At 71.7% G+C, this 55,595-nt stretch carries 55 protein-coding genes and 1 riboswitch (2 of these 56 running past the window's edge); of the genes, 24 read left to right on the forward strand and 31 right to left on the reverse strand.

All coding sequences use genetic code 11. The features are described from left to right. The 4 genes from ACIBCJ_RS18670 to ACIBCJ_RS18685 form a co-directional block, all read right to left on the reverse strand. Positions 1-168, reverse strand: partial view of a tetratricopeptide repeat protein gene (locus tag ACIBCJ_RS18670; protein WP_365979977.1) — the start only. Its footprint begins 3,216 nt before the window's first position; 168 of the gene's 3,384 nt are visible here — the first part of the coding sequence; its start codon is at positions 166-168; its stop codon lies off the left edge, out of view. Positions 169-171: 3 nt separating this feature from the next. After that, a complete protein-coding gene (locus tag ACIBCJ_RS18675; protein WP_133887319.1) occupies positions 172-1,170 on the reverse strand; it encodes a MoxR family ATPase in 999 nt (332 codons plus the stop codon). A 178-nt stretch (positions 1,171-1,348) separates the two neighbouring features. Beyond that, a complete protein-coding gene (locus tag ACIBCJ_RS18680) occupies positions 1,349-3,307 on the reverse strand; it encodes a trypsin-like peptidase domain-containing protein (protein ID WP_365979978.1) in 1,959 nt (652 codons plus the stop codon). A 5-nt stretch (positions 3,308-3,312) separates the two neighbouring features. Continuing rightward, positions 3,313-3,672 (reverse strand): CU044_2847 family protein, encoded by a 360-nt coding sequence (locus ACIBCJ_RS18685; RefSeq protein WP_362105446.1) that lies wholly within the window; start codon positions 3,670-3,672, stop codon positions 3,313-3,315. 189 nt (positions 3,673-3,861) lie between these two features. Between ACIBCJ_RS18685 and ACIBCJ_RS18690 the strand changes: the two genes are divergently transcribed. After that, entirely contained in the window at positions 3,862-4,044 is a 183-nt protein-coding gene (locus ACIBCJ_RS18690) for a DUF6104 family protein (protein ID WP_362105449.1), read from the forward strand. A 578-nt stretch (positions 4,045-4,622) separates the two neighbouring features. Here the strand turns inward: ACIBCJ_RS18690 and ACIBCJ_RS18695 are convergent. After that, the gene (locus ACIBCJ_RS18695) at positions 4,623-4,862 is read right to left on the reverse strand and encodes a hypothetical protein (RefSeq protein ID WP_365979979.1); all 240 of its coding nucleotides are present in this window, start codon (positions 4,860-4,862) and stop codon (positions 4,623-4,625) included. Between the two features lie 198 nt (positions 4,863-5,060). Here ACIBCJ_RS18695 and ACIBCJ_RS18700 point away from each other — a divergent pair, with 198 nt between their 5' ends. Beyond that, positions 5,061-6,011, forward strand: a complete 951-nt coding sequence (locus tag ACIBCJ_RS18700) for a DUF4097 family beta strand repeat-containing protein (protein WP_362505191.1) — start codon at positions 5,061-5,063, stop codon at positions 6,009-6,011. Position 6,012: 1 nt separating this feature from the next. Then, positions 6,013-7,098, forward strand: a complete 1,086-nt coding sequence (locus tag ACIBCJ_RS18705; RefSeq protein WP_362105454.1) for a helix-turn-helix transcriptional regulator — start codon at positions 6,013-6,015, stop codon at positions 7,096-7,098. A gap of 85 nt (positions 7,099-7,183) precedes the next feature. Here the strand turns inward: ACIBCJ_RS18705 and ACIBCJ_RS18710 are convergent, their stop codons facing one another. From ACIBCJ_RS18710 to ACIBCJ_RS18725, 4 genes are all read right to left on the reverse strand, one after another. After that, entirely contained in the window at positions 7,184-7,753 is a 570-nt protein-coding gene (locus ACIBCJ_RS18710) for a Clp protease N-terminal domain-containing protein (protein ID WP_365979980.1), read from the reverse strand. Further along, positions 7,753-7,962 (reverse strand): helix-turn-helix domain-containing protein, encoded by a 210-nt coding sequence (locus ACIBCJ_RS18715; RefSeq protein WP_042825163.1) that lies wholly within the window; start codon positions 7,960-7,962, stop codon positions 7,753-7,755. The genes ACIBCJ_RS18710 and ACIBCJ_RS18715 overlap by 1 nt, the downstream gene beginning before the upstream one ends. Before the next feature lie 149 nt (positions 7,963-8,111). After that, complete coding sequence (locus ACIBCJ_RS18720) at positions 8,112-9,080, reverse strand: zinc-binding dehydrogenase (protein WP_362505185.1); 969 nt, start codon at positions 9,078-9,080, stop codon at positions 8,112-8,114. A gap of 385 nt (positions 9,081-9,465) precedes the next feature. Further along, complete coding sequence (locus ACIBCJ_RS18725; RefSeq protein ID WP_362105466.1) at positions 9,466-10,695, reverse strand: NADP-dependent malic enzyme; 1,230 nt, start codon at positions 10,693-10,695, stop codon at positions 9,466-9,468. A gap of 639 nt (positions 10,696-11,334) precedes the next feature. Here ACIBCJ_RS18725 and ACIBCJ_RS18730 point away from each other — a divergent pair. From ACIBCJ_RS18730 to ACIBCJ_RS18740, 3 genes are read left to right on the forward strand one after another with little or no spacing between them, the layout of a single operon-like run. Next, entirely contained in the window at positions 11,335-12,297 is a 963-nt protein-coding gene (locus ACIBCJ_RS18730) for an ABC transporter substrate-binding protein (RefSeq protein WP_362105469.1), read from the forward strand. Positions 12,298-12,327: 30 nt separating this feature from the next. Then, positions 12,328-13,269, forward strand: coding sequence for an amino acid ABC transporter permease (locus ACIBCJ_RS18735; RefSeq protein WP_362105472.1), 942 nt, complete (start codon positions 12,328-12,330; stop codon positions 13,267-13,269). Beyond that, positions 13,266-14,075 carry an amino acid ABC transporter ATP-binding protein gene (locus tag ACIBCJ_RS18740; RefSeq protein WP_362105475.1) on the forward strand — a complete coding sequence of 270 codons (810 nt, stop codon included), beginning with the start codon at positions 13,266-13,268 and terminating at the stop codon, positions 14,073-14,075. The genes ACIBCJ_RS18735 and ACIBCJ_RS18740 overlap by 4 nt, the downstream gene beginning before the upstream one ends. 227 nt (positions 14,076-14,302) lie before the next feature. Here the strand turns inward: ACIBCJ_RS18740 and ACIBCJ_RS18745 are convergent, their stop codons facing one another. After that, entirely contained in the window at positions 14,303-15,109 is an 807-nt protein-coding gene (locus ACIBCJ_RS18745; RefSeq protein WP_365979981.1) for a class I SAM-dependent methyltransferase, read from the reverse strand. 99 nt (positions 15,110-15,208) lie between these two features. Here ACIBCJ_RS18745 and ACIBCJ_RS18750 point away from each other — a divergent pair, with 99 nt between their 5' ends. Next, positions 15,209-15,838: a CGNR zinc finger domain-containing protein gene (locus ACIBCJ_RS18750; RefSeq protein ID WP_362105481.1), complete on the forward strand. Its 630-nt coding sequence runs from the start codon at positions 15,209-15,211 to the stop codon at positions 15,836-15,838. On the opposite strand, the gene sodX is transcribed toward ACIBCJ_RS18750, so the two are convergent. Further along, positions 15,742-16,176, reverse strand: a complete 435-nt coding sequence (sodX, locus tag ACIBCJ_RS18755; RefSeq protein ID WP_362105484.1) for a nickel-type superoxide dismutase maturation protease — start codon at positions 16,174-16,176, stop codon at positions 15,742-15,744. The genes ACIBCJ_RS18750 and sodX overlap by 97 nt on opposite strands. Before the next feature lie 145 nt (positions 16,177-16,321). Between sodX and sodN the strand changes: the two genes are divergently transcribed. Further along, entirely contained in the window at positions 16,322-16,717 is a 396-nt protein-coding gene (sodN, locus tag ACIBCJ_RS18760; RefSeq protein ID WP_019326937.1) for a superoxide dismutase, Ni, read from the forward strand. Positions 16,718-16,829: 112 nt separating this feature from the next. Here the strand turns inward: sodN and ACIBCJ_RS18765 are convergent, their stop codons facing one another. From ACIBCJ_RS18765 to ACIBCJ_RS18785, 5 genes are all read right to left on the reverse strand, one after another. Then, on the reverse strand, positions 16,830-17,045 hold the full coding sequence (locus ACIBCJ_RS18765) for a hypothetical protein (protein WP_362105488.1): 216 nt from the start codon (positions 17,043-17,045) through the stop codon (positions 16,830-16,832). 26 nt (positions 17,046-17,071) lie between these two features. Next, positions 17,072-17,656, reverse strand: a complete 585-nt coding sequence (locus ACIBCJ_RS18770; protein WP_365979982.1) for a dihydrofolate reductase family protein — start codon at positions 17,654-17,656, stop codon at positions 17,072-17,074. Positions 17,657-17,753: 97 nt separating this feature from the next. Next, a complete protein-coding gene (locus tag ACIBCJ_RS18775) occupies positions 17,754-18,380 on the reverse strand; it encodes a GNAT family N-acetyltransferase (protein WP_365979983.1) in 627 nt (208 codons plus the stop codon). 255 nt (positions 18,381-18,635) lie between these two features. Continuing rightward, entirely contained in the window at positions 18,636-19,793 is a 1,158-nt protein-coding gene (locus ACIBCJ_RS18780; protein ID WP_365979984.1) for a family 2 encapsulin nanocompartment cargo protein polyprenyl transferase, read from the reverse strand. An 85-nt stretch (positions 19,794-19,878) separates the two neighbouring features. Then, positions 19,879-21,285: a family 2B encapsulin nanocompartment shell protein gene (locus tag ACIBCJ_RS18785; protein WP_362105501.1), complete on the reverse strand. Its 1,407-nt coding sequence runs from the start codon at positions 21,283-21,285 to the stop codon at positions 19,879-19,881. 339 nt (positions 21,286-21,624) lie between these two features. On the opposite strand from ACIBCJ_RS18785, the gene ACIBCJ_RS18790 reads away from it, so the two are divergent. Further along, on the forward strand, positions 21,625-22,203 hold the full coding sequence (locus ACIBCJ_RS18790) for an N-acetylmuramoyl-L-alanine amidase (protein ID WP_365980093.1): 579 nt from the start codon (positions 21,625-21,627) through the stop codon (positions 22,201-22,203). A 107-nt stretch (positions 22,204-22,310) separates the two neighbouring features. Beyond that, positions 22,311-23,219, forward strand: coding sequence for a pyridoxal-phosphate dependent enzyme (locus ACIBCJ_RS18795; protein WP_365979985.1), 909 nt, complete (start codon positions 22,311-22,313; stop codon positions 23,217-23,219). A gap of 19 nt (positions 23,220-23,238) precedes the next feature. Here ACIBCJ_RS18795 and ACIBCJ_RS18800 read toward each other — a convergent pair whose 3' ends face one another. Further along, a complete protein-coding gene (locus tag ACIBCJ_RS18800) occupies positions 23,239-24,831 on the reverse strand; it encodes a Na+/H+ antiporter (RefSeq protein ID WP_362105507.1) in 1,593 nt (530 codons plus the stop codon). Positions 24,832-24,892: 61 nt separating this feature from the next. Between ACIBCJ_RS18800 and ACIBCJ_RS18805 the strand changes: the two genes are divergently transcribed. The 3 genes from ACIBCJ_RS18805 to ACIBCJ_RS18815 all read left to right on the forward strand — a co-directional run bounded on the left by ACIBCJ_RS18805 (position 24,893) and on the right by ACIBCJ_RS18815 (position 26,899). Next, positions 24,893-25,153: a UBP-type zinc finger domain-containing protein gene (locus tag ACIBCJ_RS18805; protein ID WP_104633712.1), complete on the forward strand. Its 261-nt coding sequence runs from the start codon at positions 24,893-24,895 to the stop codon at positions 25,151-25,153. Positions 25,154-25,403: 250 nt separating this feature from the next. Beyond that, the gene (locus tag ACIBCJ_RS18810; protein ID WP_351995178.1) at positions 25,404-25,817 is read left to right on the forward strand and encodes an anti-sigma regulatory factor; all 414 of its coding nucleotides are present in this window, start codon (positions 25,404-25,406) and stop codon (positions 25,815-25,817) included. A 17-nt stretch (positions 25,818-25,834) separates the two neighbouring features. After that, positions 25,835-26,899: an RNA polymerase sigma factor SigF gene (locus ACIBCJ_RS18815; protein ID WP_362105512.1), complete on the forward strand. Its 1,065-nt coding sequence runs from the start codon at positions 25,835-25,837 to the stop codon at positions 26,897-26,899. A gap of 149 nt (positions 26,900-27,048) precedes the next feature. Here ACIBCJ_RS18815 and ACIBCJ_RS18820 read toward each other — a convergent pair whose 3' ends face one another. After that, positions 27,049-27,507, reverse strand: coding sequence for a hypothetical protein (locus tag ACIBCJ_RS18820; protein WP_365979986.1), 459 nt, complete (start codon positions 27,505-27,507; stop codon positions 27,049-27,051). A 133-nt stretch (positions 27,508-27,640) separates the two neighbouring features. On the opposite strand from ACIBCJ_RS18820, the gene ACIBCJ_RS18825 reads away from it, so the two are divergent. After that, positions 27,641-28,609, forward strand: coding sequence for a diacylglycerol kinase family protein (locus ACIBCJ_RS18825; RefSeq protein ID WP_133887295.1), 969 nt, complete (start codon positions 27,641-27,643; stop codon positions 28,607-28,609). A gap of 320 nt (positions 28,610-28,929) precedes the next feature. After that, complete coding sequence (locus ACIBCJ_RS18830) at positions 28,930-29,187, forward strand: WhiB family transcriptional regulator (RefSeq protein WP_003973730.1); 258 nt, start codon at positions 28,930-28,932, stop codon at positions 29,185-29,187. Between the two features lie 214 nt (positions 29,188-29,401). Here ACIBCJ_RS18830 and ACIBCJ_RS18835 read toward each other — a convergent pair whose 3' ends face one another. After that, on the reverse strand, positions 29,402-30,877 hold the full coding sequence (locus ACIBCJ_RS18835) for a PAS domain-containing sensor histidine kinase (RefSeq protein WP_365979987.1): 1,476 nt from the start codon (positions 30,875-30,877) through the stop codon (positions 29,402-29,404). A 427-nt stretch (positions 30,878-31,304) separates the two neighbouring features. Beyond that, the gene (locus ACIBCJ_RS18840; RefSeq protein ID WP_365979988.1) at positions 31,305-32,006 is read right to left on the reverse strand and encodes a TetR/AcrR family transcriptional regulator; all 702 of its coding nucleotides are present in this window, start codon (positions 32,004-32,006) and stop codon (positions 31,305-31,307) included. Between the two features lie 95 nt (positions 32,007-32,101). On the opposite strand from ACIBCJ_RS18840, the gene ACIBCJ_RS18845 reads away from it, so the two are divergent. Together ACIBCJ_RS18845 and nagB are read left to right on the forward strand one after the other, a co-directional pair. Further along, the gene (locus ACIBCJ_RS18845; RefSeq protein WP_365979989.1) at positions 32,102-32,854 is read left to right on the forward strand and encodes an SDR family oxidoreductase; all 753 of its coding nucleotides are present in this window, start codon (positions 32,102-32,104) and stop codon (positions 32,852-32,854) included. Positions 32,855-33,189: 335 nt separating this feature from the next. Then, on the forward strand, positions 33,190-33,975 hold the full coding sequence (gene nagB / locus ACIBCJ_RS18850; protein ID WP_362105530.1) for a glucosamine-6-phosphate deaminase: 786 nt from the start codon (positions 33,190-33,192) through the stop codon (positions 33,973-33,975). Between the two features lie 224 nt (positions 33,976-34,199). Here the strand turns inward: nagB and ACIBCJ_RS18855 are convergent, their stop codons facing one another. From ACIBCJ_RS18855 to dasA, 4 genes are all read right to left on the reverse strand, one after another. Beyond that, on the reverse strand, positions 34,200-35,690 hold the full coding sequence (locus ACIBCJ_RS18855) for a glycoside hydrolase family 3 protein (protein WP_365979990.1): 1,491 nt from the start codon (positions 35,688-35,690) through the stop codon (positions 34,200-34,202). A gap of 8 nt (positions 35,691-35,698) precedes the next feature. Further along, a complete protein-coding gene (locus tag ACIBCJ_RS18860; RefSeq protein ID WP_362105536.1) occupies positions 35,699-36,529 on the reverse strand; it encodes a carbohydrate ABC transporter permease in 831 nt (276 codons plus the stop codon). After that, entirely contained in the window at positions 36,526-37,512 is a 987-nt protein-coding gene (locus ACIBCJ_RS18865) for a sugar ABC transporter permease (protein ID WP_362510140.1), read from the reverse strand. Before ACIBCJ_RS18865 ends, ACIBCJ_RS18860 begins: the two co-directional genes overlap by 4 nt. A gap of 87 nt (positions 37,513-37,599) precedes the next feature. Further along, a complete protein-coding gene (gene dasA, locus ACIBCJ_RS18870; protein ID WP_362105542.1) occupies positions 37,600-38,877 on the reverse strand; it encodes a N,N'-diacetylchitobiose ABC transporter substrate-binding protein DasA in 1,278 nt (425 codons plus the stop codon). A 453-nt stretch (positions 38,878-39,330) separates the two neighbouring features. Here dasA and ACIBCJ_RS18875 point away from each other — a divergent pair, with 453 nt between their 5' ends. The 7 genes from ACIBCJ_RS18875 to ACIBCJ_RS18905 all read left to right on the forward strand — a co-directional run bounded on the left by ACIBCJ_RS18875 (position 39,331) and on the right by ACIBCJ_RS18905 (position 47,726). Beyond that, positions 39,331-40,095: a GntR family transcriptional regulator gene (locus ACIBCJ_RS18875; RefSeq protein ID WP_003973740.1), complete on the forward strand. Its 765-nt coding sequence runs from the start codon at positions 39,331-39,333 to the stop codon at positions 40,093-40,095. A 145-nt stretch (positions 40,096-40,240) separates the two neighbouring features. Beyond that, positions 40,241-40,528 carry a DUF3311 domain-containing protein gene (locus tag ACIBCJ_RS18880; protein ID WP_362510137.1) on the forward strand — a complete coding sequence of 96 codons (288 nt, stop codon included), beginning with the start codon at positions 40,241-40,243 and terminating at the stop codon, positions 40,526-40,528. Then, the gene (gene mctP / locus ACIBCJ_RS18885) at positions 40,525-42,135 is read left to right on the forward strand and encodes a monocarboxylate uptake permease MctP (protein ID WP_362105550.1); all 1,611 of its coding nucleotides are present in this window, start codon (positions 40,525-40,527) and stop codon (positions 42,133-42,135) included. Before ACIBCJ_RS18880 ends, mctP begins: the two co-directional genes overlap by 4 nt. An 84-nt stretch (positions 42,136-42,219) precedes the next feature. Next, the gene (locus ACIBCJ_RS18890) at positions 42,220-42,726 is read left to right on the forward strand and encodes a GNAT family N-acetyltransferase (RefSeq protein ID WP_362510134.1); all 507 of its coding nucleotides are present in this window, start codon (positions 42,220-42,222) and stop codon (positions 42,724-42,726) included. Positions 42,727-42,787: 61 nt separating this feature from the next. After that, positions 42,788-42,949, forward strand: a riboswitch (cobalamin riboswitch). A 121-nt stretch (positions 42,950-43,070) separates the two neighbouring features. Further along, complete coding sequence (locus ACIBCJ_RS18895; protein ID WP_365979991.1) at positions 43,071-45,446, forward strand: ribonucleoside-diphosphate reductase subunit alpha; 2,376 nt, start codon at positions 43,071-43,073, stop codon at positions 45,444-45,446. Continuing rightward, positions 45,446-46,486 carry a ribonucleotide-diphosphate reductase subunit beta gene (locus ACIBCJ_RS18900; protein WP_365979992.1) on the forward strand — a complete coding sequence of 347 codons (1,041 nt, stop codon included), beginning with the start codon at positions 45,446-45,448 and terminating at the stop codon, positions 46,484-46,486. Before ACIBCJ_RS18895 ends, ACIBCJ_RS18900 begins: the two co-directional genes overlap by 1 nt. Before the next feature lie 271 nt (positions 46,487-46,757). After that, the gene (locus ACIBCJ_RS18905; RefSeq protein ID WP_362510125.1) at positions 46,758-47,726 is read left to right on the forward strand and encodes a helix-turn-helix domain-containing protein; all 969 of its coding nucleotides are present in this window, start codon (positions 46,758-46,760) and stop codon (positions 47,724-47,726) included. Positions 47,727-47,741: 15 nt separating this feature from the next. Here the strand turns inward: ACIBCJ_RS18905 and ACIBCJ_RS18910 are convergent, their stop codons facing one another. The 7 genes from ACIBCJ_RS18910 to rsrA all read right to left on the reverse strand — a co-directional run. Further along, the gene (locus ACIBCJ_RS18910; RefSeq protein ID WP_362105565.1) at positions 47,742-49,118 is read right to left on the reverse strand and encodes a cytochrome P450; all 1,377 of its coding nucleotides are present in this window, start codon (positions 49,116-49,118) and stop codon (positions 47,742-47,744) included. Beyond that, positions 49,115-50,200 carry an epi-isozizaene synthase gene (cyc1, locus tag ACIBCJ_RS18915; RefSeq protein WP_362105568.1) on the reverse strand — a complete coding sequence of 362 codons (1,086 nt, stop codon included), beginning with the start codon at positions 50,198-50,200 and terminating at the stop codon, positions 49,115-49,117. The genes ACIBCJ_RS18910 and cyc1 overlap by 4 nt, the downstream gene beginning before the upstream one ends. A gap of 297 nt (positions 50,201-50,497) precedes the next feature. Next, on the reverse strand, positions 50,498-51,148 hold the full coding sequence (def, locus tag ACIBCJ_RS18920; RefSeq protein ID WP_362105571.1) for a peptide deformylase: 651 nt from the start codon (positions 51,146-51,148) through the stop codon (positions 50,498-50,500). Between the two features lie 128 nt (positions 51,149-51,276). After that, a complete protein-coding gene (locus ACIBCJ_RS18925; protein ID WP_362105574.1) occupies positions 51,277-52,257 on the reverse strand; it encodes a hypothetical protein in 981 nt (326 codons plus the stop codon). A 113-nt stretch (positions 52,258-52,370) separates the two neighbouring features. Beyond that, the gene (locus ACIBCJ_RS18930; protein ID WP_399282799.1) at positions 52,371-53,630 is read right to left on the reverse strand and encodes an HD-GYP domain-containing protein; all 1,260 of its coding nucleotides are present in this window, start codon (positions 53,628-53,630) and stop codon (positions 52,371-52,373) included. Between the two features lie 385 nt (positions 53,631-54,015). After that, positions 54,016-55,341 (reverse strand): HD-GYP domain-containing protein, encoded by a 1,326-nt coding sequence (locus ACIBCJ_RS18935; protein WP_362510121.1) that lies wholly within the window; start codon positions 55,339-55,341, stop codon positions 54,016-54,018. A 161-nt stretch (positions 55,342-55,502) separates the two neighbouring features. After that, a protein-coding gene (gene rsrA, locus ACIBCJ_RS18940; protein ID WP_133887274.1) for a mycothiol system anti-sigma-R factor crosses the window boundary here: on the reverse strand, positions 55,503-55,595 show its end. Its footprint extends 219 nt past the window's final position; 93 of the gene's 312 nt are visible here — the last part of the coding sequence; its start codon lies off the right edge, out of view; the stop codon is at positions 55,503-55,505.

Consider the following 55,595-nt stretch of genomic DNA (forward strand, 5'->3'; position numbering starts at 1 on the left):
CCTTCCGGCCGCCGCGGTGGAGGGGGCGGGCAGCCAGCGGGCCAGCCACAGCGCGTCGGCGAGTTCCTCGACGCCCGGTCCGATCCCGGCGTCGCGCATACGCGCGACCAGCGCGGCGAGCACGGGCGCCGCGCCGTCGGCCGGGGTCGGGGAGTCCTGGGCGGCCATCGGCTACCGCGGCCCGCGGTCCAGGGGCTGCATCAGGAGGTCCGAGATCTCCTCGCGCCGGTGCGCGGCGTCACGGGCGGCGTACTGGGCGAGGAAGATCGCGTTGAGCAACTGGTCGGTGGGCCGCAGCGCCCCGTCCGTCTCGGCGCGGGCGAACTGGTCCACGATGTCGCGGTTGTCGTCGTACGCCCCCTGGCCGAAATGGGCCTGCACCAGGGCGGCGAGGCGTTCGTCGCGCGGGGCCCTGAGGTCGAGCGGGATGCAGCGGCGCAGCAGCGGGGCGGGGAACTCGCGCTCGCGGTTGCTCGTCATCACCACGAAGGGAAAGGCCCGGCACTGCACCCTGCCCTCCGTGACCGCGACCCGCCTGCCGTCGTCGGTGAGGACCTCGACGACGGGGGTGCGGTCGGCGATCCGCTCCAGCTCGGGGATGGCGAACGAGCCTTCTTCCAGCACGTTCAGCAGGTCGTTGGGCAGGTCGATGTCGCTCTTGTCCAGCTCGTCGATGAGCAGGACGCGGGGCCGGTCGGCGGCCAGCAGCGCGGTGCCGAGCGGGCCGAGCTTGATGTACCTGCCGATGTCCGGGGCGCCCCGGCCGTCGGGCAGCTGGGCGTCCTGGAGGCGGCCGATGGCGTCGTACGTGTAGAGGCCGTCCCGCAGTTCGCTGCGGCTGACGACCGGCCACTCCAGGACCCGGCCGAGGCCGAGTTCGTAGGCGACGGAGTGGGCGAGCGTCGACTTGCCGACGCCCGGCTCTCCGGTGACGAGCAGCGGGCGGCGCAGGTAGAGGGAGGCGTTGACCAGTTCGAGGGTGCCGGGGTCCTGGATGGGCAGCGGGACGGTGCGCGCGCCGAGCCTGCGCCGGGTGGAGGAGCCGGGTCCCGGTACGTCGTAGTCCACGGCCGGGGTGTCGAAGGCCCGCCACGGGGGCGGGGCGGGCAGCTGCCCGATCCGCTCGGGATCCGGCTGCCCGGTGCCCCGGTAGATGAACCACTCGCTCATGCGGTGCTCCTCGTCGACGGTCGGTGGTTGTCCACGGCCTGGCCGACGAGGGCGTCGTGCACCCGCAACGGGCCCCTGGGAATGTACCCGGAACCCACCCCGGATCCGGCGTGTTCCGGCCAGTCGCGTCCCCCCGCGCGGCGCCTGCCGGGCGGGTGCCGGGGTGCGCGTGCGGCCGTCACAGGGGCGCGTCCAGCGTCCCGCCCTCTTCGGAGGGCAGGGGGCGGCGCGGGTCGTCGTACAGGAGGGCCATCGGCTCGGCCCAGGCTCGGTCGTCCCGCAGCTCGCTGATCTCCTGGCGGACGTGGCGTATCCGGTCCGGCAGCTCGGCCAGGGAGCCGAGCGTGGCGAGGAGTTCCTCCGCCTTGGCGTAGAGGGTGTCGCAGGACTCGGGGCAGACCCGGGAGGAGTGGCCGTCGACGTGCCACAGCGCGATACCGTGCCCGCCCTCCAGGGCGAGCCTCATGGCGGTGCGCCCGGGGTCGCGGCCGGCCGGGCGGCACATGACCGGTATCAGGTCGAAGGCGGCGTCGCGGTAGCCGTGGGCGCCGGGGAAGCCGCCCTGCCCCGGGGTGCGCCAGCCGCTGAAGCGCCGCTGGCCGGCCATCGCCTGCCACCGCTCGGTCCAGAGTTTGTCCGGATCTCCCCGGCGCTCGAGGGCGCGCAGCACCACCTGGCGACGCGCCCCCAGGTGGCCGGCGTCGTTGAGCTCGGCTATGTCGTCGAACCGCCAGCGGTGCACGGCGGTGTCGAAGTGCTCGACCGGGAGGGCGACTTCGAGGGGCACCGGCCGGTCCTCCTGGTCCCTGGCCCGCAGCAGCCGGCCCAGCGGCGCGCGCAGCGCCTGGACGAGGTCGGCGGGGTCGTGCCCGTGGACGGAGCCGTCCACCTCGTGGAGTTCCGGCTCGCCGTGGCCGTCGTCGTACCAGATCTGCCAGAAGAACCGGGTGGGCCGCGCGCCGATCACCGGGTCGAGCAGGACGGCCACGGTCGCCCCCTCGCCGGGCCCCGGGTAGGGGATCACGACGCGTTCCGGCACGGCGCCGGACGCCGGGCGCAGTCCTTCCGGGAGGGTGGCGTCGTGGACGAGGTCGTGCAGGGGACGGCTCGGTTCGCGGCGCAGCCGCCGCTCGATCCACCGGCCGAGGGCGGACGCGTCGCCGCCCCGGGACTGCGTGTACAGCTCGACGAACCTCAGGTAGCGCAGGAAGGTCAGTGCCTGAAGCGGCCGGGCGCCCTCGTAGAGCAGTCCCGTGCCGTCCCGCCAGGTGAGCAGTTCGGGGGTGGCGCCCGGCCAGGTGTTGCGGCTGCGCGCCTTCTTCGCGAGCAGTTCGACGGTGGGCGCGTCCGGCGGCGGGGGCAGTTCGGCGAGCAGGCGCAGCGCGTCCCGGCGGTCGGCGGGAGTCCACTGTTCACCGGCGCCGGCCGGGGGGCCGCCCTGGAGGTCGATCCAGTTGTCCCCGGCGGGGGACTGCGGCTCGTCGCCGTGCCAGCGGTCATGCGCGGCCAGCAGCGTGCGGTACGTCGGCCCGAAGCGCCGCAGGGCGGAGACGGCGACGGCCTTGCCGCCGTCCTGCTGCTTGCGGCGCGACTTGACCAGCCCGATCACGGCTCCCGTCTCCGGGTCGAGGAGCGGGCCGCCGGAGACCCCGCTGGGGAAGTCGATGTCGGGCTTGAGGATCAGTCCGTGCCGGTCCTCGTGCCCGTTGATCTCGGCGTCGACGATCCGGAAGTGCGTCTCGGGCGGCCCCGGGTGGTAACCGCACACCTTGAGGGCACCGGAGTGGAGCACGGCCCGGTCGGCGAGCCACACGCACTCGTGCTGGTGCTCCTCGGGCTCCCCGGCCAGCCGCACCAGGGCCAGGTCCTCCTCCAGCGGGACGGTCGGGCGGCGCGGGTCGGTCAGCAGCCACTGCTCCAGCCGCGCCTCGGCGTCGATCCCCTCGCCGCGCACCCTGAAGACGGTGCCGGGGTCCGCCGCGAGGTGCGGGCGGAGCACGTGGGCGGCGGTGAGGACCCGGCCCGGCGCGACGAAGAAGCCGCTCCCCCACAGCGGCGCGCCGTCGCCCCTGACGGGCAGCAGATGGACGGTGGCGGCGCGGGCGAGTTCGTAGAGGCGGTCGCTCCCCTCGCTCATGCGGCTCACTCGTGCGTGGCCGGCACCGGCGCGCCCGCCTGCCCGTCGGGCCGGTCGAACCGCCAGGTGAGCGTCACCTGGAGCGACGCCTTGGTCTCGCCCCGGGCGAGCACCGCCACGGCCAGTCCCTCCTTGGCGGTCAGCTCCACACCGAAGGTGATGGCGGCCTCGCTGGGCCCGGCCGCGCGGGCCGCGCTCAGCACGGAGGATCCGACCCCGGTGATCAGCTCCTGGAGCCGCTCGATCTTGGCGACGGCCGCCTCGGTGAAACCGACGTCCTCCTGGTCGTCGTACCCGCCCGCCTCGCCGATCCGGGCGGTGATCACCGTCCCGTCCGGCAGCAGCACGTCCTGGATGTGGCTCATTCCGCTCCCCCGTCGAGCCCGCCCCGCCCCAACCGGACGCGAGCACCGGTCACTTGACCCAGACGAGGCTAATACCCAGCCCGGCGGGCCGCGACCCCCACCGGTGAGCGGGGAGGAGCGGACGGGGCGCACGGACTACGCTGGACGGGTACGCCGTGGGGCCCGTCCCACCCGCATCAGGAGCATGAGTTGTACTTCACCGACCGAGGCATCGAGGAACTGGAGAAGCGGCGCGGCGAGGAGGAGGTCACCTTCGAGTGGCTCGCCGAACAGCTGCGGACCTTCGTCGACCTGAACCCTGACTTCGAGGTCCCGATGGAGCGCCTGGCGACGTGGCTGGCGCGGCTGGACGACGAGGACGAGGACGAGTAGGTCGGGCCGCCCGGCGCGCCGGCCGGGACGGCAGCGCGGCTCACACGGGTGACGCGCCGCCGACGACGCGGGGATGGGCCGTCGACGATGCGGGGGTGCGCCGCGAAGGACGCGGGTACACGCCGCGGGGGTGCGCCGCGGAGGGCGCGGGTACACGCCGCGGGGGTGCGCCGCCCAGGACTGGCAGCGGCGTCCCTGGTGCGGGTAGGACGGCCGGACGATACGCGCAGGACACCGCCGACGCCGGGCAGCGCATCGCCGGGGACGGGCGGGGACGGCCGGGACGGCCGGCTCGCCGCCGGGGCCGGGCAGCGTGGCGGGGCGATACGCGCAGGACGCCGAACGGGGCGGCACGCGCCGCCGAACGGGGCGGCAGCACGAGCGGACGGTACGCGCAGGACACCGAGCGGGACGGCCGCTCGCCGTCAGGGCGGGCAGCACGACCGGACGGACAGCTCACCGCCGAGGGCGGGACCCGCGCCCCCGGACGAGGGTGCGCGGGTGCGGGGTGCGGAGCGCACTGACGCGGATGCGTGCGTACGCGTGGCCGCCGGTGCCGGACCCGCGTCCGGGCGCCGTCAGGAGCGCTTCGAGAGGCCGTACGCCGTCCCGAGCGCACCGTGTGCGATCAGCAGGGCGCCCGCCGTGCTCCAGCCGCCGCTGTGCCGGCGCAGCCCCGAGACGGTGATCGCGAGGCCGGCCGTTGCCGCCTGCGCCAGAGGCGACGCACGGCCCCGGGGCCGGGCGTCCACCCAGCGCATCCAGGCGGCGAGGCGGCTCTCGTCGGCGGTCGGGCGGCGTCCGGCCCCTCGGTCCACCGCACGCCGGGCAGCGCCCGCGCGGCCGGGCCGAGGTGACCGGCGTCCTCCCCGGGGCCGGTCCGGCACGTCAGGGCAGACCGGTCGGCCCGGCCGCCCATCGATCACCAGAACGGGCGTCTTGACTTTCCTCGACCACGATATATCGTGAATGAGCAGGGACGCGATATGGCGCGTTCGGTCGAGGAGGTCTGCCCCATGTCCGAGTGGTCCGTCGCGGAGCCCAAGAAGCTCACCTTCGACGAGTCCGTGAGCCGGCTCCATGTACGCATCGTCGGTGGAACGGTGAACGTGGTGGGCACGGACGAAGGTTCCGCCCGCCTGGAGGTCTCCGAGATCGAGGGCCCGCCTCTCGTCGTGACCCACCGGGACGGCGTGCTCACCGTCGCCTACGAGGACCTGCCCTGGAAGGGCTTCCTCAAGTGGCTGGACCGCAAGGGCTGGCGCCGCAGCGCGGTGGTCTCCCTCGCGGTGCCGACCGGTACCCGGGTGGAGGTGGGCGCGGTCAGCGCCGCGGCCGTGATCTCGGGCCTCGACGGGCCCGCCGAGGTCAGGGGCGTCTCCGGGGACACCACCCTGGTGAGCCTCGCGGGGCCCGTCCGCACGGACACCGTCTCGGGGAGCGTGGAGGCGCAGGCCCTCACCGGCGACCTGCGCTTCAACTCGGTCTCCGGCGACCTGACGGTGGTGGAGGCGGGCTCCTCCGTGCGGGCCGAGTCGGTGAGCGGGTCGATGATCGTCGACCTGGACCCGGCCGGCGGCCCCACCGACATCAGCCTGACCAACGTCTCGGGCGAGATCGCCATTCGGCTGCCCCAGCCCGCCGACGCCCAGGTCGAGGCGAACACGGCCAGCGGCTCGGTCAGCAGCGCCTTCGAGGACCTCCGGGTGGGCGGTCAGTGGGGCGCCAAGCGCATCACCGGGCGGCTCGGCGCGGGCAACGGCCGGCTGAAGGCCACCACGGTCTCCGGCTCGATCGCCCTGCTCCGCCACCCGGCGCCGCAGGACACACCGTGGGAGCGGGAGCCGGGAGACCCCGGCCCGGCGGAGCACGCACAGAGCGACTCGGGGGACAATTCCGCTTCCGTCCGGGACCAGGACGCCACCGGCGCCCCTTCCGACGGCACGACCGACAAGAAGGTGCTCTGACATGCCCCCCGTCTTCGCCCACGGCCGCCTCCGCCTCTACCTCCTCAAGCTCCTGGACGAGGCCCCGCGCCACGGTTACGAGGTGATCCGGCTCCTCGAAGAGCGCTTCCAGGGCCTCTACGCCCCGTCCGCGGGCACGGTCTACCCGCGCCTGGCGAAGCTGGAGGCGGAGGGCCTGGTCACCCACACCACCGAGGGCGGCCGCAAGGTGTACGCCATCACGGACGCCGGGCGCGCCGAGCTGTCCGACCGCAGCGGGGAGCTGGCCGACCTGGAGCTGGAGATCCGGGAGTCGGTGGCCGAGCTGGCCGCCGAGATCCGGGCCGACGTGCGGGGCGCGGCCGGTGATCTGCGGCGGGAGATGCGAGCGGCGGCCACCGCGGCCCGCCGGGGCGCCGGCTCCGGGACGCAGGACGAGGGGGGCGGCTTCGCGGGCGGCACCGGGGACGCCGACGAGAAGGAGGCCTGGCGGGCCGCCAAGGAGGAGATGCGGCGGGTCAAGCAGGAGTGGAAGGAGCAGGCGCGCCGCGCCAAGGACGAGAGCCGCCGCGCCCGTGACGAGGCGCAGCGCGCCCGGCGCCAGGCCAAGGAGGCCCAGGAGCGGGCCCGGGCGCAGGCGCAGGAGGAGGTCCAGCGGATCGCCCAGCGTGTACAGGAGCAGGTGCAGACCCACTTCTCGCGCGGCGACTGGCCGACGGGGCTGCGGGAGGGCCTGAGCGAGCTGGCCAAGGAGGTCGGCGACTTCGGAAAGGACTTCGGGAAGGAGTTCGGCAAGGACTGGGGCTTCGGCCGCCCCGCCCCCGGGAGCGCGGCCCCGCGCACCGACGCCTCCCCCGGCCCCGAGTACTCGGTCACTCCCGAGGACTTCCCCGCCGGGTACGCCCCGGGCTGGGCCCACGAGGACGCCGCCGAATCCACCGGTGATCCGGGCCGCGACCTTGACCGGCTGCTCGACCGTTTCCGGGACGACATCCGCGATGCCGCCCGGGACCACGGCGTGACGGAGGACCAACTGCGCGGCACCCGCCGCCGGCTGGCGGAGGCCGCGGTGCACATCGGGGCGATCCTGCGGACACCGAAGGCCTGAGCCCGGTACGGCGCGGCACGCCCACCTCGGGGCCGCCGCGCCGTACGGGTGGAGGGCCGGCCGCCCGCGTGGACCGGACCTCCGGTCAGGCGCAGGCCGCCCCGGTCCCGTCTCCCAGCACCCTGGTGAGCGACTCGTGGGTCACCCCGTGGTCGGCGAGGACCTCCGCCGGCACCCCGGGGCGAAGGACCAGGGCAAGGAGGAGGTGCTCGTCCCCGATATGCCGGTCGCGCCGGGCGACGGCGACCCGCAGTGCCTTCTCCAGCACCTCCTTGGCGCCCCGGTTGAAGCCGCGGTGCCCGGTCCACCGTCGCCTGTCGCCCTCCCGGTCGTCCGCGGAGAGGGCACCCACCCCGTGGACCTCCTCCACCCGGGCGACGATCTCGGAGACGTCGACCCCCAGACCGGCCAGGGCTTCGGTCTCGGCCTGCGACAGACCCGCTCGCCGCCGAGCACTCTCCAACGCCTGCCGCACGGCGTCCCGCCGCTCGCCGGCACCGAGGGCCGCCAGCGCGAAGGACGCCCGGCTGCCTTCGCGGTCCAGCAGGGCGAGCAGCAGGTGCTCGGGACCGACGGTGCCCGCGCCCGCCTCTTCGGCATGGCCGACCGCCCCCCGCACCACCGCCCGGGCGTCCTTCGTGAATCGCTCGAACATCAATGCCTCCCGTACTTCTTGTGCACGGCCTGCCTGCTGACCCCGAGTTCCGTGGCGATCTCCTGCCACGACCAGCCCCGCTGACGCGCGCTGCGCACCTGTACGGCCTCCAACTGCTCCACCAGCTTTCGCAGAGCGGCGACGGCCCGCAGGCCGATCCGGGGATCACGGTCACCCGCACGCGTGGCGAGATCCGTTGCTTCACTCATGCTGTCAATTTAGGTTGACAGTCACGTCATGTCAACCCTAGTTGACATGACGGTGTGGCGGCATGGCACGGGCGCACGCATGCGAACGGCGGGCCCGGAGGAACCGGACCCGCCGCGGGGCTTCGGGAAAGGCCTGAGGAGTCGGGACGTCAGGAGTGGTTGCTGAGCACGATCTTGCCGAACTGGTCGCCGGAGGCCATCCGCTCGAACCCCTCACGGGCCCGGTCCATCGGCAGCACCTCGTCGATCACGGGACGCACACCGGTGGCGGCGCAGAAGGACAGCAGATCCTCCAGCTCGTCCTTGGAACCCATGGTGGAGCCGACGACCTTGAGCTCCAGGAAGAAGATGCGGGTCAGCTCCGCGTGCGAGGGCCGGTCGCCGCTGGTGGCGCCGGAGATGACCAGCGTGCCGCCGGGCCGCAGCGACTTGACGGAGTGCGACCAGGTGGCGGCGCCCACGGTCTCGATGACGGCGTCGACCCGCTGCGGCAGCCGTGCCCCGCTCTCGACGGCCTCCACGGCGCCGAGCTCCAGGGCCCGCTTGCGCTTGGCCTCGTCCCGGCTGGTCGCGAAGACCCGCAGCCCGGCCGCCTTGCCGAGCACGATCGCGGCCGTGGCGACACCGCCGCCGGCGCCCTGCACCAGCACCGAGTCGCCGGGCCGGACCCCGGCGTTGGTGAACAGCATCCGGTACGCCGTCAGCCAGGCGGTCGGCAGACAGGCGGCCTCCTCGAAGGAGAGCTCCTTGGGCTTGGGCAGGATGTTCCAGGTCGGCACCGCGACCTGCTCGGCGAACGTCCCCGGGTAGCGCTCGGTCAGGATGGAGCGGGGCTCCTCGGGACCGACCCCGTGCCCGGTCTGGCCGATCACGGAGTGCAGGACGACCTCGTTGCCGTCCGCGTCGACCCCGGCGGCGTCGCAGCCGAGGATCATCGGCAGCCGTTCCTCGGGGAGGCCGACGCCGCGCAGGGACCACAGGTCGTGATGGTTGAGGGAGGCGGCCCTGACGTCGACGACACTCCATCCGGGCCGGACCTCGGGAGCCGGAAGCTCTCCCGACTCCAGGCCGGCCAGTGGCTGGTCACGGTCGATACGGGCGGCGTAGACAGCGAACATGACCTTGACGATAGGTTCCCCACCGCCCGACCGGAACCACGGCACCGTGTGACACACCCCCTCTTGCGCCCGCCCCGCAACTGCGGGCAGTCGTGCCTCCCCCCGCGCCTGAACGGCCCGGAAGGTACCCCCAGGACGGCACGGGTGGGCGGCGGGGGCACCTCCCGCTCGGGCGAAGCCGAGAGTGGCGGAGGCACCCGGCCCGCGCCCCGCGCCGGTCGGCAAACCCACCCCGCGCCCAGCCACCCCACACCGCCACAGACACCGGCACCCACACCCGCACCCGCACCCGCACCCGCACCCGCACCCGCACCCGCACCCAAACGACGAGCGGCCCCGTCCACCAGGGACGAGACCGCTCACCACACCGCAGAGGTTCACACCGTCACCGGCGCGCAACCCCCTCCGCCCGAGCGGCCGCCGCCACCGCCGCCGTGACGGCAGGCGCGACGCGCTCGTCGAACGGGGACGGGATGACGTAGTCCGCCGCGAGGTCGTCGCCCACGACGGAGGCCAGCGCCTCCGCCGCCGCGAGCTTCATGCCCTCGGTGATCCGCGACGCCCGCACCTGGAGCGCGCCCGCGAAGATGCCCGGGAACGCCAGCACGTTGTTGATCTGGTTCGGGAAGTCCGACCGCCCCGTCGCCACGACCGCCGCGTACTTGTGCGCGACCTCGGGGTGCACCTCGGGGTTCGGGTTGGCCATGGCGAAGACGAACGCGCCCTCGGCCATCGAGGCCACCGCCGGCTCCGGCACCGTACCGCCGGAGACGCCGATGAAGACGTCGGCGCCCGCGAGGGCCTCCTCCAGCGAACCGGTCAGCCCGGCCTTGTTGGTGAAGGAGGCCAGCTCCTGCTTCACCGGCGTCAGGTCGTCCCGGTCGGCCGAGACGACACCCTTGCGGTCGGCGACCGCGACGTCCCCGATGCCGGCCTCCACCAGCATCTTGGCGATGGCGACGCCGGCCGCGCCCGCGCCCGAGATCACCGCCCGCAGCTCACCCAGCGTCCGCTTGCTCAGCCGCGCCGCGTTCCGCAGCGCCGCCAGCGTCACGACCGCCGTGCCGTGCTGGTCGTCGTGGAAGATCGGGATGTCGAGGCGCTCCTGGAGCTTGCGCTCGATCTCGAAGCACCGCGGCGCCGAGATGTCCTCCAGGTTGACTCCGCCGAACGAGGGCGCGAGGCGCACCACCGTCTCGACGATCTCGTCGGCGTCCGTGCAGTCCAGCGCGATCGGAACCGCGTCCACACCGCCGAACTGCTTGAAAAGGATCGCCTTCCCTTCCATCACCGGAAGAGAGGCCTCGGGGCCGATGTCCCCGAGTCCCAGAACCGCCGTACCGTCCGTCACGACCGCGACGACCGACGACTTCCAGGTGTAGTCGTGGACGAGGTCCGGCTGCTCGGCGATCGCGCTGCACACTTTCGCGACGCCGGGCGTGTACGCCAGGGACAGGTCGTCCTTGTCACGGATCGGCACGGTGGCCTGCACAGCCATCTTGCCGCCGCGGTGCAGTGCGAACGCGGGGTCGAAGGAGTCGAGCGGCTCGGCGCCCGCCCCCTGCTCCGCACCCGCGTCACTGTCGCTGCGAGGATTGACGATCTCCGCTGCCACTTTGTCTTACCCCTTAAGAGTTCATGGATTGAGGGTTTGTCCACTCCTGGTGAGGAATGGGCGGGCACCGCACAGGGAGATGGCTGTCTGGGCCACGAGGCCCCTGCGCGACGGGCGCGCCGCACACGCGCCCTGAGCCCCTGATGAGGGGTGTAAAGAACCTTCTTACCCGACGGACGGCCCCCGCGACGAGTCCGATAAGCGCAAGCTCACATGCCGGACCCCGAACGCCGCATGTCGGTGACATGGCTCATAGCCGCGGTTCCGGACAACCTCGCGGCACCCCTTGACAGACCTGAAAACGCAGCCCTCGGCGGCCCCGCTCACCCGCGATCCATGGCCGGATAACGAGAAATTCCGCAGATCTTCCGGCCGGAAGGGCAGATTCCCGCAAAGGTTCGGTCGTGATGTACCGACCTGGTGCGGTTCGGGGGGTGACCCGTTATCCGATTTTGACATGACGGCCCCCCTGAATGGCCGAGTCCGAATGGCAAGATGCCGTAATCACACGAGGTCGCGGCACTCGAAGGTGTGTGCTCTCGTCGACCCACCGCGCCGGCCGGTCCACGGTCGGTGTCCCGTCCCACCGGAACTCCACCGTCCCCATCGGCTACTCCCACATCCGCCGGAGGAACCACCATGACCGCACGCTCCACCCGTCGTACGACCGCCGCGCACTCCCGGCTAGCAGCGGTCGGTGCGATCGCGGTCGCAGGCGCTCTGCTGCTCACCGGATGCGGCGACCAGACCGAGAGCAGCGACTCCGGCAGCAGCGACAACCAGTCCTCGAGCGGCGCTCCGCTGGCCGACAGGCTCCCGCAGTCGATCCGCGACAAGGGCGTCGTCAAGGTCGGCTCCGACATCGCCTACGCGCCGGTCGAGTTCAAGGACGACTCCGGCAAGGTGGTCGGTATCGACCCCGACCTCGCGGACGCCCTGGGCAAGCAGCTCGGCGTGAAGTTCGAGTTCGAGAACGGCACCTTCGACACCCTGATCACCGGTCTGCGCTCCAAGCGGTACGACATCGCCATGTCGGCGATGACGGACACCAAGGACCGCCAGGAGGGCATCGACTCCGACACCGGCAAGAAGGTCGGCCAGGGCGTCGACTTCGTCGACTACTTCACCGCCGGTGTCTCGATCTACACCAAGAAGGGCGACGACCAGGGCATCAAGACCTGGGCCGACCTGTGCGGCAAGAAGCTCGTGGTGCAGCGCGGCACGGTCTCCGAGGACCTCATCAAGGCCGAGAACGAGAAGTGCCCGGCCGGCAAGAAGATCTCGAAGGAGGCCTTCGACAACGACCAGCAGGCCCAGACGCGCCTGCGCGCGGGCGGCGCCGACGCCGGCTCCTCCGACTTCCCGGTCGCCGCGTACGCGGTGAAGACCTCCGGCGGCGGCAAGGACTTCGAGATGGTCGGCGAGCAGGTCGAGGCCGCCCCGTACGGCATCGCGGTCGCCAAGGACAACACGCAGCTGCGTGACGCCCTGAAGGCGGCGCTCGACGCGGTCATCGCGAACGGCGAATACAAGAAGATCATGGACAAGTGGGGCGTGGCCGAAGGCGCCGTCACCCAGGCCACGGTCAACGGCGGCAAGTGACCGCGCGGCGGGCACCGAAAGGCAACATCCGTGACTGTTGACATCGACAAGACGGCGGGCGGCCCCGGCGGCACCCCGCCGATCCGTCCGGAGGCCATCAAGGCCATCCCGGTCCGGCACTACGGGCGGTACGTCTCCGCGGTCGTCGCGATCGCGCTGCTGGCCGCGGTCGTGTACGCGTTCTCCCAGGGCAAGATCAACTGGGACGCGATCCCGGACTACTTCTTCGACGACCGCATCCTGTCCGGCATGGGCAAGACGCTGCTGCTGACGCTCCTGGCCATGCTGATCGGCATCGTCGGCGGCATCCTGCTCGCCGTGATGCGCCTGTCGAAGAACCCGGTGACCTCGTCCATCGCGTGGTTCTACATCTGGTTCTTCCGCGGCACACCCGTCCTGGTGCAGCTGATCGTCTGGTTCAACCTGGGCCTGGTCTTCGAGTACATCAACCTCGGCCCGCTCTACCGGGACGAGTGGTCGGACTTCATGACCCCGTTCCTGACGGCGCTGCTCGGTCTGGGTCTCAACGAGGCCGCGTACATGGCCGAGATCTGCCGCGCCGGTCTGCTGGCGGTGGACGAGGGCCAGACCGAGGCGTCGCACGCGCTCGGCATGAGCCACGCCAAGACGCTGCGCCGGATCGTCATCCCGCAGGCCATGCGCGTGATCGTGCCGCCTACGGGCAACGAGGTCATCAACATGCTGAAGACCACCTCGCTGGTCTCGGTGGTGCAGTATCCCGAGCTGCTCCGGGCAGCCCAGGACATCGGCCAGACCTCCGGCGCCCCGGCCGAGATGCTGTTCCTGGCGGCGGCCTGGTACTTGCTGCTGACCTCGGTGTTCAGCGTCGGCCAGTACTACCTGGAGCGTTACTACGCCCGCGGTTCCAGCCGTCAGCTGCCGCCGACACCCTGGCAGAAGGTCAGGGCGAACATGTTCTCCCTGGGCCGCCCGAAGGGAGGCATGGCATGACCGAGAAGATCGACAAGACGGACGGCGCCCGCACGGCGGGCCCCGCGGTCCCCATGGTCAAGGCGGAGGGCGTCCACAAGTCCTTCGGCGCGGTCGAGGTCCTCAAGGGCATCGACCTGGAGGTGAAGCAGGGTGAGGTGTTCTGCCTCATCGGCCCCTCCGGCTCCGGCAAGTCGACGTTCCTGCGCTGCATCAACCACCTGGAGAAGGTCAACGCGGGACGCCTGTACGTCGACGGCGAACTGGTCGGCTACCGCCAGAAGGGCGACAAGCTCTACGAGCTGAAGGACAGCGAGGTCGCCCTCAAGCGCCGGGACATCGGCATGGTCTTCCAGCGCTTCAACCTGTTCCCGCACATGACGGCTCTGGAGAACGTCATGGAGGCGCCGGTCCAGGTCAAGGGCGTGAGCCGGGCCCAGGCCAGGGACCGCGCGCGCGAGCTCCTGGAGCGCGTGGGCCTGGGCGACAAGGCCGGCAACTACCCCTCGCAGCTCTCCGGCGGCCAGCAGCAGCGCGTGGCCATCGCCCGCGCGCTGGCGATGGACCCGAAGCTCATGCTGTTCGACGAGCCCACCTCGGCGCTCGACCCCGAGCTGGTCGGCGACGTCCTCGACGTCATGCGCGACCTCGCCGAGTCCGGCATGACGATGGTCGTGGTCACCCACGAGATGGGCTTCGCCCGCGAGGTCGGCGACAGCCTGGTCTTCATGGACGACGGCGTGGTGGTCGAGTCGGGCAATCCGCGCGACGTCCTGACCGACCCGCAGCACGAGCGGACGAAGGCGTTCCTGTCCAAGGTCCTCTGAGGCCGGCACGGGTCCCGCGGGACAGGGGGGGGGGGGGGGGGGGGGGGGGGGGGGGGGGGGGGGGGGGGGGGGGGGGGGGGGCGGGGCGGCGCGGGGGGGGGGGCGGCGGCGGCCGCCCCGCCCCCCCCCCCCCCCCCCCCCCCCCCCCCCCCCCCCCCCCCCCCCCCCCCCGCCCGCCCCCCCCCCCCCCCCCCCCCCCCCCCCCCCCCCCCCCCCCTGTCACCGGCTCACTTGACGGCAAGCAGCAGCGTGTCCGACGGCGAGCACCACACCGGACGCGCCTCGCCGAAGCCCTTCTCGCGCAGGACACGCGCGTGCCACGCCGCCGAGGGCATCTCGCCGTCGGCGTGCTCGCCGTAGATCTCGAAGCGGCGGGCGGTGGGCCCGGCGAGCAGCGGGTCCCGGGCGGCGAGCTGCCACCACTCGGACCAGTCCAGCGCGCCCTCGGCCTTGGCCGCGTCCATCCGCGCGTGCCGCTGTACACGCTCGGCCGCGTTGATCCTGGGCGTCGTGTCGTCGATCATGTGGTCCGCGTTCATGAAGACACCACCGTCGCGGACCAGGCCCGCGACCCGGCCGTAGAGATCCGCGAGGGGCTCGGCGTGGAACCAGTGCAGGGCCGTCGCGGTCAGCACGGCGTCGTACGTGTCGTACGGCAGCTTCGACGGCCAGCCGGGGTCCTTGAGGTCGGCGGTGACGAAGGAGACCCGGTCGTCGCCCGCGAAGGTGCCCTCGGCGATGGCGAGGAGCGCGGGGTCCAGGTCCACGCCGGTGCTCGTGGCCTCCGGGAACCGGGCGAGCAGCCGGGCCGTGATGGTGCCGGTGCCGCAGGCCAGGTCGAGCACGCGCGGGGCCGGACCGACGAGCGCCTCGACCATGTCGAGCATGATCCGGAACCGTTCCTCGCGGTCCGGCATGTACCACTCCTGCTGCCGGTCCCAGCTCCGCTGCCAGGCCTGCCAGTCGGGCCCCGCCCCGGCGGTCGTCGTGGTCGTGGCGGTCGTGGTGGTCCTGGTGGCGTCCACGTGGGTCATCGAGCCCCTCCATGCCTGCATCGCGTAATACCCTGGAAGCACGATCAGCTGTTACCTGACCGCAGGCACGACCATAGAGCCCCTTCGTAAGGACTACAAGTGGAACTGGCCTATTACTCGGATTACGCCGTACGTCTCGTCAACACCGAGGAACCGTCGCGGGGGCAGGACTCCCTGACCTCGGTGGAGGCCGTCCGGGAGCTGTTCGGCGCCAACCGGTCGGCGGCCCGGCGCGCGTCCGAGGCCGACGTGACACGGTTCCGTTCGGTCCGGGCCCGGCTGCGCGCGGTCTTCGAGGCGGCCGACGGCGGCGACGCGACCCTCGCCGTGGACCTGCTGAACTCACTGCTCCTGGAGTTCCCGGTGAGCCCGCAGATCTCCGGCCACGACCACCGGGCGGAGGACGGCAGCCCGCTGTGGCACATGCACCTGGCGGACCATCCCTCCAACGCGACCGCCGGCTTCGCCGCCATCGCGTCTATGGGCCTGGCCTTCCACCTCACCGAGTACGGCGTGGACCGGCTGGGCCTGTGCGAGGCGCCCCCCTGCCGCAACGCCTACCTGGACACCTCCACCAACCGCTCCCGGCGCTACTGCTCCGACCGCTGCGCCACCCGCGCCAACGTGGCGGCCTACCGTGCCCGCAAGCGCCTGGAGGCGGACCGCTCGGCCGGCACGGGCCTGACCGCCGACAGCGCCCAGCGGGCCACGGCGAACGGGGAGCGCTGACCCGTCCTCGGCCGGTACCGGAAGCGGACCCTGCCGAGGACCAGTTCCCGCGGGACCACCCCGTAGTCGGTGCTGTCCCCGCCCGCGAACGCGTTGTCCCCGAGCACCCACCAGCCGGCCCCGCGCCGTTCGGCCGCCCGCTTGACCACGAGCAGGTCCTGCTGGAAGGGATGCCGCAGCACGACCACGTCCCCCGGCCGGATCCGCGCTCCCCAGTGCACGAGCAGCACGTCACCGTGGTGCAGCGTGGGCACCATCGACGGTCCGGTCACCTCGGCCGGCCCGAAGGGCAGCGCGCCTCTCGCGCGCTCGGTGTCCTGCGACAGTCGCTCCGGCATCACCCGGCACCTCCCCGGTCTTTCCTCCACCAGTCTCAGTCTCACCCCGGACTTTTGTCCTAAGCCCAAGGGGGCACCCGCGAAATCGCGCCTCCCAGGGAGTAATGTCCCCCCTGAGAAGACGATCACGAGGAAGGAACGCTTCATGCTTTCCCGCCTGTTTGCCCCCAAGGTCACGGTCAGCGCCCACTGCGACCTGCCCTGCGGCGTGTACGACCCGGCCCAGGCCCGCATCGAGGCGGAGTCGGTGAAGGCCGTCCAGGAAAAGATGGCCGGCAACGACGACCCGCACTTCCAGACGCGTGCCACGGTCATCAAGGAGCAGCGCGCCGAGCTGGCGAAGCACCACGTCTCCGTGCTGTGGAGCGACTACTTCAAGCCCCCGCACTTCGAGAAGTACCCGGAGCTGCACCAGCTGGTCAACGACACCCTGAAGGCCCTGTCGGCCGCCAAGGCCTCGAAGGACCCGGCGACCGGCCAGAAGGCGCTGGACTACATCGCCCAGATCGACAAGATCTTCTGGGAGACCAAGAAGGCCTGACGCACGTCGGCCTCCCGGGGCCCGCGATCGGTGCACCATCGCAGGCCGCAGGAGAACCCGAAGGGGCCCGGCCGGGACGTTTCCCGGCCGGGCCCCTTCGGCGTCGCCGTGGTCAGGGGTCCTCCCTGGTCGCCCCTCGGGAGTGGCGCGCCGTCCCGGGCCGCGCCCCGGCGGCCCGGGTGTCCGCCCCGGAGTCCGCCGCGCACTTCGGGTTGCGGCACGGGCCGGGGGTCCGGACCGGGACCCACGCGCCCAGCGTCTTGTGCCGCCGGACGACTGCTTCGACTGGCTGTCCGCAGACGGGACAGGCGTAGGTGTCGCTGTCCATGCCTCCAGGTTAGGGCGGACGGCGGCCTAGCGCTTGCGGTGGTACGTGCGCACCACGGCACCGTTGCCGAAGGTCCGCACCGAGTCCGTCACGAACTCGGTCAGCTCGAACCCGGAGGCGAACATCGGCATGCCGGTGCCGAGGATCACCGGGTAGGTCTTGATGACCAGTTCGTCGATCTCGTCGACCAGTTCCCCGGCGACGGCCGAGCCGCCGCACAGGTAGATGTCGAGGGCGCTGTCCTCGGCCTTCAGCTGCCGGACCCTGCCGACCAGGTCGGTCGAGACGATCTCGACCGCGGGGTCGGGCGACTCGGTGAGCGTGCGCGAGGCGACGTACTCGCGCAGGTGTGCGTACGGCCTGGTGACGCCCTCCTTGAGGGCCAGGTCGTAGCTGGCCCTCCCCTGGACGACCGTGTCGAACCGCTGGTTGGGCAGGTCGTCGATGCCGAGCGCCGTGCGGGCCCCGCTGAATATCGTCTCCGGGTACTCCGCCTTCAGGAACTCGAGGAACTCCTCGTCGACGAACGGATACATGAACGTCGCGTCGCCGTCCGGACCGCCGATGAAGCCGTCGATCGAACAGGCGATGAAGTACGTGAGCTTGCGCAAACCGGTCTCCCCTTCGCGTCGGCCGCGTTGACCACTACGAGCACAGTACTCCATGTGTAGTTGTTTGGGGAGTGGGTTCGCGCGGCGGTCCGCGCGGTCACAGGAGGCGCGGCTCGCGCCACATCGGCCACATACGGGGGCCGCCGGGCAGATCCAGGGCCCGGCCGGTGAACTCGAAGCCGAGGCGTTCGTACAGCGCCTTGCCGCGGGCGCTGCTCGCCTCCAGATAGGCGGGCAGTCCCTCGCGGTCGCACCGGTCCAGCTCGCTCTCGATCAGCGCGGTGCCCAGCCCCTCGCCCTGGCGTCCGGGGGTCACGCCGATCATCCACAGGTATGTGTGGGCCCGGCCGGTGGGGTGGATGCCGTCCGTGAGGCGGGCTATCAGTTCCACGCGCTCGTTCCCCGGGTCGACGGCCTCGCGGACCCGGGCCGGGACGTCCTCGGCGCTTGCCTCGGCCCCGTCGTCCGGCTCGGTGCCGACGGGCTCGCCGGCGGGGACGGGCAGCCACAGGGCACAGGCGGCACCGTCCTCGGTGACGTCGATACGGCCGTCGGCGAAGACGGCGTCGGTGAACGCGGCCATGAGCCGGTGGTGCGTCCGACGGCGGTACTCCTCCCCGGGAAAGACCCAGCCGCTCACCGGATCGTCCTGGAAGGCCTTGTCCAGCAGCCGGACGACCGACTCCCGGTCGCCCGCCCCCGCCGCCCGGATCACCACACCCATGCCTCGCCCCTTCGGCTCGACTTCACCGGATCAACACCGGCCTTCGGTACGGCCGTTGAGCCTAGTCGGTGAGCGGCAGCAGGGGTCGGGGCGCTCTCCGCGGCCGGGCGCCCAAGAGCAGGGTGGCGGGCCCCGCACACCGTGGGGAAGTGCGGGACCCGCCGGTCCGGAGCCGTCGGCGGTGCGGCCGTACGTCGGTCAGGTGCCGTACGGCCCTGCACGGGCTCCGGGGTCTTGCGCGGCCAGGCGCGGCCGTCAGATGCTGCGCCGGGTCACGAACTCGGCCAGCGCGAGCAGGCCGCCCGCCGCCTCCGGATCCGGCACGGCTCGGGCCAGCTCCTGCATGGCTCTCGCCATCCGGTCGGCCGCTTGGGCCTGCGCCCAGTCCCGGCCGCCGGCCCGCTCCACGACGAGGGCGGTGCGCTCCAGGTCCTCCTTGCTCTCGTCGTACGGTGCCGCGTACAGCTCGGCGAGTTCGGCGGCGGCCGGGGTGCCCGAGGTGAGGGCCGCGACCACCGGAAGTGACTTCTTGCGGGCGGCCAGATCCGCACCGGCCGGCTTCCCGGTGTGACCCGGGTCGCCCCATATGCCGATGACGTCGTCGATGAGCTGGAAGGCCAGCCCCGCCTCGCGACCGAAGGCGTCCAGTGCCTCGACGTCCTCGACGGCGGCACCCGCGTACAGCGCGCCGAGGGCACAGGCGCCGCCCAGCAGGGCGCCCGTCTTGGCCTCGGCCATGGCGAGCGTCTCTTCGAGGGTGACCTCCCCCGGCGACCGCCGTTCCATGGCCGTGTCCACGTGCTGGCCCTCGCACAACTCCATGACGCAGTCGGCGAGCCGGACGGCCGCCGCCGCGGACGCCGGGTGCGGATCGGCGGCGAGCAGCCGCAGGGCGAGCGCCTGCAGGGCGTCTCCGGCGAGGATCGCGTCGGCCTCACCGAACACCGTCCACACGGTCGGGCGGTGCCTGCGGGTGACGTCCCGGTCCATCACGTCGTCGTGCAGCAGGGTGAAGTTGTGGACCAGCTCCACCGCCGCCGCGGCCCGTCCGGCCGCCGCACGGGCCGCCGGCCCGCCGAGCGCGGCCGCCGCGGTGAGGACCAGGGCGGGGCGGATCGCCTTGCCCGCGTTGTCCGCCGCCGGGGTGCCGTCCGCCTGCTGCCAACCGAAGTGGTAGAGGGCGACCCGGCGTATCGAGTCGGGCAACGTCGCGATGGCGGAGCGCAGTTCGGGGTCGACCGACTCCCTCGACTCCCTCAGCAGCGCGGCCGACTCGTGCCCTTCGGCCATCGGCCCGCGTCCCCCCGACGAGTCCCCCGGACGCTCCTCCCGTGGGGTGCCGACGAGCCCGCGCCTTTCGGGCGTCCCGGTGGGGCGGCGCGTCACGGCGGCACCGCGCCGGATCTCCGTCATGGACTCACCTTCCCCCCGGCCCGTCCGTACCCCCGGGGGTGTACCCGCCCGGGAGGGCGGGAACACGGCGTCCGGGACGGTGACGTCACCGCCAGCGGCCGATCTCGACGTTCTCCAGGACGCCCAGCGCGTCCGGCACGAGGACCGCGGCCGAGTAGTAGGCCGTGACCAGGTACTTGATGACGGCCTGTTCGTTGATGCCCATGAAGCGCACCGACAGACTCGGCTCGATCTCGTCGGGGATACCGGTGGCCCGCAGACCGATGACGCCCTGGTCCTGCTCGCCGGTACGCATCGCGATGATCGACGACGTGCGGGCCTCGGTGACCGGGATCTTGTTGCACGGGTAGATCGGCACACCGCGCCAGGTCGGAATGCGGTTCCCGGCGACGTCGATGGTCTCGGGGACGAGGCCGCGCTTGTTGAGCTCGCGGCCGATCGCGGCGATGGCCCGCGGGTGGGCGAGGAGCAGCTTGGTGCCGCGCCGGCGGCTCAGCAGTTCGTCGAGGTCGTCCGGGCTGGGGACGCCGTCGTGCGGCTGGATGCGCTGGTCGTACTCGCAGTTGTGCAGCAGGCCGAACTCGCGGTTGTTGATGAGCTCGTGCTCCTGGCGCTCCTTCAGCGCCTCGACCGTCAGCCGGATCTGCTGCTCGGTCTGGTTCATCGGCTGGTTGTACAGGTCGGCCACGCGCGAGTGGATGCGCAGCACCGTCTGGGCGACGCTCAGTTCGTACTCGCGGGGCCGGGCCTCGTAGTCGACGAAGGTGTGCGGGATGTCCGGTTCGCCGCTGTGACCGGCCGCGAGGTCGATCGCCTTCTCACCGTGCTTGTTGGTGCGCTGCTCCGGGAGGGAGCGCCGGTGCTCCAGGTGCTCGCGCAGGGAGTCGGCCCGCTCCGCGATCTGTTCCACCTCCTGGCGGGGCAGCACCAGCACCGTGCAGGCAGTCACCGTGCGGGCGGTGTACTCCCAGATGGCGTCGCCGTCGAGGAGCGCCTGGTCGCCGAAGTAGGCCCCGTCGGCGAGGACGCCGAGCACCGCGTCGTCGCCGTACGGGCCGGTGCCGATCTTCTCGACCTTGCCGTGGGCCAGCAGGTAGACCTCGTCGGCCCGGCCGCCGAACGAGGCGATCACCTCACCGGGCCCGAACTCCCGCTGCTCACAGCGCTGCGCGAGCTCCGACAGGACCTCGTCGTCCTCGTACGAGCGCAGGGCCGGCAGCTCGCCCAGCTCGGCGGGGACGACCTCGACGCGGTCGCCTGTCTTCACGAAGGTCACGCGGCCGTCGCCGACGGCGAAGGTCAGACGCCGGTTCACCCGGTACGTGCCGCCCTGGATGTCCACCCAGGGGAGCGAGCGCAGCAGCCAGCGCGAGCTGATCTCCTGCATCTGAGGAACGGACTTGGTCGTGGTGGCCAGGTTCCGCGCGGCCGCCGTGCCGAGGCTCTGCTGCGGCCTGGTCTGCTCGGTGCGGACCTCTTCGCCTACCGACATAAGGAATTGCCCTCCCGGTCGTGCCGGACGGCTGCGCCCGGCATCGATGTGCGGGCACCAGCCTTCCTCACGGAGCGTGCCGGTGCTATTACACGAAAGAGCGGGAATGGATCACGCGCGGCCGGGGCAGATATGAGGGCTTGTCCGGCGCCACGGTGACCTGTCCGGCGGGTCCGCCCCCCGGCTCGGCTCCGGCGGCCCGGGTGGGATTGGCCGAAACGGTTCGCACACGGGACGAACAAGTAGTAGGGGGTGCTCCGCTTCGGTACAAGCTCCGTACGAGGCGGCCGCGTCGGGCGGTCGTCACCCAGCGTGAAGGAGCCGGCCGTGGCCGCACCCATGTCCGCCAGCAGTTTCCTGGAGGCGCTGAGGGCGGAGGGCCTCACCGTCGTGGAGACCGGCGACTGGCGGGAGCACAACCGCAACCACAAGGGCCCCTGGGGCCCGGTGCACGGAGTGATGATCCACCACACCGTCACCCGGGGCAGCGCCGCCACCGTGGAGATCTGCCGCAAGGGCCACGAGGACCTGCCCGGCCCGCTGTGCCACGGGGTCATCACCAAGGACGGCCGGGTGCACCTGGTCGGCTACGGCCGGGCCAACCACGCCGGGCCCGGCGACGACGACGTCCTGCGCGCGGTGATCGCGGAGAAGGCGCCGCCCCCGGACAACGAGGCCGGCGCCGACGGCAACCGGCACTTCTACGGCTTCGAGTGCGAGAACCTCGGTGACGGCGAGGACCCGTGGCCGGCCGCACAACTGGACGCCGTCGAGCGCGCGGCGGCGGCCGTGTGCCGCCACCACGGCTGGAGCGAGCGGTCCGTCATCGGCCATCTGGAGTGGCAGCCGGGAAAGGTGGATCCGCGCGGCTTCACGATGACCTCGATGCGCGAGCGGATCCGCGACCGGCTCAAGTGACCCACCCACCGCCCCGCACGGTGCGGCACCGACACCGGCACCGGCACCGGCACCGGCACCGGCAGGAGCGAGGTGTCCCCCGCGCAGGGTGGCGCGACAATGACGGGGTGACCGGCACCGACACCCGAGACCTCATCGCCCTGGGGCCCCGTCTGCCCTCCCCGCTGCAGGAGGTGTCCGACGGGCGGTTCGAGCGGCACGGCGTCCGGTTGCTGCTCAAGCGGGACGACCTGATCCACCCCGAACTGGTCGGCAACAAGTGGCGCAAACTGGCGCCCAACCTCGCCACCGCGGGCGGCCGCCCGGTCGTCACGTTCGGCGGCGCCTACTCCAACCACCTGCGGGCCGCGGCCGCCGCCGGCCGGCTGCTCGGACTGCCCACGGTGGGCGTGGTGCGCGGTCAGGAACTGGCGGACCTGCCCCTCAACCCGTCGCTGGCCCGGTGCGCCGCCGACGGGATGCGGCTGCACTTCGTCGACCGCTCGACCTACCGCCGCAAGGCGGACCCTGAGACTTTGGCGGCCCTGCTGCGCGCGGTGGACGTGGCGGACGCCGTCGTCGTTCCCGAGGGCGGCAGCAACGCGGAGGCCGTCCGCGGCTGCCTCGCCCTGGGTGCGGAACTGGGCGAACACGCCGACGTGGCCGCCGTCGCCTGCGGCACCGGCGGCACGCTCGCCGGGTTGGCCGCGGGGCTCCCCCGGGGGCGGCGGGCCCTCGGCATACCCGTGCTCAAGGGCGGCTTCCTGGAGGGCGACGTACGGGGGCTCCAGGAGCGCGCGTTCGGTGGGCCGCGCGGCTCCTGGAGCCTCGACGACCGTTTCCACCACGGCGGCTACGCCCGTACCACGCCCGCGCTGGACGCCTTCGCCGAGGACTTCGAGCACCGCCACGGCCTGCCCGTGGAGCGCGTCTACGTGGCCAAGATGCTGTACGCCCTGCTCGCGCTCGCCCGGGAGGGCGCCTTCCCGCGCGGGACGGCGCTGGCGGCGGTGGTCACCGGACGGCCCTTCCCCTGAGCGGGCGCGCCCGGGCGTGCTACGTGGTCTCGCGGTAGGCCGCCGCCTCCTCCAGGTCCAGTCGGCGCAGCAGCGTCCGCAGCATCTCGTCGTCGATGTAGCGGCCGTCCCGCAACCGGACGAAGACCTCGCGCTCGGCGCTGATCATCGCCCGGGACAGCCGCCGGTAGGTGTCGTCGACGGTCTCACCGGTGACGGAGTTGACCTGGCCGAGCCGTTCCCAGACGGCGTTGCGGCGACGCTCCAGAACCGTGCGGAGACGGTCGGCGAGCGGGGCCGGCAGTGCGTTGCGCTCGTCGGCGAGCAGGTCGTCCAGGCGCTGCTCCGCGACCCGCGAGGCCTGGGCCTGGGCGTTGGCCTCCGCCAGCGTCTCGGCCTGCACGTCGTGCGCGGGGAACTTCAGCAGCCGGATCAGCGGCGGCAGGCTGACGCCCTGCACGACCAGCGTGCCGATGACCGTGGTGAAGGTGAGGAACAGGATCAGGTTGCGCTCGGGAAAGGGCTCGCCGCCGTGCACGGTGAGCGGGATGGAGAATGCGATGGCCAGACTGACCACGCCGCGCATCCCGGCCCAGCCGATCACGAACGGCCCCTTCCAGGAGAGGTCCTCCTCACGCGCGCGTACGCGTGCCGACAGCCGGGGCAGGAAGGTCGCCGGGTACACCCACACGAACCTGGCGACGGCGACCACCAGGAAGACGGCGAGGGCGTACCAGGCGGCTTCGGCACCCTCGTACTCCCCCAGGCCCTTGAGGACGACGGGCAGCTGGAGACCGATGAGGGCGAACACCGCCGACTCCAGGACGAACGCGACCATCTTCCACACCGCCTCCTCCTGCAGCCGGGTGGCGAAGTCGACCTCCCACGCGCGGTGGCCGAGGTAGAGGGCGACGACGACCACCGCGAGCACCCCCGAGGCGTGCACCTGCTCGGCGACCGCGTAGGCGACGAACGGGATGAGCAGCGAGAGCGTGTTCTGCAGCAGCGCCTCCCTCAGGTGGGTGCGCAGCCAGTGCAGCGGCACCATCAGGACCAGTCCGACGCCGACGCCGCCCACCGCCGCGATCAGGAACTCGCCGATCCCGCCGGCCCAGGTGGCGCCCTCGCCGACGGCCGCGGCGAGGGCCACCTTGAAGGCGGTGATGGCGGTGGCGTCGTTCACCAGGGACTCGCCCTGCAGGATCGTGGTGATCCGGGAGGGGAGGCCCACGCGGCGGGCGACCGCCGTCGCCGCCACGGCGTCCGGGGGTGCCACCACCGCGCCGAGCACCAGGGCCGCGGTGAGCGGCAGCCCGGGCACGATCAGGTACGCCGCACAGCCGACCACGAAGGTGGCGAACAGGACGTAGCCCACCGACAGCAGCGCCACGGGCCGGGCCTGCGCCCGCAGGTCCAGGTAGGAGCTGTCGGTGGCCGCCGTGTAGAGCAGCGGGGGCAGCAGCAGCGGCAGGACGACGTGCGGGTCGAGGGTGTAGTCCGGCACGCCGGGCACGTAGCTCACCGCCAGGCCCGCCGCGACCAGCAGCAGCGGCACCGGTACCGGCACCCGCCGTCCCGCCGCGGCGACCGCGGCACTGCCCGCCACCAGCAACAGCAGCGGCATCACGTCCATCGTCCTCGCCCGCCCTCTTTTTCCGCGCGGTCATCCGCACGCCCGTCGTAACCTGGCAATCATGAAACAGTGCACGCACGCCGACGCGCTGCCGCACCCGGAACCCGAGCCGTGCGGCGAGACCTGTCCGGAGTGCCTGGCCGAAGGCACGGACCCGGTGCAGCTGAGGCTGTGCCTCATCTGCGGCCATGTCGGCTGCTGCGACTCCTCGCCGAGGCAGCACGCGACGGCGCATTACAAGGAGACCGGTCATCCGGTGATGCGGACCTTCGAGCCCGGCGAGAGCTGGCGCTGGTGCTTCGTCGATCACGTCCTGGTGTGACCTCCGCCGGGGACGGTTCGACCGTCTGACGTCTGGGTACGTCAACCCGGCGCGCGCTCTTCCGATTTGAGGCCGCCCACCCTCTAGCCACTGTGCGTGTTCGCGTGTTTACTATGAGTGACAGCACGGGGTTGGGGTCTCGGGGACAGGAAACTTCGGAGCGCGATAACGTCACCGCTGAACCACGTATCGCGTTATCCCGGGGGGCGTCCCTCGGCCCTGTAACGCTTGTACCACCTTGGAGGTGAGGGTGTCCCAGATCGCAGGCGAGCCCGCGACCCAGGACTTCGTCGAAGTCCGGCTGCCGGCCGCGGGTGCCTACCTGTCGGTGCTGCGTACGGCGACGGCCGGCCTCGCAGCTCGTTTGGACTTCACCCTCGACGAGATCGAGGACCTGCGCATCGCAGTCGACGAGGCCTGCGCGATCCTGCTGCAGCAGGCCGTGCCCGGCTCGGTGCTCAGTTGCGTCTTCCGCCTCGTCGACGACTCGCTCGAGGTCACCGTCTCGGCCCCGACCACGGACGGCCACGCCCCCTCGCGGGACACCTTCGCCTGGACGGTGCTCTCGGCCCTCGCGGGCAAGGTCTCCTCCGCCGTGGACGAGGACAGGACCGTTTCGATCAGCCTCTACAAACAGCGCGGCGCGGGACCCGGGCCGACGTGAGGGAGGGGGACGGGCCGGTGCGGGACGAAGAGCGCGGTACACGGGAGCGGCCGGCCGAGGGCACACGTTCTCCGGACGAGGCACGACGCACGGCGGAAGGCATCGACGGCATCCCCGAGCAGGCCCGGCCGCATCCGGAGGACGAGACCTCGCCCGAGGCCGTCGTTCCGGGCGACGGGCAGCGGACCGGGGACACCCCCGTCCGGCCCGTCCGAGCGGAGGCGAGAGCTCGGGAAAGGGCAACGGGCGGGACGATGAGCGAGCACGAGCGACACTCCGACGGCCACGCGGCGGGCGCCCGGGGCACGCAGGGCACACGGCACGATCCGCAGGACCGCAGTGGTGCGCGCCTCCTCTTCGCCGAGCTGCGCACCCTGACGAAGGACAGCCCGGAGTACGCGGAGCTGCGCAACCGGCTGGTCCGCATGCACCTGCCGCTCGTCGAGCACCTCGCGCGCCGCTTCCGCAACCGCGGCGAGCCGCTGGACGACCTGACCCAGGTCGCCACCATCGGCCTGATCAAGTCGGTCGACCGCTTCGACCCGGACCGCGGAGTGGAGTTCTCCACGTACGCGACCCCCACGGTCGTCGGTGAGATCAAGCGGCACTTCCGGGACAAGGGCTGGGCGGTGCGCGTCCCGCGCCGGCTCCAGGAGCTGCGGCTGGCCCTGACGACGGCCACGGCGGAGCTGTCCCAGCTGCACGGCCGCTCCCCCACGGTCCACGAGCTCGCCGAGAAGCTGGCGATCTCGGAGGAGGAGGTCCTGGAGGGCCTGGAGTCGGCCAACGCGTACTCCACGCTGTCCCTGGACGTCCCGGACACCGACGACGAGTCCCCGGCGGTCGCCGACACCCTCGGCGCCGAGGACGAGGCCCTTGAGGGGGTCGAGTACCGGGAGTCGCTCAAGCCGCTCCTCGAGGACCTGCCGCCACGGGAGAAGCGCATCCTGCTGCTGCGCTTCTTCGGCAACATGACGCAGTCCCAGATCGCGCAGGAGGTCGGGATCTCGCAGATGCACGTGTCGCGGCTGCTGGCCCGCACGCTGGCGCAGCTGCGGGAGAAGCTGCTGGTGGAGGAGTAGCGCCGGTCAGGGCGCGGGCCGGCCGGAACCGATGGCGGCCGGTCGCGGTCGCGGGACCGACTGCGGCCCGGACACGGGACGGCCGACTGCGGCCCGGACACGGCACGGAACGGGGCGGGCCGTGGGCCGCCGGTCCGGCGGCGGGCGGTTTACGAACGCTTGCCGGCGTTGCCCGGGCCCCTGATGCCGAGAGCCAGGGTGGTCTCGGGATTGATGAGCATGTACAGCGCGGCGAAGGCCACGACACCGAGCACGATGCCCGCGGGGACGGCCACACCGTCCGCCCCCACCATGTTGTAGGCGACGGGCAGCGCCATGACCTGCGTGATCACGGCGGGTCCGCGGCTCCATCCCCGCAAGCGGATCAGTCCGCGGGCGGCGAGCAGCGGCAGCAGGGCGAGGACGAGCAGGGTGACGCCGCCGGTGACCGCGGCGGTCCGGTCGGCGGGATGCCCGGTGAGGCCCCCCACGAGCATCCAGGCGCCGCCGACGAAGAGCGCCAGTCCCTCCACCGCCGCGATCGCGGCCGCGGCCGTCACTCGGGCGGGGCGGGGCTCCGCCTCTTCGGCGGCCGAGAGGGTGGGGTCGGGGGTCTGCTCGCTGCTCACCCCTGCAGGGTAGCCCTCGGCGCACCCGCACCCCCGGCCGCCCGGGTGTCGGGCGTATCACGCGGCACGGGGCCCGGTGGGGATCTTCACATCGGTCTGGGCCGAGTACCACCCAGTAGGTACCCTGCACAGCATGCGTGCACTTCTCGTGGTCAACCCGGCGGCAACCACCACGAGTGCGCGTACGCGCGACGTGCTGATCCACGCCCTCGCGAGCGAGATGAAGCTGGAGGCGGTCACCACCGAGTACCGCGGCCACGCGCGCGACCTCGGCCGGCAGGCGGCACAGAGCGACGACATCGACCTGGTGGTCGCCCTCGGCGGCGACGGCACGGTGAACGAGGTCGTCAACGGTCTCCTGCACGCGGGTCCGATGCCGGAGAGCCTGCCCGGTCTCGCGGTGGTCCCCGGTGGTTCCACCAACGTCTTCGCCCGCGCCCTCGGCCTGCCCAACCACGCGGTGGAGGCCACCGGAGCGCTGCTGGACGCCCTGCGCGAGGGCCGTGAGCGGACCGTCGGCCTGGGTCTGGCGTCGGGTACGCCGGGCTCGGAGGACGAGTCGGTCCCGGCCCGCTGGTTCACCTTCAACGCGGGACTGGGGTTCGACGCCGGGGTGGTCGGCCGCGTGGAGCAGCACCGGGAGCGCGGCAGGAAGTCGACACACGCCCTGTACGTCCGGCAGGTGGTGCGCCAGCTCATCGGCGAGCCGCACCGGCGCAGCGGAACGATCACCCTGGAGCGGGCGGGCGAGGACCCGGTCACCGATCTGGTGCTGTCCATAGTCTCGAACACCTGCCCCTGGACGTTCCTCGGCAACCGGCCGATCTACGCCTCCCCGGAGGCGTCGTTCGACACCGGGCTCGACGTCTTCGGACTGAGCAGACTGTCCACGGCCGCGGTTGCCCGGTATGGCACCCAGTTGCTCACTTCGTCCCCGGAGCGCGGACCCCGGGGCCGGCACGCGGTCTCGCTGCACGACCAGACCGAGTTCACCTTGCATTCGAAGGTGCCGCTGCCCCTCCAGATGGACGGTGACCACCTGGGGTTGCGCACCAGCGTGACGTTCACAGGCGTACGCCGTGCACTGCGTGTGATTGTGTGAGCAGAAGGGGCGAAAGTCCTTTCACTCGAACGTTTAGACCAGGGTCCACCCCATGGAAGTACGGCTGTGACCTAGTCGACACCGAAGAATCAAAAAAAACTTTCCGGAAGGGGTTGTATCCGCCGCCGAGGTTTGCGAGTCTCTTCTTGGCGATCGGGACAGCCCGCAGGACCGGCATCCACAGATCACCGGAACCCCTCTTCAAACCACAGGACCACGCCAGGGAACCTGGCTGTAGGCCCTTCCCTTGTTGAGGGATTCGTGAAAGCGTTCACATTCACAAGCATCCCAGCATGTAATACCAAGGAGAGGTAGCAGCCATGGACTGGCGTCACCGCGCCGTTTGCCGCGAGGAAGACCCCGAGCTCTTCTTCCCCATCGGCAACACCGGTCCTGCGCTGCTGCAGATCGAGGAAGCCAAGGCCGTCTGCCGTCGCTGCCCCGTCATGGAGCAGTGCCTGCAGTGGGCGCTCGAGTCCGGCCAGGACTCCGGCGTCTGGGGTGGTCTCAGCGAGGACGAGCGCCGCGCGATGAAGCGCCGTGCCGCCCGCAACCGGGCTCGTCAGGCCTCCGCCTGACAACCCACCCCTACTGACAGCCTCAGCTTGGCGGCGCGTACAGCGAGTACGCATCCCCCGCTCCCGAGCCGCAGCGCGCAGTACCCCCGATGCGCATCGCACGATGTATCGCACGAGCACTGGCCTCGGACCTTCACCGGTCCGGGGCTTTTTGCTGTGCCCGGCACCGCGCGAGGCACCGGCACCAGGCCCCGGCGGCTCCCGCCGCTTCCGCCTACTTCCCGGTGGGCACCGGGAGGTCGAGGATCACCCGGGTACCGCGCTCCGGGGCCGGGACCATGTCGAAGGTGCCGCCCAGCTCGCCCTCCACCAGGGTGCGGACGATCTGGAGGCCGAGGTTGCCGGAGCGGTGCGGGTCGAAGTCCTCGGGCAGACCGACTCCGTCGTCCTGGACGGTGACCAGGAGCCGGGCCTCCTTGGCGGTACCGCCGCGGACCGCCGAGACCTCGACCGTGCCGGTGTCGCCGTCGCGGAAGCCGTGCTCCAGGGCGTTCTGCAGCACCTCGGTCAGCACCATGGACAGCGGGGTGGCGACCTCGGCGTCGAGGATGCCGAAGCGTCCGGTGCGCCGGCCGGTGACCTTGCCCGGTGAGATCTCCGCCACCATCGCCAGCACTCGGTCGGCGATCTCGTCGAACTCCACTCGCTCGTCCAGGTTCTGCGAGAGCGTCTCGTGCACGATCGCGATCGACCCGACCCGGCGCACGGCCTCCTCCAGCGCCTCGCGGCCCCGGTCGGACCCGATGCGGCGGGCCTGCAGGCGCAACAGGGCCGCCACCGTCTGGAGGTTGTTCTTCACCCGGTGGTGGATCTCCCGGATGGTGGCGTCCTTGGTGATCAACTCGCGTTCGCGGCGACGCAGTTCCGTCACGTCGCGCAGAAGCACCAGCGAACCGATGCGGGTGCCCTTGGGTTTGAGCGGGATCGCGCGGAACTGGATCACCCCGTCGTGCGCCTCGATCTCGAACTCGCGCGGCGCCCAGCCGCTGGCCACCTTGGCGAGTGCCTCGTCCACCGGCCCGCGGGACGGGGCGAGTTCGGCGGTGGTCCGGCCCAGGTGCTGGCCCACCAGGTCGGCGGCCAGGCCCATGCGGTGGTAGGCCGACAGCGCGTTGGGGGAGGCGTACTGGACGATGCCGTCGGCGTCGACCCTGACCAGGCCGTCACCGACGCGCGGCGACGCGTCCATGTCGACCTGCTGGTTCTCGAACGGGAAGGCGCCGGCCGCGATCATCTGGGCGAGGTCGGAGGCGCTCTGCAGGTAGGTGAGCTCCAGGCGGCTCGGCGTACGCACGGTGAGCAGGTTGGTGTTGCGGGCGATGACCCCCAGGACGCGTCCCTGGCGGCGCACGGGGATGGACTCGACGCGGACCGGCACCTCCTCGCGCCACTCGGGGTCGCCCTCGCGCACGATGCGGCCCTCGTCCAGGGCGGCGTCCAGCATGGGGCGCCGGCCGCGCGGGACGAGGTGGCCGACCATGTCGTCCTGGTACGAGGTGGGGCCGGTGTTGGGCCGCATCTGGGCGACGGAGACGTAGCGGGTGCCGTCGCGGGTGGGGACCCACAGGACCAGGTCGGCGAAGGAGAGGTCCGACAGCAGCTGCCACTCCGAGACCAGCAGATGGAGCCACTCGAGGTCGGAGGCGTCGAGCGCGGCGTGCTGGCGTACGAGTTCGTTCATGGAGGGCACGGGGCCGAGCGTACCTGGCGGTACGGACGGCGACCGAAACCAGCCGCGGTGCACCGCTCCCCCGCGTCCGGCACCGTACGGAGGCCCCCGGAAACACCCGCGGGCCGCGGCGCCTGGGAGGGACCCTCAACCCTCCCGGCACCGCAGCCCGGAGCAACATCGGCCGTGGGGTGTGCGGTCCCGGTCGGCCGAAGGATGAGGAGCCGGGGCAGTCAGGGCAGAGAGCTCCGGTTCCTCGGTCCGTCCTCCTGTGCGGGGAGGACGGAAGCCTGACGTTCACTTCGCGTGAGCTGCACGGTCGGCGACTCAGTGCCATTGTGGACTAGACCACTAACCGTGTCCATGCAGTGGACGTTGTTTGTCGTTGTCGGCTTTCAGCGGCCGTGCCGGCGTCCGGCGCAGCCGCCAGAAGCCTAACCCTGTTGGCCTACCCGCGGGGCCAGACCGCCAGGGCAATTTCCGCGAGCGCCTCCAGATCGGTGCGGCTCGCGCCGTCGCGGGCCTGCTGGGACATGCCCTGGATCATCGCGCCGGTGTACCGGGCGAGGCCGGCGGCGTCGGTGCCCGGCGGCAGCACGCCCCGCTCCACGTCCGCCGTGATCCGGCGCTCGATCGCGGCGATGTTGGCGTTGCGCCGTTCCCGCAGGGACTCCTCGACCTCGGCGGTCGAGCAGTTGGCGGCCGCGTGGATGACCAGGCAGCCGTGCGGGCGGCCCGGGGCCGTGTACTCGGCGGCGGCCTCGCGCAGCATCCGTTCTATGCCCGCACGCGCGGTCGGCTCCTCGGCGAGGGCGCGGTCACCGAACGCGCCGTACCGCACGCCGTACTCCTGGACGACCTCCTCGAACAGCGAGCGCTTGTCCCCGAACGCGGCGTAGAGGCTCGGGGCGCCGATGTCCATGACCCGGGTCAGGTCGGAGACGGAGGTGGCCTCGTAGCCGTGCTCCCAGAAGGCCAGCAGCGCCGCCTCCAGGGCCGTCGCCCGGTCGAAGGAGCGCGGACGGCCACGGGTCCTGGCCGCGCCCCCGCCGGCGGGGGCCCCGGGCCCGCTCTTCCCCGCGGCGCTCACCGCGCCGCCTCTTGCACCCGTCCCGCCGCTCTGCTTGCCGCCCTGCTCGCCGCTCACCATGGAGTGCATTTTATAGCGGGCACTAGAAAAAGGACCCGCCCCCGTGTACGTTCATTTCTGTAGCGACCACTAGTGAATGAGAAGGGGGAGCCGAGATGGGCGTGCTCACGGGCAGGACGGCACTCGTCACCGGGGCGAGCAGGGGCATCGGGCGGGGCATCGCGGAGCGGCTGGGCCGCGACGGCGCACGGGTCGCGGTGCACTACGGGAAGAACGAGGCGGCGGCGAAGGAGACGGTCGCCGCGATCGAGGCGGCGGGCGGCTCGGCGTTCGCGATCGGGGCCGACCTGTCCGCTCCGGGTGCCGCCGAGACCCTGTGGGAGGAGTTCGACAGGCACGCCGACGGCCTGGACGTGCTGGTGAACAACGCGGGGATCGGCAGCACGCGCCCCATCGGCGAGATAGCGGAGGCGGACTACGACGCGGTCTTCACGGTCAACGTGAAGGCGCCGTTCTTCATCCTCAAGCACGGCATGGGGCGGCTGCGCGACGGTGGCCGGGTCATCAACATCTCGTCGGGCCTGGCCCGCACGGCGGTCATGCCGGACAACATGGCGTACTCGATGACGAAGGGCGCGCTGGACGTGTTCACGCGCGACCTCTCCAAGATCCTGGGCGCCCGCGGCATCACGGTGAACTCGGTGGCGCCCGGCATCATCGACACGGACAACACGGCCGAGCTGCTGCACGGGAGCCCGGACGGCTGGGCGGGGGCCGCGGCACTCTCGGCCCTGGGCGGGGTGGGGACACCGGCCGAGGTGGCCGACGTGGTCGCCTTCCTCGCCTCGCACGAGAGCCGGTGGGTCACGGGCAGCTGGGTGGACGCCACGGGAGGCTCTCTGACCTGACGCCGGCACCCCGGGCTCCGGCGCAGCGCCGGCCGCTGCCCACGACACCCGACATCCGGGCTCCGGCGCAGCACCCACTACCGCCCACGACGCTCGGCATCCGACCCCGGCCTCGGCCCCGACTCCGACCCAGGCCTCGTTCCCGACGCCGGCCTCGACCCCGGTGTCCGACGGCGGACCGGGCCCGGCGCCGCCGCCCGGCGCCACCCCGTCGCGCCCTCCACCCGCCTGACCGTTTCGGCGCGACCGCGCGGCTCCGCTCTGTTAGATTGGTCTAAACCACATAGCCAGTCCCGGGCCCCGGGTGAGTCCTCTCTTCGAAACGGCAGGCCAGCGTGGAAGTTGTCATCGTTCCCGATGCCAAGGCGGGCGGCGCACTCATAGCCGAGGCCATGGCACAGCTGCTCCGACGCAAGCCCGACGCCCTGCTCGGCGTGGCCACCGGATCGACGCCGCTGCCCGTGTACGAGGCGCTGGCGGCCAAGGTGCGTTCGGGTGCCGTGGACACCGCGCGGGCGCGGATCGCCCAGCTCGACGAGTACGTGGGGCTGCCCGCGGAGCACCCGGAGTCGTACCGCTCCGTGCTGCGCCGGGAGGTGCTCGAACCGCTCGGCATCGGCATGGACGCGTTCATCGGCCCGGACGGGACGGCCCCGGACGTGCAGGGCGCGTGCGAGGCTTACGACCGGGCGCTGAGCGAGGCCGGCGGGGTCGATCTGCAGCTGCTGGGGATCGGCACCGACGGGCACATCGGGTTCAACGAGCCGTGCTCCTCGCTCGCCTCGCGGACGCGGATCAAGACCCTGACCGAGCAGACCCGCGTCGACAACGCGCGCTTCTTCGACGGTGACATCGAGCAGGTGCCGCACCACGTGATCACGCAGGGCATCGGCACCATCCTGGAGGCGCGGCACCTGGTCCTGCTCGCCACCGGCGAGGGCAAGGCCGACGCGGTCGCCGCGAGCGTCGAGGGTCCGGTCGCGGCCGTGTGTCCGGCCTCCGCGCTGCAGCTGCACCCGCACGCCACGGTCGTCGTCGACGAGGCCGCCGCGTCCAAGCTGAAGCTCGCCGACTACTTCCGGCACACCTACGCCCACAAGCCGGACTGGCAGGGCATCTGACCTGCTCCGCTCCGCCCGTCGCTTGCCCGCCCGTCGCGGGCCCGCGGGCGGACCGGACACACCCGCGCGAAAGGCGCCGGACCCCGTCACGGGGGCCCGGCGCCTTCCTCGTACCCCGGTCGCCCGTCCGCGTCGGCGGACGCGGACGCGGATAGGGCACGGACAGGACACGGAAGGCGCCGCCCCCTGCGGGACGGCGCCTTCCGTGTGCTGATGGGTGCGGGTCAGGCTCCCGCGATGGCCTCCGCGGCCGCCCGGCCGCAGACGCGGGCCGCGCCGTGGGTGGCCAGGTGGCGGGCGCCGCGCGGTGCGGCGCGCGGGACGCCCATCTCGACGACGATCGTGTCGGGCCGGGCCGCCAGCAGGACGTCGAGGGCCGCCGCCATCCACGGGTGGCGGTGCTCGTCGCGGACGACGGCGACGATGCGGCGGGAACCCGCCGCGGCCAGCGCCTCGGTCCCCGCGTCGGCGCCGTTGAAGCTCCCCGTCTCGGTGCCCGGCAGCAGACGGGCCAGCTCGGCGGCGACGCCCCAGGGCGTCTCGTCACCGACCGCGATGTTCGCCACGGGGGTGAACGCGGCGACGTACGGCGCCTCGGCGAGCGGGCCCGAGTCGTCGGCGACGGTGACGCGCAGGGCGCGGCGGGCCGCACGCAGGCCCACATCGCCGTCGGCGGTGTCGAAGGCCGCCTCGGCGGGGCGGTTCGCCGCGGTCCAGCGCGCCAGGGCCCTGACCCGTTCGGCCGCGTCGGCCAGGCGCTCCTCGGACAGTTCGCCCGCGCGGACCGCCTCGACCAGCGCGTCGCTCAGCCGCCGTACGGTGCCCTCGTCGTGCAGGCCGCCGCCCACGCAGATCGCGTCGGCCCCGGCGGCGATGGCCATGACGGTGCCGCGTTCGATGCCGTAGGTGCCGGCGACGGCCTTCATCTCGATGCCGTCGGTGACGATGAGACCGTCGTAGCCCAGTTCACCGCGGAGCAGGTCGGTCAGGATGCGCCGGGACAACGTTGCCGGAAGCTCCGGGTCCAGGGCCGGGACCAGGATGTGGGCGCTCATCACCGCACGGCTGCCGGCGGCGATGGCGGCGCGGAAGGGGACCAGGTCGCGCTCGGCCAGCACATCGGCGCCCACGTCGATGCGCGGCATGGCGTGGTGGGAGTCGATGCCCGTGTCGCCGTGACCCGGGAAGTGCTTGGCGGAGGTGGCCACGCCCGCGGACTGCATCCCGGTGATGTAGGCGGCGGTGTGCCGGGCGACCAGGTCGGTGTCGGAGCCGAAGGCGCGCACCCCGATCACCGGGTTGTCCGGGTTGGAGTTCACGTCGGCGGACGGCGCCCAGTTGAAGTTGACGCCGGCGGCGGCGAGCCTGCGGCCCAGTTCCGCTGCCACGGCCCGGGTGAGCCCGACGTCGTCCACGGCACCGAGGGCGTGGTTGCCGGGGAAGGAGGAACCGGTGCGCACCTCGAGACGGGTGACGTCACCGCCTTCCTCGTCGATCGCGACCAGCACGTCCTCGCGCTCGGCGCGCAGCTGTGCGGTCAGGGCGGCCACCTGCTCGTGCGAGGTGACGTTCCGTCCGAACAGGGCGACGGCCGCCAGCCCCTCGCCGATGCGGCGCAGCAGCCAGTCGGGGGCGGTGGTGCCGGCGAAGCCGGGCTGGAGGACGGCGAGGGCGTCGCGTGTGAGGGTGTCGGTGGCCCTGGCGAGGGTCGTCATCGGTGGTGCTATCCCTTCACGGCGCCGGCGGTCAGGCCGCTGACGGCCCTGCGCTGGAGGTAGACGAAGAGGATCAGGATCGGGACGGCGAACAGCGAGGAGGCGGCCATGGTCGCACCCCAGTCGTCGCCGAAGACGGTCTGGAAGCTGGTCAGCCACAACGGCAGGGTCTGGGACTCCGCCTCCTTGTTGACGACCAGGACGAGGGGCAGTTCGTTCCAGGCGGTGATGAAGCCGAACATCGAGGTGGACATCAGGCCCGGGGCGAGCAGCGGCAGGATGACGCGGCGGAAGGCCTGGAACCGGGTGCAGCCGTCGACCATCGCCGACTCCTCCAGCTCCTTCGGCACGGCGGCGACGAAGCCGCGCAGCGTCAGGATGGTGAAGGGCAGGATCATCATCATGTAGAAGAGGGTGAGCGGCACCAGGCTGTTCAGCATCGACGCGTCGCGCACGATCATGTAGATCGCGATGACCATGACTTCCCAGGGCGCCATCTGGGCGAGCATGAAGCCGACGATGAAGCCGCGCCGCCCCTTGAACCGCATCCGCGCCAGGGCGAAGGACCCGGCCAGCGCGATGATCAGCGAGAAGACGACCGCGCAGACGGTGACGATGAACGAGTTGCCGACGTAGGTCCAGAAGTGGTCGGCCTCGGTCGCGGTCTTGAAGTGCTCGAAGGTGACGTCGGTCGGGAACCAGACCGGGTCCTCCGAGATGATGTCGCCGGTCGGCTTGAAGGCCGTGGCGAACATCCAGTAGACGGGGAAGACGAGGCCGATGAACAGGACGACGGCCGTGACGTTGGGCCACGCGCGGCCGAAGAGCGAGCGCTTCACAGCTCGTCCTCCTCTTGCTTGAGCACGATCCTGAGGTAGTACGCGGTCAGGCCGAGCAGGATCAGGATGGTCAGGACCGCGATCGCCGCGCCCATGCCGTAGTGCTGGTTGCCGACGCCCTCGATGTAGGCGTAGACGGGCAGGATCTCGGTGAGACGGTCGGGACCGCCGCCGTTGAACGTGTACACCTGCACGAACGCCTTGAAGATCCAGATGATCTCCAGGAACGTCGTTGCGTAGAGGAACGGGCGCAGGAACGGCAGGGTGACCGAGGTGAAGCTGCGCCAGACGCCGGCCCCGTCGAGCGCGGCGGCCTCGTACAGCTCGCCGGGGATGGTGGTGGTCGCCGCGTACAGGTTGATCGCGACGAAGGGGACGGACATCCAGACGATCAGCACGGTGACGACGAAGAAGGTCGAGAACTGGCTGCCGGTCCAGCTGAAGTCGGCCATGGAGTGCCAGCCGAGCTTGTCGAGCACCCAGTTGACAACGCCGAAGCGCTGGGCGAAGAGCCACTGGTAGACGGTGGTCGCGGCGACCACCGGCATGGCCCAGGCCAGGACCAGGCCGATCATCAGCACGAACCGCATCACCCTGCCCAGGCGGGCGAGCAGCAGGCCGATCAGGCCGCCCACCACCATGGTGAGGACGACGTTGACCGCGGTGAAGAGGATGGAGCGGAGGGTGACGCGCCAGAATTCCTCGCCGGTGAGGACTTCCTTGTAGTTGTCGAAGCCGGTCCACTCGGTGACGTGCTGGATCAGCTGCGCCATGTTGAGGTTCTGGAAGGACAGCAGGCCGTCCTTCACCAGCGGCCAGCCGAGCAGCAGCACGGTGGCCGCGGCGGCGGGCAGCAACAGCAGATACGGGGCCAGTGCGCCGGCGCGCGACGCGGCTCCCGCTCTCGGCCCGCCGGTTCCCCCACCGTCCGCCTTGCGGACGTCCGACGGGCCTGAGGGCGGCCGTTCGGTCTGCACGGTCATGCTCGCGGTCTCTCTCTTCTCGACCTGTTCACCTCGACGCCGGGGCGGGGACCGTCTGTGCCGGTCCCCGCCCCGGTCCACCCGGTGCTACTGCTGCTGTGCCAGGCGCTTGTTGAACTCGCCCTCGACCTGCTTGGCGGCCTCGGCCGGGGACTTCCCCTTCATGACGGCCGTCAGGTACGTCTTGATCGGGTTCGGGTCGTTCTCGACCGCGGCCCACTCCGGGATGAGCGGCGTGGTGTCACCGGTCCCGGCGGCCGGCGCGGCGGCCTCGGCGGCGGCGTTGCCCTTCAGGTTGCTCTGCAGCGCCTCCTTGTTCGGGATGACGCCGTTGGCCTTGGCCAGGCCGCCCTCGTACTTGTCGGAGAGCGCGAGCTTCAGGAACTCCTTGGCGAGGTCCTGCTTCTTGCTGCCCGCGGCGACGGCCAGGTTGGAGCCGCCGAGGAAGACGCCCTCGGGCTTGTCGGCCGCGGGGCCCGGGATGGTGAAGTAGCCGAGGTCCTTCTCGATCGCCGGGTTGGTGGCGATCGCGGTGGCGCCTTCCCAGCCCATGCCGATGAACGCGCCGGTCTTGCCCTTGGCGAAGATCTCACCCTGCTGCGGGGTGGCCTCGTCCTTGTCCTTGGGCGCCTTGGAGAGGGCCTGGAACTTCTTGTAGGTCTCGGTGGCCGCGGCGACCTTGGGGTCGGACAGGTTGGAGACGTACTTGTCGCCGTCCTTCTTGACCAGTTCGCCGCCCTCGCCGATGACCAGGCCCACGAAGTGGTACCAGTTCTGGCCGGGCAGGTAGATCGGCTCGGCGTCGGTCTTGTCGCCGATCGTCTTGAGGTCGTTGTAGAACTCGTCGCGGGTCTTGGGCAGTTCCTTGATGCCCGCGTCCGCCCAGACCTTCTTGTTGTAGACGACGACGCGGTTGACCACGAACCACGGGGCCGCGTACTGCTTGCCGTCGAAGACGGCGGACTTGTTGAGGGACTCGGACCAGTCGGTGCCGATCTCGCCCTTGAGGTCGCTCAGGTCGGCGAGGCCGCCGGTCTTGGCGTAGGCCGGGGTCTGGGTGTTGCCGATCTCGAAGACGTCGGGCGGGTTCTCCTCGGACAGGGCGGTGGTCAGCTTCTGCTGGATGCCGTTCCACTTCTGGATCTCGAACTTGACCTTGGCCTTGGTCTTCGTCTCGAATTCCTTGGCGAGGTCCGCCTGCCAGTCGTCCGGCGAGGAACCGTCCATCACCCACACGGTGAGCGTCTCGCCGGCGTACCCGTCGGCCCCGGCCTTCTTGTCACCGTCGTCGCTGTCGCCCCCGCATGCGGCGATCGAGACCATCATGCCCGCGATACCGATCGCGGCTATAAGCTTGCGCTTCACGCCATCCTCCTCAGGGATGCCACACAACCCCCCTGCCTCCCCGCGGTTGCTCGTCGACGCGGACCGCCCATGGGGCCGGGACCTGGACCAATGGTGTAGACCAGTACGGGGAGCTTGGCCCAGACCAATAGGACTGTCAAGGGTGTTCAAACTCCGCCGGTCCGTCCGTGATGGGACCGAGATATGCAGGGACCTTTCATTGCGCAAGCGACAGATCGGGCGGACCGGGACCGGGTGTACCACCGCCCACCCAAGGGCGCGCCGACCGGGCTTCGTACGCGCGTACCAGCGGCGTCCGGCGCACCTATGGACTAGACCAAGGGTGTTCCCCCGGGTATACAGAAGGGATCACGGAGCGTGCGGGGCCATCCCGGCACGAAGCCGTGCCACGATGTGAGCCGTGGCCGACAGGGATAGCGGTCGCTTCGGCACCCGGAGCCGGGAAGGCAGAGCATGAGCACCGACGTCAGCAGTGCGGAGAACGAGGGTGGGGCGACCGTCCGTACCGCGCGCGTGCCCAAGTACTACCGTCTGAAGAAGCATCTGCTCGACATGACCCGGACCCAGACGCCGGGCACGCCGGTCCCGCCCGAGCGCACCCTGGCCGCCGAGTTCGACACCTCGCGCACGACCGTGCGCCAGGCCCTTCAGGAGCTGGTCGTCGAGGGCCGCCTGGAGCGCATCCAGGGCAAGGGCACCTTCGTCGCCAAGCCCAAGGTGTCGCAGGCGCTGCAACTCACGTCGTACACCGAGGACATGCGGGCGCAGGGCCTCGAACCCACCTCGCAGCTGCTGGACATCGGCTACATCACCGCCGACGACCGGCTCGCCGGGCTGCTGGACATCACGGCCGGCGGCCGGGTGCTGCGCATCGAGCGGCTGCGCATGGCCAACGGTGAGCCGATGGCGATCGAGACCACCCACCTCAGCGCGAAGCGCTTCCCGGCGCTGCGCCGCTCCCTGGTGAAGTACACCTCCCTCTACACCGCGCTCGCCGAGGTGTACGACGTCCACCTCGCCGAGGCCGAGGAGACCATCGAGACCTCGCTGGCCACCCCGCGCGAGGCCGGCCTGCTCGGCACGGACGTCGGCCTGCCGATGCTGATGCTCTCCCGGCACTCGCAGGACCGCACCGGTCAGCCGGTGGAATGGGTGCGCTCGGTGTACCGGGGCGACCGCTACAAGTTCGTGGCCCGCCTCAAGCGCCCTCAGGACTAGGGCATACCCGGCATACGCTCCCGCGCGCGAGCGCGAGATTGCAGTTGAGGACCGATATACGGACGAGGTCTTCCGCTGTCTTGACACCGTCACCTACATTTCGTGCGCACTGCACGAGGTGATCAGCGAGGGGACGGAGCCGCGCATGCCAGAAGACACAGAAGCGAGCAGAGAGCCGGTGGTGACGCCGGTGCGCGTCGTCATCGGGCTCTGCCTCGTCGCACCGTTCGTCGCCATGCTGTGGGTCGGTTCGTACGCGAAGTCCGACCCGACGTTCATCGGCATTCCCTTCTTCTACTGGTACCAGATGGCCTGGGTGCTGATCTCCACGGTGCTGACGGTGATCGCGTACCAGCTGTGGCAGCGCGACCAGCGCGGACGCGCCGCCCACTCCGCCGCCGCCTCCACCCCGAAGGGCGGTGAGCCGCGATGAACGACGGCGTGAACGGCGTCGCACTCGCCGTCTTCATCTTCTTCTTCGTCCTCGTCACCGCCATGGGCTTCCTGGCCGCGCGCTGGCGCCGGGCCGAGAACGAGCACAGCCTCGACGAGTGGGGCCTCGGCGGCCGCTCGTTCGGCACCTGGGTCACCTGGTTCCTGCTGGGCGGCGACCTGTACACCGCGTACACCTTCGTGGCCGTCCCGGCGGCGATCTACGCGGCGGGCGCGTCCGGCTTCTTCGCGGTGCCGTACACGATCCTGGTCTACCCGCTGATCTTCACCTTCCTGCCCCGCCTGTGGTCGGTCTCGCACAAGCACGGGTACGTGACGACCTCGGACTTCGTGCGCGGCCGGTTCGGCTCCAAGGGCCTGTCGCTGGCGGTCGCCGTCACCGGCATCCTGGCGACGATGCCGTACATCGCGCTCCAGCTGGTCGGCATCCAGGCCGTCCTGGACGTGATGGGCGTCGGCGGCGGCGAGGACACCAACTGGTTCGTCAAGGACCTGCCGCTGCTGATCGCCTTCGGCGTGCTGGCGGCGTACACCTACTCGTCGGGACTGCGCGCGCCCGCGCTGATCGCGTTCGTGAAGGACACGCTGATCTACATCGTGATCGCGGTGGCGATCATCTACATCCCGATCAAGCTGGGCGGCTTCGACGACATCTTCGCGTCGGCGAGCGACAAGTTCACCGAGGCGGGGGCGGGCGGAGTGGTGCCGGCCGCGGGGGGCCAGTGGACGTATGCGACCCTGGCGCTCGGCTCGGCGCTGGCCCTGTTCATGTACCCGCACTCGATCACCGCCACGCTGTCCTCGCGCAGCCGTGAGGTGATCCGCCGCAACACCACGATCCTGCCGCTGTACTCGCTGATGCTGGGCCTGCTCGCGCTGCTGGGCTTCATGGCGATCGCGGCCGGGGTGAAGGTGAAGAACGGCCAGCTGGCGATCCCGCAGCTGTTCGAGAACATGTTCCCGGACTGGTTCGCGGGCGTGGCCTTCGCGGCCATCGGCATCGGCGCCCTGGTCCCGGCGGCGATCATGTCGATCGCGGCCGCGAACCTCTTCACCCGCAACATCTACAAGGACTTCATCAAGCCGGACGCCACGCCGCAGCAGGAGACCAAGGTCTCCAAGCTGGTGTCGCTCCTGGTGAAGGTGGGCGCGCTGATCTTCGTCCTGGGCATGGACAAGACCGTCGCGATCAACTTCCAGCTGCTGGGCGGCATCTGGATCCTGCAGACCTTCCCGGCCCTGGTCGGCGGCCTGTTCACCCGCTGGTTCCACCGCTGGGCGCTGCTCGGCGGCTGGGCGGTCGGCATGGTCTACGGCACGGTCGCCGCCTACGGCGTGGCCTCGCCGACGCAGAAGCACTTCGGCGGCTCCTCCGACGAGATTCCCGGCATCGGCGAGATCGGCTACATCGGTCTCACCGCCTTCGTGCTGAACGTCGTGGTCACCGTGGTCCTGACCTTCGTCCTGAGGGCCCTCAAGGCGCCCGACGGCGTGGACGAGACCAGCCCGGCCGACTACACGGCGGACGCCGGAGACCCCGGTGTCCAGGTGGAACTGCCGCCGGCCACGGCGGGCAGCTCGCACTGACCCCGGCCGGAGTCCCGGCATCGAGGCGGGCCGTCGGAGAAATCCGGCGGCCCGCCGTCGTACCCGTGGGGCACACTCGGCCGCATGGACTTCGCGATCCGGCCGGCGGCCGACGACGAGTACGACACCCTCGGCGAGATCACGGCGCAGGCCTATCTCCGGGACGGCCTCCTCGACTTCGGTGAGGACGACGCCTACCTCGGTGAGCTGAGGAACGTGGGCAAGCGGGCGGCGGCCGCGCAGGTGCTGGTCGCCGCGGCGGACGGCCAGGTGCTCGGCGGCGTCACCTTCGTGCCCTCGGGCGGCCCCATGGCGGACATCGCGCGGCCCGGCGAGGCCGAGATACGCATGCTCGCCGTCTCCCGCCCGGCACGCGGCCGCGGGGCCGGTGAGGCCCTCGTGCGGGCCTGCGTCGACCGGGCACGGTCCGTCGAGGGGTGCACGGGCGTCGTGCTGTCGACCCAGCGCGCCATGCGCTCCGCCCACCGCCTCTACGAGCGCCTGGGTTTCGTGCGCACGCCCGACCGCGACTGGAACCCGCTTCCCGAGCTGGACGGCTTCACGCTGCTCACCTACCGGCTGACGCTCTGACACCGAACCGGCGCGACGCGCGGGCACGGCAGCCGGACACAACATCTGGGGGTGCTGGCGGAGCCCGGCACTAGATGTATGCTCGTGCTCGCTGTCGCCGCAGGGGAATCCGGTGCGAATCCGGAACTGTCCCGCAACGGTGTACTTGCGTGCATCCGTACGTCTTCGCACGTGCGCGCACGCCTGTCCAGTCCGAGGACCTGCCGACGGTGCGCCCGGCCGAACCGGCCCGGGTGCCATGACGTCCGGGCCTCGTGGAGTGGGCCGGTGGACGCGACGCCGTGCGCGCTCGTGCCGCCCCCTGCCCTCCCCCAGGCCCCGTGCCGAGCGAGGGAGTGCTCCACGTGACCATCGCGCCAGCCGATCCGGCTTCAGCGACCCCGGTGACGGCGACCGGGGAACCCGACGGACCCGGTGCCGCCCTGCTGCGGACCCTGACCGGGCTCACCGCCGACCTCCCCGGCGCCGATCCCGGACGAGTGGCCGCCGCCGCACTGCGCGGCCGGTCCGCCCGCGCCGACGAGGCCGAGCTGCGCGAGCTGGCCACGGAGGCGTCCGCCGGGCTGATCTCCGAGGACCCGGTCTACTCCCGGCTGGCCGCCCGGCTGCTCACCCTCGGCATCCGCGACGAGGCCGCCTCACAGGGAGTCGTCGCCTTCACCGACGCGGTCGCCACCGGGCACCGCGAGGGCCTGATCGCCGACCGCACCGCCGCGTTCGTGCGGCTGCACGGCGACCGCCTGGACGCGCTGGTCGACCCGGACGCCGACGACCGCTTCGGCTACTTCGGGCTGCGCACCGTGTACAGCCGCTACCTGCTGCGCCACCCGATCACCCGCAAGGCCGTCGAGACCCCCCAGCACTTCCTGCTGCGGGTCGCCGCCGGACTCGCCGAGGACGACACCGCCCGGTCGGTCGACGAGGTCGCCGCGCTCTACGGTCTGATGAGCCGCCTGGACTACCTGCCCTCCTCGCCCACCCTCTTCAACTCCGGCACCCGGCACGCCCAGATGTCGTCCTGCTACCTCCTGGACTCCCCCAAGGACGAGCTGGACTCCCTCTACGACCGGCTGCACCAGGTGGCCCGCCTGTCCAAGCACGCCGGCGGCATCGGCATCGCCTACTCCCGCGTCCGTTCCCGCGGTTCGCTGATCCGCGGCACCAACGGGCACTCCAACGGCATCGTCCCGTTCCTGAAGACGCTGGACGCCTCGGTCGCCGCCGTGAACCAGGGCGGCCGGCGCAAGGGTGCCGCGGCGGTCTACCTGGAGACCTGGCACGCGGACGTCGAGGAGTTCCTGGAGCTGCGGGACAACACCGGTGAGGACGCCCGCCGTACGCACAACCTGAACCTCGCGCACTGGATCCCGGACGAGTTCATGCGCCGCGTGGACGCCGACGGGTCCTGGTCGCTGTTCTCCCCCGCCGACGTGCCGGAGCTGACCGACCTGTGGGGCGAGGAGTTCGACGCCGCGTACCGCGGGGCGGAGGAGGCGGGACTCGCCCGCAAGGTGCTGCCCGCCCGTGAGCTGTACGGCCGCATGATGCGCACCCTGGCGCAGACCGGCAACGGCTGGATGACCTTCAAGGACACCGCCAACCGCACGGCCAACCAGACCGCGACCCCCGGCCACGTCGTCCACTCCTCCAACCTCTGCACGGAGATCCTGGAGGTCACGGACGACGGGGAGACGGCGGTCTGCAACCTCGGCTCGGTCAACCTCGGCGCGTTCGTCGACCGGACGGCGGGTGACCTCGACTGGGAGCGCCTGGACGCCACCGTCCGCACCGCCGTGACCTTCCTGGACCGGGTCGTCGACATCAACTTCTACCCGACCGAGCAGGCGGGCCGCTCCAACGCCCGCTGGCGCCCGGTCGGGCTCGGCGCGATGGGCCTGCAGGACGTCTTCTTCCAGCTGCGCCTGCCCTTCGACTCGCCCGAGGCGAAGGCCCTGTCCACCCGCATCGCCGAGCGGATCATGCTCGCCGCGTACGAGACCTCCGCCGACCTCGCCGAGCGCGGTGGCCCCGCCCCGGCCTGGGAGAAGACCCGTACGGCACAGGGCGTGCTGCACCCGGACCACTACGGCGTGGAGCCCGCCTGGCCGGAGCGCTGGGCCGCGCTGCGCGCCCGCATGGCGACGACCGGGCTGCGCAACTCGCTGCTCCTGGCGATCGCGCCGACCGCGACCATCGCCTCCATCGCCGGTGTCTACGAGTGCATCGAGCCGCAGGTGTCCAACCTGTTCAAGCGCGAGACGCTGTCCGGTGAGTTCCTCCAGGTCAACTCCTACCTGGTGGACGACCTCAAGCGGCTCGGCGTGTGGGACGCGCGCACCCGTGAGGCGCTGCGCGAGGCGAACGGATCGGTGCAGGGCTTCTCCTGGATCCCCGAGGACGTGCGCGCGCTGTACCGCACCGCCTGGGAGATCCCGCAGCGCGGCCTGATCGACATGGCCGCCGCCCGCACCCCGTACCTGGACCAGGCGCAGTCCCTCAACCTGTTCCTGGAGACGCCGACCATCGGGAAGCTCTCCTCGATGTACGCGTACGCCTGGAAGCAGGGCCTGAAGACCACGTACTACCTGCGTTCACGCCCGGCGACCCGCATCGCCCGCGCCGCGGCCCGCGCCACCACCGTCCCCGCGCAGGCCGCCCCCGGTCCCGAAGCGGTCGCCTGCTCCCTGGAAAACCCCGAGTCCTGCGAGGCCTGCCAGTAATGACCGCCGAGACCCCCGCGAACCCCGAGAACCGCGTGACGAAGAACCTGCTCGACCCGGGCTTCGAGCTGACCCTGCGCCCGATGCGCTACCCGGACTTCTACGAGCGCTACCGGGACGCCATCAAGAACACCTGGCACGTCGAGGAGGTCGACCTCCACTCGGACGTCGCCGACCTGGCGAAGCTCAGCCCCGAGGAGCAGCACCTGATCGGCCGGCTGGTGGCCTTCTTCGCCACCGGTGACTCGATCGTGGCGAACAACCTGGTGCTGACGCTGTACAAGCACATCAACTCCCCCGAGGCGCGGCTGTACCTGAGCCGCCAGCTCTTCGAGGAGGCCGTCCACGTCCAGTTCTACCTGACCCTGCTGGACACCTACCTGCCCGACCCGGAGGACCGTGCCGCCGCCTTCGCGGCCGTGGAGAACATCCCCTCCATCCGGGAGAAGGCCGAGTTCTGCTTCCGGTGGATGGACTCGGTGGAGTCGATCGACCGCCTGGAGTCCCGGGCCGACCGGCGCCGTTTCCTGCTGAACCTCATCTGCTTCGCCGCGTGCATCGAGGGTCTGTTCTTCTACGGCGCCTTCGCCTACGTCTACTGGTTCCGCAGCCGGGGCCTGCTGCACGGACTGGCCACCGGCACCAACTGGGTGTTCCGGGACGAGACCATGCACATGTCCTTCGCGTTCGACGTCGTCGACACCGTCCGCAAGGAGGAGCCGGAGCTGTTCGACGAGCGGCTCGGGGAGCAGGTCACCGACATGCTGAGGGAGGCCGTCGAGGCCGAGCTGCAGTTCGCGCGCGACCTGTGCGGTGACGGCCTCCCGGGTATGAACACCGACTCGATGCGGCAGTACCTGGAGTGCGTGGCCGACCAGCGTCTGACCCGGCTCGGCTTCGCCCCGGTCTACGGCTCCGAGAACCCCTTCTCCTTCATGGAGCTGCAGGGGGTTCAGGAGTTGACCAACTTCTTCGAGCGGCGCCCCTCGGCGTACCAGGTGGCGGTGGAGGGCACCGTCGACCTGTCCGAGGACTTCTGAGTCTGCTGAGGCTGCTGCTGAGTCTCCTTCCCTCGGCTCCTCCCCTCCCGGGCCTCCCTGATCTGACGGTCGACGCGCTTGTCGCGCACGACGCCGATCACCGAGGGGAGGACCATGAGGACGAGGAGTCCGAAGGTCGCGAGCATTCCGACAAGGCCTTCGATCTGGTTTCCGGTCATGACACCACTGTCGCGCCGGATGCTCCTTACCGGGAGTGGCAGGACTGCCGTAGGGCCTCGATTTCCTGCCACTTCCGAGGCACACTGGCGGCATGCTGCGCAACGTGGCCGCCGTCCTGCTGGACGGCGCGCACCCCTTCGAACTGGGCGTGATCTGCGAGGTCTTCGGCATCGACCGGAGCGACGAGGGCCTGCCTGAGTACGACTTCGCGGTGGTCTCCGCGGAGGGCCCCACGCTGGGCACCCATGTCGGCGGTCTGACCGTGTCCACGCCGTACGGACTCGACCGGCTGGACGAGGCCGACCTGATCGCGGTGCCGGCGGGCAGCGACTTCGTCCGCCGGGAGTACCCGCCCGAGCTGCTGGAGGCCCTGCGCAGGGCGACGGACCGGGGCACGCGCGTGCTGAGCGTGTGCTCCGGCGTCTTCGTGCTGGGCGCCGCCGGCCTGCTGGACGGGCGGCGCTGCGCGGTGCACTGGCACCACGCGGCCGAGCTGCGCCGGCAGTACCCGCGCGCCGAGGTGGCGCCGGACGTCCTCTACGTCGACGAGGACCCGGTGATCACGTCCGCCGGGACCGCCGCCGGCATCGACGCCTGTCTGCACATCGTGCGCAAGGAGCAGGGACCCGAGGTCGCCAACCGCATCGCCCGGCGGATGGTGGTGCCGCCGCACCGGGACGGCGGGCAGGCGCAGTACATCGAGCGGCCGCTGCCGCGCTCCTCCTGCGACACCGTCGGCGAGGTGCTGGCCTGGATGGAGCAGCACCTCGACGAGGAGGTCACCGTGGAGCAGCTCGCGGCCCGGGCGCACATGTCCCCGCGCACCTTCGCCCGCCGCTTCCAGCAGGAGACGGGCACGACCCCGTACCGCTGGATCCTGCGCCAGCGCGTGCTGCTGGCCCAGCGTCTGCTGGAGGCGACGGACGAGACGATGGACGCGATCGCCTGGCGCACCGGGTTCGGCACGGCGGCGGCCCTGAGGCACCAGTTCGTCCGGGCCCTGGGCACCACGCCGCACGCCTACCGGCGCACCTTCCGGGGTCCGGAGGCCGCCGCCTGATCCGCCCCGGACGGGTCACCGTGCCAGGGGCCTGACCAGCAGGTCGTGCGGGCGCAGCGTGATGCCGACACGGACCGCGTCGTCGGAGCCCGTCACCTGCTCGAAGCGGTACTTCGCGGCGAGCGCGGCCGTGATCAGCGTGAGCTGAGCCATCGAGAAGTGGTCGCTGGGGCACTTCCGCTTGCCCGCACTGAACGGCTTCATGGCGTACTTCGGTACGTCCTTCGCGCGTTCCGGAAGCCACCGGTCGGGGTCGAACTCCAGGTTGTCGTCGTACGACTTCGGATCGCGTTGGATTGCGTACGGACTGTAGATGATGTCCGCACCGGCCGGAATGCAATAGCCACCGAGTTCGGTCTCGGCCACCGCACGCCGTGTCAAAACCCATACGGCGGGACGCAAACGCATGGCCTCGACTATGACATTGCCGGTGTGCGTGAGCTTGCGGACGTCCTCGAATGCAACCGGGCGCCCGCCGGTGACCGCTTCGACTTCGTCGCGTATGCGGTCGGCATGTTCCGGATGGTCGGCAAGTGCCTGGAGCAACCACATGATCGTGGACGCGATGGTTTCGCTTCCCGGGGTCAGTATCGCGACCACCTGGTCGTGGATCTCCTGTTCCCCGATGGGGTCGCCATTGTCGTCCTTCGCGTCCAGCAATGCCGTGAGCAAATCGTCCGGCTTTTGACCGGATGCCCTGCGCTCGGCGATGATCTCGTCCACGAGGAGATGCAGATCGGCCAAGGCGTTGTTGAATTGGCGGTTGGCCGGAAACGGCAGCCGGTACAGCGGTCCGAGCGGCACCACCATGCGCCGGTACATGCCCCGGAAGACGGTGGCGAGCGCCACGCACAGCCGCTCGGCCCGCTCGTCCATGTACTGCCCGCGCAGCAGGCAGCGGGCGGCGACGCGCACCGCGACCCGGAAGGACTCGGAGGTGGCGTCGACGGTCTCCCCCGGCCGCCAGCGCTCGGTGAGCGCGTGCGCCTCCTCCTCCATGATCGGCCCGTACGCGGGGATCGCGTCGAGCCGGAACGCCGGCTGGATGGTGCGCCGCTGGCGGCGGTGGAGCGGGCCGTTGGCGGTCGCCACGCCCTCCTTGCCGAGCAGGCCCTCCAGCGACTCCCACAGCGGGCCGGCGATGTGGTAGTCGGGGCTCAGGGCCAGGGCGCCGGTCAGCTCCGGGTCGGTGACCGCGTAGACGGTCTTGGGGCCGAGCTTGATGCGCACGACGTCGCCGTGGTCGCGCAGCTGGGACATGAAGGCCAGCGGATCGCGGGCCAGCCGCCAGCCGTGGCCGAGCAGCGGCACGCCGCCGCCCGCGACGGGCGGCTCGCGCAGCTGGGGTGCCTGTGGTGCGCGGGTTTCGGGATGGACGGATTCGACGGTCATTTCTCACCTGCCGCTTCGTTGTTGACGTACGGGGGCGTGGACCGGTCGTCCCAGCTGTCGACCATGTACCGGCCGGACTCGTGGTGGAACCAGTAGACGGAACTGAACCAGTTCCGCATATTGCCGACGTTGGCCCGTACGGCGCCGCTCAGTTCCTTTCCGCGCACGGTTCCGTCGGCGAGCCGGTCGGCGAACCGTAACGCGTCCCGTTCCACGTCCAGGAATTCGTTGATGCATTCCTCGACGCGGCGCCGGACTTCTGCGACGGATTCCTCCAGCGTGAGTGAATGATGGGTGATGAGACTGATTCCGAGATTGTGGACCTCGTCGCCCGCTATCTCCTTGGGGAGTGAGCAGAGGTCGTTGTACCAGGCGGCGAATTCCTGGCTGAGCAACGCCGCCCGGCGGTATGCCGGGTATTTCCGTACGGCGTCCGGGAGTTCACAGCCGGAACTCGGCTCCAGCAGGTCGGTCCAGATCCAGTGCGCGAACGTGAGTCGGCGCAGTTCGAGGTACTCGTCCACGCCGGGCACGATTCCGCGCGTGCGGTTGTGGAATTCGCGGTCGTACGCCTCGATCACCGCGTGGAAGTGCCGGGCGAACCGGGCGTTCCAGGTGGCCGGCAGGAAGGCGTAGAGCCGCCGCACGCTGTCGGCGAACCCGGCCACCAGCGTGTCCTCGTGGTGCAGGTGGTCCCCCGGTGAGTCGAGTGCCGCGTGCAGGCGGCCGCGCAGCCGGCGCCAGGCACCGGACCGGCCGTGGACGATGTCGCGGTCGTGCCGGTCGTCCCAGACGAAGAACCACGCGCTGTAGTCCGCTATCGCCTGCATGACCTCGTCGGGGGCGCCCAGGTAGTACCCCGCCATGAGGTCCGTGTAGCACAGGCCGTCGGCATATTCCTCGACCTTGTCCGGCGGCATGAGCCGCTTTTCGAGCAGCCACGCGCGGGTGGCCTCCTGGAGCCTGGGCCAATACGGGTGCAGCTGCCGGGGAAATTCCGCCTCGATCACCGGAAGACGGAGCGATGGTGGTACTGCGATCGCGGTCGGTGTCGTTGTGGTGCCGTGTGGGAAAGCATGCACGAACAAACCCCTCTCAGCCGCCGGTGGCGCACCCCTCCCGCTGAGCGGGGCGTGCGCCGTTGCGTATCCCCGCACTTCCCATTCAGCACCACAACTGACCGTTCTGGGAACGGATTTGCTCCATTCACTACCCCTGGGTGCCGGAATCCTCCTGTTGTGTGTCGGCTTTCCTGCCGACGCGCACGGGCGCACGCACAGACGTGTGCACGGACGACCCGAACGGACGAACGGCGCCCGCTCGGGTGGGACCCGAACAGGCGCCGTGCGCGAGGGAGATGTGTGACCCGTGGGGCTGCGTCAGTCGTTGGCGACCACGGGGTAGCGGGGCTCGTTCTCGGCCATCTGCCGCAGCGCGTCCTTGCGTTCGCGCTTGGAGAGCCGGTCGATGTACAGGTACCCGTACAGGTGGTCCGTCTCGTGCTGCAAACACCGTGCGAAGTACCCGGTGCCGCGCACCTTGACCGGGTTGCCCTTCTCGTCCTGCCCGGTCACCTCGGCGTAGTCGGGGCGGGCGAGCGGCGCGTAGGCGGTCGGCACGGACAGGCAGCCCTCGTTGCTGTCGTCCAGGCGGCGCCGGTCGGCGGGCAGTTCGACGAGCCGGGGGTTGCAGACCACGCCGACGTGGCGGACGCCCTCGTCGTCGGGGCAGTCGTAGACGAAGACCTTCCGGGCGACGCCGATCTGGTTGGCGGCCAGGCCCACGCCCTCGGCGGTGCGCTGGCTGGCGAACATGTCGGCCACCAGCTGCTGGAACTCCTCGCCGAAGTCGGTGACGTCCTCGCACTCCTTGTGCAGCACCGGGTTGCCGACCACCGTGATCGGACGTGAGGTGCCGCGCCCGCGCCAGTCGGCCTCGCGCTCCTCGCAGTCCTCGGTGTCGACGACGAACCCCTCGTCGTCCACGGGGAGCACGCCCGGGTGCTGCTGATCGGTGTCCTGCTGGGCCATGACCGACGTATGCCTTCCTGGATGAAACAGGGTTGATGCTTGATATCAGGGTACGGGGGGAGCGCCCCTGAAAGGGGCACGGGGAACTGCGCGACCAGCCACGACGTAGCCGCACGCGTGAGGAGACCTCAGCAGACCTCTTCCAGGTCCCGCCAGTCACGGGAATCCGGGCTGTCGGCCACCCAGCCGTCCAGCAGCCCCTTCACCAGCCCGGCCGGCGCGGCCACCCCGCACTCCCGCTCCGGCACCCACTGCTGCCCGTCGGTGCGGTGCCCCAGGGGCCCGGGGTGCCCGGGTTCGCTGTGGTCGTGCGGGTCGAGGTGCTCGCCCTCGCCCTCGTCGGACGGCATCCGGGACTCCGAGCACGTCCGGCACAGCAGCCGGACCGAGGACGACCAGTCCTCGGCGGCGAACCCGGCGTCGGCGGCCAGCTGCTCCAGGGCGTCGCGGTCGGCCTCGGTGGCGGCCTCCAGGAGGACCACCCAGGTGGGAACGGGCGAGGGCGCCCACAGCTCGATCTCGTCGAAGACCGGGTAGGAGGGCCCCGCCGAGGTCGTCCGCTCGCCGTGCGGCACGCCGTCGTGCAGGACGACCTCGCCCCAGCGCCGCCCGGAGGACGGCAGCGGGATGGACAGCACCTCGACGCGGGCGGGGTCGAGCCGCCGCCCCCACACCACCTCGGCCTCGCCCTCCGGCGACAGCCGTACGGCGGCGCTGCCCAGGTCCATGCCGAGCGGCTCACCGGCGTCCGTGGCGTCCCCGGGGGTGCGCAGCCCGTAGGCCTGCCAGGCCCGGCGGGCCAGCGGCCAGTCCTGCAGGGCGGTCGCGGCGATGCCGACGTTCCACCAGTCGGGGGCGCCGGTGTCCCGGTCGAGCAGGGCGACGGCCCTCAGGCCGGCTGCCCTCGCCTGCTCCCAGTCGTGCCGGAACTTGTGCAGCAGCGCCAGGTTGAACCAGGACTCCGACAGCCAGGGCTCCAGGTCCGCCGCCCGCGTCAGCAGCGCACCCGCGTCCTCGTAGCGACCGTCGCCGATCAGGGTGAACGCGCGGTCGGTGGCCTGCCGCCAGGAGGCGGAGGGCCGGTGCCGTGCCTTGCCGAAGATCCTCACGATTCCCGCCTGCCAGTTCCGTTCAGTGGGCTGGCTGTGCCTTTCGCGCCCCCGGACACCCTCTCCCGGGCATCAAACCACGTACGGCTGCGGAGGCGCTCATTACCCATGGGTTACCCAGCCGAGGGCTCGCTAAGGCTGCCCCGGGCAAGGACCCGGGCCAGCGCTTCCACCACCTCGGGAGCGTAGTCGCCCGCGGTGGCCAGGCGCAGCTCCTCCAGGGCCGTCAGGACCCCGCCCGGCCCCGCGTCCCGCACCTTCTCCTCGTAGGCGTTCACGACGCGCACGATCCGCGCGGCGACGGGCTGCTCCCGGCAGGGGTCGGCCTGCCGCTCCACCACCACCGCGACCGCCGCGTCGACGCCGGTCTGGCGGACGACGGCTCCGCCGAGCAGCGCGATCCGTCGCTGTTCACAGACCGGCAGGCCCGCGGTGGCACCCGCCGGGACCGGGTCGACCAGGCTCAGCTGGCCGATGTCGTGCATGAGGGCGGCGTACTCCAGCACGGTCAGCTCGGCCCCGGACAGCCCCAGCTCCCGGCCGACGGCCACGCCGAGCCCGGCGACGCGGCGGGCGTGCCCGGCCGGGGTGTACCCGGCGATCTCGGTGGCGCGGGCCAGGGAGGCGATGGTCTGCCGGTAGGTGGCCCGGACGGCCGCGTACCGGCGGTAGGACAGCTGGGCGAGCAGCAGCGGCACGCAGAAGACGGGGAGCGCCCACAGTCCCGCGACGCTCACCGCGAGCGCCATCACCGCGCCGGTCGCGCACACCGCCGAGGTGATGCCGACCATGCCGCGCAGTTCCTCCCGCAGCAGCGGGCCGAACGGCCACCCGGTGCGCGCGTGGGCGGGCGCGGCGGCGAGGACGGCGTCGCACAGCGTGGTCAGGGCGAGCAGCGCGAGCAGCAGCGGCGCGTAGGCGGGGCCGCTCCAGTCCCGGAAGGCGCCCTGGCCGGACAGGGGCTGGAAGCACACGGCGGCGAAGGCGACGGTGAGCACGCGGCGCGCCAGGTGGTCGAGGACCGGTCCGCCGCCCCGGGCCACGTAGGGCACGCTGCCGAGCAGGGAGGCGGCGAGCACGACGGTGACGGTCTGGGCGACGCCGTGCTGCGCGGGCTGCCCGCGGACGTCACCGAGCATCGCGTACGCCAGCGCCCCCGCGGCCCCGAGCGGAGCGGCCTCGCGGACCTCGGCACCGGTCCTGCGGGTCAGCTCGCCGAGCGCGACGAGGCTCCCGAAGGCGAGCGCGACGGGCCGCTGCACGGGACCCGTCGCGAGCACGGAGGCCAGGCACCCGAGCGCGACGAGCCCGGCGCACCCGGGGACGAGCAGCCCGGCAGCCGGGGCGGGGAACGGGGACCGGCGCCTCCCCACGTCCCCCGGGGACGAAAGGGCGTGCTCCCGCCCCGGCCGTGCCGGGGCCGGGGACGGGACGCGTGGCTCCGGAGGCGTCACGGCGCACCCCCGCCCGCACGCCCGCCATGCCCCGCCCGACGTCCTTGTTCCGTGCCCACCACCGGGCCCCGCAGGGGGCGGGTCGCCACCCGGCGCAGCGGGGTGCCGCCCGCGTCCCACCGGGCCGCCGGGGGTCGTTTCGTCGCCGGGTGCGGATGGTTCGCGGCTGGTCGCGCAGCTCCCCGCGCCGCCGGCCCGCTCTTCGCGCCCGGCGCAACATCCGCCACCACAGCCGCCCTCCCGGCCCCTCCGCCGCGCCCTGACCTCCGGGCACGGTCGTATCGCGACGGTCGTTCCGCGCCCCTCACGGCGCCCCCCTGCCGACGCTGTCGCGCGTGGCGCCGCCCGGGCCGGGCAGCGGGGTGCCGGGGAGGGTGGGCGTGCCGTCCGCCGTCACCGACGGGCGCCAGCCGTGCCGCCCGAGGGCGTGGATCAGCGCCCGCACCATCCGCGGGTCGAACTGCGCGCCGGCACACCGCCGGAGTTCCTCCAGCGCCGCGGCGACGGGGCGGGCCCTGCTGTAGGAGCGCGTGGACGTCATCGCGTCGAAGGCGTCGGCGACCGCCACCACCCGGGCCGACTCGGGGATCCGGTCGCCGACCAGTCCGTAGGGATAGCCGCTGCCGTCCAGCCGTTCGTGGTGGTGCAGGACGGCGGCGCGGGCCTCTCCCAGGAAGCGGATCCCGCGCACCATCTCGTGCCCGTACTCGGGGTGCAGCTCGATCACCCGCCGCTCCTCGGGCGTCAGCGGCCCGTCCTTGCGCAGCAGCCGGGTGGGCACGCCGAGCTTGCCCACGTCGTGCAGGATGCCCGCGAAGCGGAGGGTCTCGACGCGCTCGTCGTCCATGCCCAGCTCGCGGGCGATCATCATGGAGGCCTGGCCGACGCGTTCGCTGTGGCCGCGCGTGTAGCCGTCCTTGATGTCGACGGCCTGCACCAGGGCACGGATGGTCGCCTGGTGTGCGGCCCGCTCGCGGTGGTACTGGGCGAAGGCCCACCACGCCACGCACATCGGCAGCAGGACGAGCAGCGCGGCCACCGGACCGTACGGGCTGCGCCACAGGACCGCCATCATCAGCCCGGCGAGCCCGTGCACGGCGATCGGCGCGAGCGACCGGGAGAACGACCCCCGCCAGGCCCGCCTCGGCGGCACGCGGTCGGCGAGGGTGAGGATGCCGCCGTCCAGGACGGTGAGCACCAGGCAGAACGCGAGGACCGCGGCTCCGGCGGGCACGAGGGCGTGGGGGAACGCGGCCTCGGCGACCGCGTCCCGGCCGCCGAGCCGCCAGTGGACGCAGGCGGCGGCCCATACGGCGAGGGCCAGCTGTGCGGCCCGCCAGACGCGCCGCAGACCGGACGGCCGCCGCGGCACCGGGGACAGCAGCGCCCCCGGCAGTGCCACGAGCGCCGCGGCGGGCGGCGGCAGCAGGAAGGCTCCGGCGAGCAGGACGGGGTAGCAGGTCCCGACGAACCGGGACCTCGCGACCAGCTCGGAGCCCGCGTACAGCCCGGCCAGCAGCAGCACCGCCCCCCAGGGGGTGGGCACGGTCGGCAGTGGCCGCAGGCAGAGCAGGGCGGCGAGGGTGACGCACACGACGTACGCACGCGCGCGTGCCGGTACCGCCTCCATGAGCCCCTCCCCGGCCACGTCTGTGAGGCTCGGAGCCTAGGGCGAGGAGGGGAGGCAGCGGGCAGATAACCCGCGGATTAGCACGTACGAGTGACTTCGGCGTGACTCGGCACGCCCAGGGTGTCCGGACGGCTCGGCACACCGGGGGTGTGCGGGCGGGGTCAGGACTCCCGCGGAGCCGACGGCGCGGCCGTCACGTCGTGTTCCGGAACGGACTGCCCGGACCGGATGAGATCCAGCCGTCCCATGACCTT

Origin of the sequence: Streptomyces sp. NPDC051136 (assembly GCF_044455745.1) — a bacterium.
Taxonomy (GTDB): Bacteria; Actinomycetota; Actinomycetes; order Streptomycetales; family Streptomycetaceae; genus Streptomyces.

Excerpts from the sequence above, each read along its gene's own strand:
- ACIBCJ_RS18790 (WP_365980093.1), top strand. The coding sequence starts at position 21,625 with ATGTCCGCCAGCAGTTTCCTGGAGGCGCTGAGGGCGGAGGGCCTCACC.
- ACIBCJ_RS18905 (WP_362510125.1), top strand. The coding sequence starts at position 46,758 with ATGCTGCGCAACGTGGCCGCCGTCCTGCTGGACGGCGCGCACCCCTTC.
- def (WP_362105571.1), bottom strand. The coding sequence starts at position 51,148 with ATGGCCCAGCAGGACACCGATCAGCAGCACCCGGGCGTGCTCCCCGTG.
- ACIBCJ_RS18890 (WP_362510134.1), top strand. The coding sequence starts at position 42,220 with ATGGACTTCGCGATCCGGCCGGCGGCCGACGACGAGTACGACACCCTC.
- ACIBCJ_RS18780 (WP_365979984.1), bottom strand. The coding sequence starts at position 19,793 with ATGACGGAGATCCGGCGCGGTGCCGCCGTGACGCGCCGCCCCACCGGG.
- ACIBCJ_RS18825 (WP_133887295.1), top strand. The coding sequence starts at position 27,641 with ATGCGTGCACTTCTCGTGGTCAACCCGGCGGCAACCACCACGAGTGCG.
- ACIBCJ_RS18800 (WP_362105507.1), bottom strand. The coding sequence starts at position 24,831 with ATGGACGTGATGCCGCTGCTGTTGCTGGTGGCGGGCAGTGCCGCGGTC.
- ACIBCJ_RS18830 (WP_003973730.1), top strand. The coding sequence starts at position 28,930 with ATGGACTGGCGTCACCGCGCCGTTTGCCGCGAGGAAGACCCCGAGCTC.
- ACIBCJ_RS18935 (WP_362510121.1), bottom strand. The coding sequence starts at position 55,341 with ATGGAGGCGGTACCGGCACGCGCGCGTGCGTACGTCGTGTGCGTCACC.
- sodN (WP_019326937.1), top strand. The coding sequence starts at position 16,322 with ATGCTTTCCCGCCTGTTTGCCCCCAAGGTCACGGTCAGCGCCCACTGC.
- ACIBCJ_RS18900 (WP_365979992.1), top strand. The coding sequence starts at position 45,446 with ATGACCGCCGAGACCCCCGCGAACCCCGAGAACCGCGTGACGAAGAAC.
- sodX (WP_362105484.1), bottom strand. The coding sequence starts at position 16,176 with ATGCCGGAGCGACTGTCGCAGGACACCGAGCGCGCGAGAGGCGCGCTG.
- ACIBCJ_RS18680 (WP_365979978.1), bottom strand. The coding sequence starts at position 3,307 with ATGAGCGAGGGGAGCGACCGCCTCTACGAACTCGCCCGCGCCGCCACC.
- mctP (WP_362105550.1), top strand. The coding sequence starts at position 40,525 with ATGAACGACGGCGTGAACGGCGTCGCACTCGCCGTCTTCATCTTCTTC.
- ACIBCJ_RS18845 (WP_365979989.1), top strand. The coding sequence starts at position 32,102 with ATGGGCGTGCTCACGGGCAGGACGGCACTCGTCACCGGGGCGAGCAGG.
- ACIBCJ_RS18765 (WP_362105488.1), bottom strand. The coding sequence starts at position 17,045 with ATGGACAGCGACACCTACGCCTGTCCCGTCTGCGGACAGCCAGTCGAA.
- ACIBCJ_RS18715 (WP_042825163.1), bottom strand. The coding sequence starts at position 7,962 with ATGAGTGAAGCAACGGATCTCGCCACGCGTGCGGGTGACCGTGATCCC.
- ACIBCJ_RS18805 (WP_104633712.1), top strand. The coding sequence starts at position 24,893 with ATGAAACAGTGCACGCACGCCGACGCGCTGCCGCACCCGGAACCCGAG.
- ACIBCJ_RS18910 (WP_362105565.1), bottom strand. The coding sequence starts at position 49,118 with ATGACCGTCGAATCCGTCCATCCCGAAACCCGCGCACCACAGGCACCC.
- ACIBCJ_RS18745 (WP_365979981.1), bottom strand. The coding sequence starts at position 15,109 with ATGACCCACGTGGACGCCACCAGGACCACCACGACCGCCACGACCACG.
- ACIBCJ_RS18880 (WP_362510137.1), top strand. The coding sequence starts at position 40,241 with ATGCCAGAAGACACAGAAGCGAGCAGAGAGCCGGTGGTGACGCCGGTG.
- ACIBCJ_RS18700 (WP_362505191.1), top strand. The coding sequence starts at position 5,061 with ATGTCCGAGTGGTCCGTCGCGGAGCCCAAGAAGCTCACCTTCGACGAG.
- ACIBCJ_RS18740 (WP_362105475.1), top strand. The coding sequence starts at position 13,266 with ATGACCGAGAAGATCGACAAGACGGACGGCGCCCGCACGGCGGGCCCC.
- ACIBCJ_RS18785 (WP_362105501.1), bottom strand. The coding sequence starts at position 21,285 with ATGTCGGTAGGCGAAGAGGTCCGCACCGAGCAGACCAGGCCGCAGCAG.
- ACIBCJ_RS18705 (WP_362105454.1), top strand. The coding sequence starts at position 6,013 with ATGCCCCCCGTCTTCGCCCACGGCCGCCTCCGCCTCTACCTCCTCAAG.
- ACIBCJ_RS18710 (WP_365979980.1), bottom strand. The coding sequence starts at position 7,753 with ATGTTCGAGCGATTCACGAAGGACGCCCGGGCGGTGGTGCGGGGGGCG.
- ACIBCJ_RS18685 (WP_362105446.1), bottom strand. The coding sequence starts at position 3,672 with ATGAGCCACATCCAGGACGTGCTGCTGCCGGACGGGACGGTGATCACC.
- ACIBCJ_RS18730 (WP_362105469.1), top strand. The coding sequence starts at position 11,335 with ATGACCGCACGCTCCACCCGTCGTACGACCGCCGCGCACTCCCGGCTA.
- ACIBCJ_RS18675 (WP_133887319.1), bottom strand. The coding sequence starts at position 1,170 with ATGAGCGAGTGGTTCATCTACCGGGGCACCGGGCAGCCGGATCCCGAG.
- ACIBCJ_RS18855 (WP_365979990.1), bottom strand. The coding sequence starts at position 35,690 with ATGACGACCCTCGCCAGGGCCACCGACACCCTCACACGCGACGCCCTC.
- ACIBCJ_RS18775 (WP_365979983.1), bottom strand. The coding sequence starts at position 18,380 with ATGGGTGTGGTGATCCGGGCGGCGGGGGCGGGCGACCGGGAGTCGGTC.
- ACIBCJ_RS18865 (WP_362510140.1), bottom strand. The coding sequence starts at position 37,512 with ATGACCGTGCAGACCGAACGGCCGCCCTCAGGCCCGTCGGACGTCCGC.
- ACIBCJ_RS18720 (WP_362505185.1), bottom strand. The coding sequence starts at position 9,080 with ATGTTCGCTGTCTACGCCGCCCGTATCGACCGTGACCAGCCACTGGCC.
- ACIBCJ_RS18840 (WP_365979988.1), bottom strand. The coding sequence starts at position 32,006 with ATGGTGAGCGGCGAGCAGGGCGGCAAGCAGAGCGGCGGGACGGGTGCA.
- ACIBCJ_RS18875 (WP_003973740.1), top strand. The coding sequence starts at position 39,331 with ATGAGCACCGACGTCAGCAGTGCGGAGAACGAGGGTGGGGCGACCGTC.